This is a genomic window from Paraburkholderia sp. CI2 (assembly GCF_014201055.1).
Classification (GTDB): Bacteria; Pseudomonadota; Gammaproteobacteria; order Burkholderiales; family Burkholderiaceae; genus Paraburkholderia; species Paraburkholderia tuberum.
Genome location: NZ_JACHDL010000003.1, coordinates 113939 through 171609, shown reverse-complemented (window position 1 = coordinate 171609; position 57671 = coordinate 113939). Strand labels below are relative to the sequence as shown.

Here is a 57671-nt window from a genome sequence, read left to right as displayed (position 1 = left end):
AAGGCGTGTTTCGGCTTCGTCTTTTCTACCGGTATTGAATAAACAGGACGGTCAGTGCAGATTACAGGCAGCGTGGCTGCGAGTCGCGAGCGCATCTGGCTCGCAGCATTTCGTGGGAACAACGGGAGGGATGATAGGGAGGCTTGGCGAGGTGAGTCCGCCAAAAAACTATCCACTGCGCGTCACCGTGCCAAGGCACGCGTAGCGTGTCGCGCGGCCTGGCTGTAGCGAAACCGCGCAACACGCGATAGACGCGCCACCGTGTGACAGCGCCATGACGATTCGATCGAATGCCGCTGCTTGCCGCGCCCTGTTACAGATTCATGCGCGTAACCTTGGTGCCGGCCAGCGACAGGTCTGCCATTAGGCCCGTATTTGTCAAGACCATCGCGACGACCTCGGCGGTCGCCGACGAGGTATCGACCGCGCCGGTAGCGCCGACCTTCAGCAGTGAAACCGAAGCATCGGCGCCCACCGACCAGCCCTTCGCGTTGCGGAATTTCTCGAGCGAATCTTTCGTCATGAACAGGAAGAACACGGCGGTCGACTGCGCGCCGGCCTGCAATCCGAACGATGCCGCGGCGGTACTGTAATAGCCGACCGTCGCTCCGCCGACGCGCAATGCCCCTTCGCCGTACTCGCCACCGACGATGAACGCCGCCTTCTTCACCGAAGGAAACACCAGCACGCCCTGCGCCTTCGATACCAGTTCGTGCGAGCCTTGCACCGTCTCGAACAATTTCGACAGCGCACCGTTCACGGCCGCGTCGATCTCCTGCCGTTTGGCGGCGTCGGTAGTGGCGCTCTCGCCACTGCCTCCGGTCGTCGTGCAACCCGCCAAAGCCAGACTCGCGGCCATGGATGTAAGCGCGAGCGTGTGCACAAAGTTCCGTCTGTTCACTATCGACTCCGTTCTGGTTACGATCCGAGTCGCCAGTCCTGATGGCTGGAAGCCTCGATCTTTTTTCTCCGCCGTGAAGCGGCATAGCCGCCCAAGGAACCATCAATGCCATCGCCGCCCGTCGATTTTCTTCGGTATCCGGATGCGACGACTACAACGCTTGCAGATACATGATGTCACGCTGAAACCGCTGCGGAATCGGACCTTGGTCTTACAGGAAGCGCGGTGTCGATGATGAATGAAACGCGAAGCCAGCGAAGCTGATTGGCGGGGCCGACCTCGATCATCCGCCGAGCGCGATGATCGCCACGGTGAGCAGGACGCCGACCGCCGCCATCGCAAGGCCGGCCTGCCAGCCGCGAAATCCCGCGTAATGCCCCAGCGCCATGCCGCTGCCGAATAACATCGCGATAGTCAAGACACGGGAGACGATCAACGCCGTCGGAACGTTCGCGAACAGCACGAAGGGCAACGCGACCGGGAATGTTGCGGCTACTACGAGCACAAAGATAGCCGCGGCGGCGGTGAAATCGTCGCGCACGAATACTGCCCGCTGCGGCAGATCCGGCCGCGCCGCAACACGCCTGCGGATGGACTCGAGCTCCATATCGCCGATCAACGGTCTGAGCCACGCGGCCATTGCGTCGTGAAGCGTCCGAACGCCCGCGGCCGCATTCGGCTGGCTTCGCACGGAATGCGCAAGCGTCACACGCCTGCCGCGAGCCACCAGCGTACGCACGAGGAACATCACCGCGTCCGCGAGGCCCCATGCGAGATTGCAGCCGAGCGCGGTGTAGAACATCTTGTGCCCCGCGTCGGCACCCGCGCCGACGGCCGAGACGGTGCCGACGAACGTCAGCGCCATGAAGAGGCCGAAACATAACTCGCACACTCGATCGACGACATCGAGAACCGGCTCCCTATCGCCGAAGTTTTCCTGCTCCGTGTGACCCGTGGCATCCATGAGGCCTCCCGTGGCGATGACGTGAACCGAACCCGCCCGTTGCTGGCATACGGATGAGGCGTGACGAGGACAGTCGGATCGGGCAGGCGCGAGCGGACGCCCGCAGCATACAGCGCGCCCTGTACCGGCGATATTGGACCAAGGTCGTATGGCCCTGGTTCGCGTCGCGCTCTACCGTGGGAATGGATCATTGCGTAGTACGCTGGAACAGTCCGCGCTGGGGAGAAGAGAATGGCCAAAACGAAGTCGGACAACGAGCAGCCCGAGCAAGACAGGGCGCTGTCGTACAAGGAATATCGCAAGGCGCTTTTCGATCTGCATGTCGAGCTGGTCAAGCTGCAGGAATGGGTCGTGCAAACGGGAAGCAAGGTCTGCGTCGTCTTCGAGGGACGTGACGGCGCGGGCAAAGGCGGCACGATCAAGGCGATGACCGAGCGCGTCAGTCCGCGCGTCTTCCGCGTCGTTGCATTGCCCGCGCCTAGCGAACGTGAAAAAAGCCAGATGTATATGCAGCGATACGTGCCGCACTTGCCGGCCGCGGGCGAGATCGTCATTTTCGACCGCAGCTGGTACAACCGCGCGGGCGTCGAGCGCGTGATGGGTTTCTGCTCCGAAGAGGACGTGCAGACGTTCTTCAAGGCCGTGCCGCTCGTCGAGCGGGCGATCGTCGAATCCGGGGTCCTCCTCCTCAAGTACTGGCTCGAGGTCAGCCCCGAGGAACAGACCCGACGTCTCGAGGCACGCATCCACGACGGTCGCAAGATCTGGAAACTGACCGAGATGGACCTGAAATCCTATAGCCGATGGTATGACTACTCGCGTGCCCGCGATGAGATGCTCGCGGCGTCGGACACCGACTATGCTTCGTGGTTCATAGCGAATTCAAACGACAAGCGGCGCGCGCGACTGAACATCATCAGCGACATGCTTCAGAGGATTCCGTACAAGCAGCCTGCCCGCAAGAAGGTCTCGCTGCCGAAACGGCAAAAGCCCGACGGATACAAGGAACCAGACTATCCGTTTAAATACGTGGCCGAGCGGTATTGATCAGGCAGGTGTTGCTCAAGCTGACTTTCAAACGTACGGCAGCGTTGCCTCGCACCCGGCTTCAACGAGGCTGCGGCGATAAGCGAAGGCCGCGAGCGGGTAGTCGAAGAAGAAGCGGCCCGTCTCCCGCTTCTCCACATAGAACGTTTCCGCCTCGCATTGCGGCGTCGCAATTCGCAGCGTGCGCGCCCATGCGAACGCCAGCAGCATCCAGCCAAGCATCGCGAGATAGTCGTCCGCGACCCGGTATGCCGTCTCCGGGTCTTGCGCGTGGCGTGCCTTGATCGACCGTGTCGTGCTCTCCACTGTCTGTGCGAGCTCTGCGAGCTTCGCGCCGGCGGCACGAACCGGCGGATCGGACTCCTGGCACAGCCGCGCGCGAACGGATCAGGCCGACATCGCTGCCGGCCTGGGGCTCGGTCAGACACATCGTCGATAGCCGCTCACCACTCGCGACTTTCGGCAGCAATGCCTTTTTCACGCGTTCGCTGCCATACGTCTGCAAGCATGCCGTCGCGCCGTGCGTGAGCCCGGGCGACATCAACCATGCATGGTTGGCGCCCGCGAGCATTTCCTGAAGTGCGACGTCGAGAAGCTGCGGCAGGCCCTGTCCGCCGTGCCCGGTGTCGAGCGATAATGTCGGCCAACCCGCTTCGACGAATTCCGCGTAGGACTCGCGAAAGCCCGCGGGCGTCGTCACCTTGCCCGCGTCGAAACGACATCCTTCGAGATCGGCGCTCGCGTTGAGCGGCGCGATGCGCTCCTCGACGAAACGCGCCGCTTCCTCGAGCACCTGCTGCGCGGTCTGCGAGTCGAGGTCTTGCCAGTCGGGCACGTCGCGCCACCACGAAGTGGCGTCGAGCCACTCGTCCATCACGAAGCGCATATCGCGTAGCGGCGCCTGATAAGTCAACGTCATTTGTTCCTGTCCCTGGACTAGCTGCCTCTGCGCGCATGGATCACGGTCGCGTCGGCGGCGTCGGCTTCGTGCATTGCTTCCACGAGCGCGGCCCGGTGCTGGAGCACGGCGCGCTGATTGATCGAGCCTTTGTCGGTGATCTCGCCGAGGTCGAGCGACGGCGGCACGCTCAGCAGGTGCATGCGGGCAATGAACGAGGCACTGCCCGTCGCACTCCGATTCAGCCGCGCGACGAGTTCGCTGAAGAAGTCGCGCACGGCGGCCGTGTTGAGCACGTCCTCGGCGCTCGCATCGGCGGGCGAACCCGCCAACGAGCGACACGCGTCGAGGCGCGGAAAAATCATCGCGCCCACTTCGTCGCGATTCATCCCCGTAATGACGGCATCCTGAACGTAGGGCGCCCCTTCGCTGATGATGCGCGCGCGCATCGGCCCGACGCTGACGAACGTTCCAGACGCAAGCTTGAAGTCCTCCGCAATGCGGCCATCGAACATCAGGCCCAGTTCGGGACGTTGCGGGTCGACGAAACGCACGGCGTCTCCTGTGCGGTAGTAGCCTTCATCGTCGAACACGCTGCTCTGAAGCGCCGGCGATGCTCGCCAGTAACCGCCCATCACGTGAGGGCCGCGAAAGCGCGCTTCGAATTTGTCATCGACGGGCGCGACCTTGGCCTGGCACCCGGGCGGCGGCAAGCCGATATAGCCGGCGCACGATACCGGTCCCGTCGTGAACAGACACGACGGCGCGGTCTCGGTCATGCCGAGCCCGGCCATGATGCGGATGCGTTCTCCGCAATGTTCGAGCGTTACGCGCTCGAGACGCTCCCACGCCGCCTGCGACAGACCGGCGCCCGCGAAGAAATACATCTTCACGCGCGAGAAAAACCGCTCGCGCAGCGCCGCATCCTTTTCCAGCGCGATGGTCAGTTCTTCCCAACCCTTCGGCACGTTGAAGTAGATGGTCGGCGCGACCTCACGCAGATTGCGCAGCGTCTCGTCGAATTTGCCGGCCACGGGCTTGCCGTCGTCGATATAGAGCGTGCCGCCGTTGTACAGCACGATGCCGACGTTGTGGCTGCCGCCGAACGTGTGATTCCACGGCAGCCAGTCGACGAGGACCGGCGGCTCGATGCCGAACTGCGGAAAGGTTTCGAGCAGCATCTGCTGGTTTGCGCCCAGCATGCGATGCGTCGTCGGCACGGCTTTCGGCAGGTTCGTCGAGCCGGACGTGAACAGGAACTTCGCAATCGTGTCGCCGTTCACGCGCGCGTTGGCAGCGTCGACGTCGCGCGGGGCCGTGTCGAGCAATGCGTCGAAGCGCGTCACTCTCGACGCGTTTGGCGCGGGCACCGCGCTGACACGTTCGACGTCGCTTCCCAGCGCGGCATCGAGCGCCGCTGTGTATGCGCCGATATCGTCCGCGTAGACCAGACCCGGTTTGAGCAGTTCGAGGACATGGCGCAGCTTTCCGTAATCGCCCGACATCAACGAATAGGCCGGCGAAACGGGTGCGTAAGCGATACCCGCCCACATCGCGCCGAGTGCGAGTTGCATATGTTCGACGCTGTTGCCCGACAGGATCACCAACGGGCGTTCCGCGCTGAGATCTCGATCGAGCAGCGCCTGCCCGATCGCACGCGCGCGCTCGAGCATCTGCGCATACGTGATGCCCTGCCACGCGCCACCGGCATCGCGTCGTGCGACGAGCAGCCGGTCGGGATGCGCGCGTGCGCCGCTCAGCAGGCGGTCCGTAAAGCGCTCCGGAAACGGACCCAGAGGTTCAGGTGTCTCGAGGTACCAGCAGTCGCCGCGTTTCTCGATCCGCGCTGAAGGTGCTCCGACGGCGACGCTCCTGTATCCGGTCGCCAGAGAGCTTGCGTGGCTGTGCTCCGATTCCAAAACCTGTCTCCTGATTGTGCCATTTCATGCAAGGATGAGGTGGCCGCAATCGTTGCGGCCGGGAGCCGACGTCTAGATCGGATAATGACGCGGACTCGTCTGCACCGTGATCCAGCGCAACTCGGTGAACTCGGGAATCGACGCCTTGCTGCCGAAGCGCCCATAACCACTCGCCTTCACGCCGCCGAACGGCATCTGCGCCTCGTCGTGCACGGTCGGGCCGTTGATGTGGCAGATGCCCGACTCGATGCGTTTCGCGACGTTCATCGCGCGTGCGATATCGCGGCTGAACACGGCGGCCGATAAGCCGTACTCGCTATCGTTGGCGACCGTCAGCGCCTCTTCGTCGCCGTCCACGCGCTGCACCGTCACCACGGGGCCGAACGATTCATCGGCATAAAGCTTCATCTCGCGCGTCACGTTCTCGACGATCACCGGCTGCATGATCGCGCCTTTCACCTCGCAACCGAGCGGCAACTTCGCACCCTTTTCGCGGGCGTCTTCGACCAGCGCGCGAATGCGCCGCGCGGCGGCTTCGCTCTCGAGCGTGCCGAGGATCGAGCCCGGCTGTGTCGGATCGCCTGCCTTCAGCGTGCGCGCTTTCGCGACGAGCTTTTCGACGAACGCATCTGCAACCTTGCGATCGACGATCACGCGTTCCGTCGACATGCAGATCTGCCCTTGATTGAAGAACGCGCCGAACGCGATGCCCTCGACGGCAGCGTCGAGGTCCGCGTCGTCGAGCACGAGCACCGGCGCCTTGCCGCCCAGTTCGAGCAATGCGGGTTTCAGATGGCGCGCGGACAGCTCGGCGACGATGCGGCCGACACGCGTCGAACCGGTGAAATTCACACGCTTCACGGCAGGATTCGCGACCAGACGCTCGACGATCGCGGGCGCGTCTTCCGGCGCATGCGTGAGCACGTTGACGACGCCTTCGCCGAGACCCGCGTCGTTCAGCGCTTCGCCGATCAGCGCATGCACGCCGGGACAACCTTCCGATGCCTTCAGCACGACCGTGTTGCCGCACGCGAGCGGCATGGCGAGCGCGCGCGTCGCGAGAATCACAGGCGCGTTCCACGGCGCCATGCCGAGCACGACGCCGCACGGCTGGCGCACGGCCATTGCGAGGCTGCCCGGGACGTCGGACGGAATCACCGCGCCGTCGATCTGCGTCGTCATCGCCGCGGCTTCGCGCAGCATGTTGGCCGCGAGCATGACGTTAAAGCCGTACCAGTTCGCCATCGCACCCGTTTCGGCCGCGCCGATCTCGATGAACTCGGCCGTGCGCGCGTCCATGCGGTCGGCGGCGGCTAGCAGGCGTTTGCGGCGCTCCGTCGGCGTGAGCGCCGCCCATGCCGGGAACGCGCGCGCCGCCGCGGCGACGGCCGCATCGGCATCCTCGACGGTGGCCGCCGCGGCGCGGGTGGCAACCGCCCCCGTCGCGGGATTGATGCGCTCGAAGGTCTTGCCGTTCGACGCGGCACGTCTCGCGCCGCCAATCAAAAGGTTCGTCTGATGCATGTGTTCGTCTCCTCAGTCGTCCTGCTGAAGTGCGCCGCTTAGCGCTTGTAGGTCTGCAAGCCCGGCTTGATGCTCTTGTCGTCGAGGAACTGCTTGAGGCCCTGTTCGCGGCCGCCTTCCGGATCGCGATAGTTCGCCTGGTCGAGCTTCGCGTACAGGTAATCTTCGTTCTGCTCCCACGTGAGTTCGCGCGAACGCTTGAAGCCATGCTTCGCGTTGCGCAGCACGACCGGGTTCTTGTTCAGCAGCTTCGCCGCGAGAGCGATCGTTTCGTCGCGCAGTTGCGCGAGCGGCACGCTTTTGTTCACCAGACCCATCTTCGCGGCTTGCGGACCCGTGAAGGTGTCGCCCGTCATGATGTAGTACAGCGCTTCACGATGACCGACGGTATCGGCCATCGCCTTGCTCACGAGGTTGCCCGGCGGAATACCCCAGTTGATTTCGGACAGGCCGAACACGGCTTCGTCCGCGGCGATCGCGAGATCGCAGGCGACGAGCGGAGAGAAGCCACCGCCGAAGCACCAGCCGTTGACCATGGCGATCGTCGGCTTCGAGTACATGCGCAGCAATTGCCATTGCCAGCGGCTCGCGTCGCGGCGAATCCGCTCCTGCAGCACGTCCGGGCCCGCGTCCACTTCGCGGAAATATTCCTTCAGGTCCATGCCGGCCGTCCATGCACTGCCTTCGCCGGTCAACACGAGAACCTGGGCTTCGGCGTCGAGTTCGAGCGTCTCGAGAACGTCGATCATTTCCTTGTTCAGCGTCGGGCTCATCGCGTTGCGCTTATCCGGACGATTGAACGTGACCCAGGCGATTCCGCCTTCCACCGCGACCTTGACCGTTTTCCAGCGTCCTTCGTAACTCATCTGCTTCTCCGTATCAATGCCGCCCTCGCGGCCTGAGCTCAATTTAATATCAGGTGACCTGATAAGTAAAGTACAATATCGAAGTCTTGGTACAAACCCCTAACCGCCTATGCCGACGATCACGAGAAAGCCGTCAGGGTCTGAATCGACAGCGCGCGCCACGGCGCGGCGCAACCTGCGCAACCTGCGCGATCGAAGGCACGCTGCCGCTCCGGTGCGTCTCAGCTACCTGGCCGGGCAGCTCGACAAGATTCTCACGCGGCAGCTTTCCGAAGCGCTCGCCTCGCATGGTCTGACGTTGCCGCAATACACCGCGCTGTCGGTGCTGCGGGCGCGCGCACGTTCGTCGAACGCACAGCTCGCGCAGCGCTCGTTGATCACGCCGCAAGCGGCCAGCGCGGTCGTCAAATCGATGGAAGCGAATGGATGGGTGACGCGCGTGGCCGGTCCGCTCAACCGTCGCGTCGGGCTGCTGTCGCTGACGAAGGCCGGCGAAACATTGCTGGCTCAGTGCGACGGTGCCGCTGACAGGGTCGAGCAATCGATGCTCGGCGAAATCGATGAACACGATTCACAGATGCTGAAAAACCTGCTGTTGACGTGCGTGCGCAATCTTCGCGCAGCCTGACGCATCAGCGTTAATTACACATAGGAGACCCCATTGAACATCGATCAACTGAAGGCCATCGACACCCACGTGCACGCCGAGGTGTCGTGCTGCCAACCGCCGGACCTGTTTGCAAATGAATTCGACGAAGCCGCCGACAAATACTTCGGCACCGTGCTCAAACAAGGGTGCCGCCCGACCATTCCCGAAACGATCGAGCACTATCGGGAGCGCAATATCGGCTTCGTGATGTTTACCGTCGACTGCGAAGCGAACATCGGGCGCCGTCGCATTTCGAACGAAGAGGTCGCGGAGTTCGCGCAGAAAAACTCCGACATCATGATCGCGTTCGCCAGCATCGATCCGCACAAAGGCAAGTTCGGCGCGCGCGAAGCGCGGCGGCTCATCGAGGAGCACGGCGTGCGCGGTTTCAAGTTTCACCCCACGATGCAGGGTTTCTTCGCCAACGACCGCATGGCATACCCGCTCTACGAAGTGATTGCCGAGTACCGGCTGCCGGCGGTTTTTCACAGTGGACACTCGGGCATGGGCTCGGGCATGCGCGGCGGCGGCGGTTTGCGCCTCAAGTATTCGGAGCCGATCTACCTCGACGATGTCGCCGCCGACTTCCCTGACATGAAGATCGTGATCGCGCATCCCTCCTGGCCATGGCAGGAGCAGGCGCTGTCGATCGCGCTGCACAAGCCGAACGTGTATATCGATCTGTCGGGCTGGTCGCCGAAGTACTTTTCGCCCGAGCTGGTCAAATATGCGAACACGCTGTTGCGCAACAAGGTGCTGTTCGCGTCCGACTTCCCACTGATCCGCCCGGACCGCTGGCTCGAAGACTTCGATACGCTCGACATCAAGCCCGAAGTAAAGCCGCTCGTTCTGAAGGAGAACGCCGTCAGGTTGCTTGATCTGCGGGCCCGAGGCACGACGAATCACGAATGACGCATGAAAAATGGCCCGGCGCGAAAACGCCGGGCCAGCTGGGTCCATCAACGAAGAGTTAGCGTTTCGCGGCGTTGGAGCGAATGACGAGCAATGCTGTAATCGCCGCGATGATCGTCACCGGCACGCTCGCGCCGATGACGAGCGCTGAGCTCTTTCCCATCGCAAGCAGTTGCCCGGCGGCTACGGGGCCGACAATCGAGCCGACGCGTCCCACCGCCACTGCGGCGCCGACTCCCGTACCACGCACGCTGGTCGGATAGCTGGCGGCGGACAGCGAATACAGCATCGACTGCGCACCGACGACGCCCATTCCGGCAAACAGCACGGCAACGGACAGTGTCTCGATGCTGGCGACTTGCGAAAGCGCGACCAATGCACCGACGATGCACGCATAGATTGCCGTCACTGACAGGCCTTGTCTGAAGCGGTCCATCAGCAGACCGATGCCGAGTACGCCGATCACACTGCCGACGTTGAAAAAGATCTGGGCAATCCCCGCCTGCGAGCGGCTCATGCCGCGCCCCACGGTCAACGAAGGCAGCCAGTTCAGCAGGAAGTAAAGAACGATCAGCGTGCAGAAAAAGCTGATCCAGATACCGATCGTCGCGGCGGCGCGCCCCTCGCCGAACAGGACTTCGCGCGTCGAAAGGAGCGGCTTGTCCGCCGTCGTGAATTCCCGCGATTCGGTGGCGAATTCGCGCGACTCAGGCAGCAATGCCATCAGCAGCGGAATGATGATCAGCGGTCCGGCTCCGCCCACGTAGAAGATATGACGCCACGCGGTAGCACCCGCGCTCAGTACGGCGATCAATGCGGCAAGCGCGCCGCCGAGCGGCATACCGCAATACATGACGCTAACCGCGGTGTTGCGGTGACGCGGATCGACCGCCTCGGACGACAACGCGATCAGGTTCGGCATCGCGCCGCCGAGCCCGATGCCCGTCAGCACGCGAGCAATCAGCAGACTTTCGAAACTCCAGACTTGCGCGGTCGCAATCGAGAAGATGCCGAATATCGCCATCGAGATCATCAGAACGCGCTTGCGGCCGATCCGGTCGGCGAGTCTGCCACCGATCGTCGCGCCCGGCAAAAGCCCCAGCATGCCGGCGCTGAAAGCGAGCCCCAACTGGCTGACCGACAAGCCGAACTCGTGCGCCATTCGAGGCGCCGCGACGCCAGTGGACTGCAGGTCGATACCCTCCAGCACCGCGACGAGAAAGCACAATGCCAACGTTAGTGCAGTACTGGAGCCCACCGCACTCGACCGATTAGCAACACTTGACATGACGTCTCCTTCACCTTTGATTGAATTGCCAGAGGCGAGCCACGCTTCGTTCTTCGACGAAGCGGCCATGGGAAGGAGAAGATTTCTGACAATGATCTTGCGCCACTTATCAGACTCCTTCCCACAGCGCCCCCGGAATTGATGATGAGTCTAGTCTCAGGATGCCTGATATTGAAAGTAGAATATGATATGCCTGGTAGAAACACCTAAGGCAACCTGATAATGATCAAGACAATGGAGAAGCGGCGAACGCCCCTTGCCAAACAGGCCGGTTCAACGAAAACCGGTGCGCCACCTTCCCGCGTTTCCTATGTGGTCGGCCAACTCGACCGCCTGCTCAAACGCAGTTTGATCGATGTACTGGGTGAATTCGGGCTGACCTTGCCTCAGTTCACCGCGCTCTCCGTCATCAGCGCCAGCGGCGCGATGACCAATGCGAAACTCGCCGAACGCTCGTTCATCACGCCGCAGTCGGCCAACGAAGTTGTCAAGACGATGGAAGCCAACGGTTGGGTCGGACGCGTGGGGCATCCTACCCACGGTCGACTGATTCATCTGTTTCTGACCGACGAAGGGCGTCGGGTACTGCAGGAATGCGATTCGGCGATCGACGCGCTCGAAGCGTCCATGCTGGACGGAGTAACGGAAATCCCGGTCGATACGCTGCGCAAGGTGCTGCAGCGATGTGTGTCGAATCTGCGCGGTTGAATGGACGTTCCCAATGATAAAAGAGTCGCACTCGAATGGAGCGCGACTCTATTTCTTTCGCCTGATGGAAGCAGGAAAACCTCAGCGACCGCCCGTCGATCTCGCTGAGACGCAGGCCTTTGGTTTCCCTTACCGATCGCTCCACCTACCGCGATCGTCTGCCGCATTCGGGCTGATTTCCGTTCAGCTCAGTGAAATCCCTGGTCGGCATTTAGCCGCGTATTACCTGGCCCACTGCGTCGATCGCTATATTGCTTCTCAACGGCCGCCGCCTTCACACCGCGATAGCGCGTCCGCCTCGCCATTTCCCACCCCATTCGAGAGGAGACGAAGCATGTCAAAGCGAATTCTTATCATCGCCGGCGATTTCGTCGAAGATTATGAGCTGATGGTGCCGTTTCAGGCACTGGCGGCAGTCGGGCATTCGGTGGACGTCGTCGCGCCCGGCAAGCGCGCGGGCGACGCGATTCGCACCGCCATCCACGACTTCGAAGGCGATCAGACCTACACCGAAAAGCGTGGCCATAACTTCACGCTGAACGCCGATTTCGCGTCGGTGAACCCCGCCCAATATGACGCGCTGCTCGTGCCCGGCGGCCGCGCCCCCGAATATCTGCGGCTCAACGACGAGGTGATCGGCTGGGTGCGCCAATTCGCCGAAGCGAAGAAGCCGATTGCCGCGGTCTGCCACGGCGCGCAACTGCTGGCTGCGGCAGGTGTGATCGAAGGCCGGCGCATCTCGGCGTATCCGGCCTGCGCGCCCGAAGTGAAGCTCGCGGGCGCGCAGTACGTGGCGCTCGACTGGCCTGACGCGATCACCGACGAGAACTTCGTCACCGCGCCCGCATGGACCTCGCACGTGAACTGGCTTGCGCAGTTCCTTGCGCTGCTGGGCACGCGCATCGCGCATTGAAGGAGCGCGCCTCGACCGAGGCGCGGCGCGGGCGACCAACCGTGTTAGGCTCGATCACGACGGCATGAGCGCCCGCGCCGCGCGCTTCGCGTCCTGCGACGTCATCATTCGCGAGAAAGGCTGAACGTATGTGCAACGTCTATGTCAACGCTGATCCGATCCTCTACGAGTCGCGTACGCGCGCGCTGCGCATTCATGGCGTCGTGACCACGGTGAGGCTCGAAAATCTCTTCTGGGACGTGCTTCGGGAAATCGCCAACCGCGAGAACGTGACGACGACCCAGTTCGTAGTGAAGCTTCACGACGAACTGGTCGCCTTGCGTGGCGAAGAGCCGTTGAATTTCGCGTCTTTTTTGCGCGTGTGCTGTTTGCGCTATCTATCGACGAGCGCCGCCCGCAACGAGGCCGCTGGCGACGTGTCGCTCAACGCCCCGTTTCAACCCAGAGTCGTGAAGACGGCTGTTTGACGGCTTCCGTCGCAACGGCTGGCTAGCGCGGTGCGGTCCAGTCACGCGACGTACTGTCTCGACGCGTCAGTCAACCGACGCATCGCAGGCGCAATCAAGGGAAGCCGCCGTGGCCGGCCGTTCCCATACAGCAAGCCGTTGCAGTGCCACGAGGCCCAGTAGCGCGAGTCCAAGTCCCAGCGTGAAGTCAGCGTGAACGCCCGCACGGTCGACAATGGTGCCCCCCACTGCCGAGCCCACCGCAATCGCCACCTGGATGATGCTGACGAACATGGCCGACCCCGCTTCGGGCAGGTCTGTCGTGCCGCGCTGAATCCACACGCTGAAGCAAAGCGGAAGCGCTCCGAACGCGATTCCCCACAGCAGCATCCCCGCGGTCTCGCCGATCGGCGAATGTTCGAGCAGCAACATCGACGACATCGCGCCCAATAGCAGCAGAACCATCGCGGCGACGGATTTCTTTAGATGGTCCGAAATCACCATCGATGTCAACGCATTGGAGAAGAAGCCGATCAGACCGAATCCGAACAGCAACAGCGTGATGGCGCTCAACGAGAAGTCGTGTTCGAGCAGCGGCGCAATATACGTGTAGGTCGAGAAATGCGCGCCGAAGACGAGCGCGACCATCACCATGCTCAACCTCGTATGAGGCCGGACAAGCAGGGTTTTGAAATCGGCGATCCGCAACGCCGATGCCGACGGCAACGAAGGCACGAGGAACGCCTGCGCCAGTAAGGCGAGCGACACGAGGCCCGCGGTGGCGGCGAACGCCATGCGCCACGATGCAAACGATGCGATGAACGTCCCGAGCGGCACGCCGATCACGGTTGCGCAGGTCACGCCGGTCAGAATGGTCGCGGTCGCTTTGGCGGCGTCCTTTGCTTGCACGAGTCGAGGAGCCGCCGCCGTCGCCAGAGTCCAGAAGCCACCCAGCGCGCCGCCAAGCAGAGCCCGTCCTACGAGCATGATCGCGAGGTTCGGTGCGATGGCACACACGACGTTCGCGATCAACAGTACCGCAGTGAGGAGCAGGAAAACGTACCGGCGGTCCATGCGGCCCGCGCTGACTATCAGCGTCGGCGCCAATATCGCGGCCATCACGCCGGGCGTGGTGACCATGAGGCCTGCGACACCGGTCGACACGCCGAGGTCGTGTGCGATTTGCGGCAACAGCCCGACAGGCAAAAACTCGGCCGTGACGAAGGCGAATGCGCTTACCGCTACCGCTATGACCGAGAGCCATTGACCCGCGGAGGTTGAATGTCCTTCCAACGATGCCGGGATTGCAGGTGTATCGATTTGCATGACGACCTTGATGCCAGATTGAAGTCTCGTACTTTAGACTGGGTCTCATGTCCGAAAAAGAGTCGTCCGATGAAAAGACTAGAAGGTGTGGCTGAACAATGCCTCTGCGGCGATATCTCGCTATGAGTCAGCTAGTCCCGTGAAACGACCGCGTACGGCTCTTCCATATGCGTCGGCACGGAAGCGTTCGCCATCAGCAACGTGATGCGCATTGGCCAGACCATCGACGCTCCTACTGTTTTCTTGACAGTCTTCCACAATGTTACGAGGTCTCGTAAGTCGCGCCGCCGTGCGTTCTCAGGGCCGCCATAGAGGTATTGCAGCGTTCGCGGCGGTTTGAGGGCTTCGTTTTTTGCAGCGTGCAATGGAGCCCCCGTGATAGGTATACCAACTGATCTGATCGCACCAGGGAGGCGGATGGCGATTGACTTGAAAGTGGGGGCCCGTCGGAGCTGCACGCTCTACACGCGGCACGAATATCGCGGCAACACGTCCAGCGACGAGGTGCGCACCGGCCGCCAGTTCATTACTTCGGCGAGTTCATGGGAGCTCACGCGCGACGCGAGCCAGCTAGCCCGGCTCGCCAGGTTCATGCGCCATGCTCAGGGCGGCGCATATGCAAGCGGCCCCGCGCCTGAGCAACTCGTTCGAGCGCTACAGTGCGCCGTCGAGAGCGGCGATGTGATTGCTGTCGTGCCTAAGCCGCGAGCCTCTGGCGCACGCAGTTCGCCCATTGAGCAGACGGTCCGGCCGTACTATGCGACCGTCACGCCGTCGCAGCTCTTCCGGCGCGCGCTGGCCGCCGTGCCTGCCGCGCGGTCATTCGAGCGTCCCATACTGCCGCGGCTGGCCGCCGACGATGGTCTCGCGATCTGGTACGCTCGCCCCGGCGACGTGCTACCCGATGGGACCATCGCCACGCCGGTCTCAACGCCGCTGGGCGATGCGCAGCCGTTCGAGTACTCGCCCGACCAGGTAGACGAAGGTTCATTCGATGTAGCCAAGACTCCGAACCTCGGAGACCCGGGAACCTGGTACACAAACCCAGGTAGCGGGCAAATGCGGCTGTACGGGGATGATAGAAAGCCGGTCGTTGATCTCGACTTTGACCATGTACACAACGGATTGAAGCCCCACGCGCACAATTGGGACAACGGTGTGCGAGATGGCGGCGATTATGTTGTTCCATTCAGCCCCTGGAGTCCCTGAAGGAATTACGCGATGGACCTTATCAAGAAATTCAATGCGTTCCACGACTGGTATTTGATGGGCGTATCCGCGGACCGTGAGGCAAGCATCGTTGAGCTTGCCTTGATGTTCGACAACAGGAAAGACCGGGTTCGCGTTCAATTCAAGGGCGCGACGCGCTGTCTTGCGAACGATTTCCTCATCCAGAACGTTATTTATGAAGTAAAGGTACTCACGGATTTCCAGTCCCCTGATTATCAGCGCGCCCTCCATGCGCTAGAAAAATCATATTTCGGGAAAGAGAACCGCCCCAATATGCCGATTGCATCTGTAGGCGCCTCGTTGGGCGCGGAATTGCTCATCGAGTTCGATACGGTGGATGTCGTCACGGATCTACTCTGAACAGCAAGGGTGAGCGTCTTGTCGGGCCGCCGCCTTTCGCTAAACGGATAAAACACAGATTAATGAACGCGTCACACGCCAATTAATAAAGACCCTCCATCTCCCGCCAGGAAATTGCAAATTTCAGGCGTTCCCGTCCGAAATCGTCTTGTCTTGCAATCTGCGCTCAGTAACATATGCTCTTTTTCAGAGCGCTTTCCGGGTCCTTTTTTCCGGGACCAAGGTGCAAAAGGTTGCGCACGGGTGCGAGGCGGCCCGGCAAATGCAAACAGCGCCGTCGGAGCGCGCCTGACGTTTCTCCATTCATCCCGGTCGAGGCGGCGCGGGCGCACACGGGCGACGTGCGCGACCTTGTTTGGTTTCCCGAGTTTTTGTCACCGACGCTTTTGTAACGTCCGCCGCTCACAAGTGGGTGAGCGGCGTGAGCGGCAATGGTGCCGACCGCACGTGTGAATGTCGCGCCCATGCGGCTCGAGTCGAGCCACCTGAGGCGAGCGTCAATGTACAAGGAGTCCTGGCGATGAAAGCTCCTCAGCGTCCTCAGCGCATCGGGTTGATGGCGCCACTGTCGGGCGTACTGGTTCCTCTCGAGAGCGTGCCCGATCCGGTCTTCGCCCAGAAGATGGTCGGCGATGGCGTGTCGATCGATCCGACCTCGGATGAACTGCTGTCGCCGCTTGCCGGCAAGGTCACGCAACTCCATAGCGCTGGCCACGCCACGACGATCACCGGCGACAACGGTCTGCAAGTGCTGCTGCACATCGGGCTCGACACCGTGTTGCTGCGCGGCGAGGGCTTCATGCCGTTGGTCAAGGAAGGCGACGCCGTCGCGACGGGCACGCCGCTGATCCGCTTCGACCCAATCGCGGTCGGCGCAAAAGCAACCAGCCTGCTCACGCAAATGGTGATCGCCAATGGCGATCTCGTCACGCGCTACGTTCCCGCGAAAGGGCTCGTCGTCGCCGGCACCGACGTCGCGCTGTACGTCGAGCTGGTCGGCAGCATGGAGGACAAGGACACGGCCAGCGCCACCGGCGCGATCTTCTCCGACGAGATCACGCTGCCGAATCCAGCGGGCCTGCATGCACGGCCCGCCGCGGTCGTCGCGGTCGAGGCGAAGAAATTCAAGTCCGAGATCCGGCTGCTGCGCGGCGATGCCAGCGCAAATGCCAAGTCCGTCGTCGCGATCATGGGGCTCGCAACGAAGTTCGGCGACAAGCTGCGCGTCGAGGCCCGCGGTCCCGACGCGGCGGAGGCGGCCAGCACCGTCGCGCGTCTGCTTGGCGAGGGATCGGGCGAAAAGCCCGGCGATGCGCCCGCACCTGCGGCGGCTGCGCCGGTGCCAGCACCGACCGAAGCGGCTCCCGCCGACACCAACGAATTCATCGGCGTATCCGCTTCGCCAGGGCTTTCGGTCGGCAGGATCGTGCAGTTCCGCCAGCAGGTCATCGAGGTGAACGAAGCGGGCGAGTCGCCGCAACGCGAACGGGCGCAACTCGAAGCGGCCCAGCATCAGGCGCGTCAGCAGATCGAGGCGCTCAAGGCGACGCTCACCGATCCGTCGAAAGCGCAGATTCTCGACGCGCATCTCGAACTGCTGGACGATCCTGGCCTCAACGACGCCGCGATCAGCAGCATCAGCGCGGGAAAGGGCGCGGGGTTCGCGTGGCGCGATGCGTTCCAGAACCATGCAAGCACGCTCGAAAAGCTCGACAATCCGCTGCTGCGCGAACGCGCCGGCGATATCCGCGACGTCGGCCGCCGTGTGCTCGCGCTGCTCGCCGGCGTGAAGCAGGCGCAGATCGACGTGCCGGACGAATCGATCCTGATTGCCGAGGAACTGTCGCCGTCCGACACCACGTCGCTCGATCGCAGCAAGGTGCTCGGCTTTTGCACGACGAGCGGCGGCGCGACGAGCCACGTCGCGATCCTCGCGCGCTCGCTCGGCATTCCGGCGATCTGCGGTATCGACGCGCGCGCGCTGCAACTCGCCGACGGCACGCCCGTCGTGCTCGACGGTTCGCGCGGCAGCTTGCGGCGCAACCCGAGCGCCGAGGAACTCGAGAAGGCGCGCGAACGCATCAGCCGCCAGGCCGCCAAACGCGAAGACGAAAAGCTCGCGGCAACCAAACTCGCAATGACGGCCGACGGCCACCGCGTCGAGGTCGTCGCGAACATCCGCAATGCGCAGGAAGCACGCGACGCGGTCGCGGCCGGCGCCGAAGGTGTGGGCCTGTTGCGCTCCGAGTTCCTGTTCGACGCGCGAGACACCGCGCCCACCGAAGACGAACAGGCCGCCGAATATTGCGCCGTCGCCGAAGCGCTTGGCCGCGAGCGGCCGCTCGTGGTCCGCACGCTCGACGTCGGCGGCGACAAACCGCTGTCGTATCTGCCGCTGCCGAAGGAAGACAACCCGTTTCTCGGCCTGCGCGGTGTGCGCGTGAGCCTGGCGCGTCCCGACATCTTCCGCACGCAACTGCGCGCGATCCTGCGCGCGGCGCCGCTTGGGCATCTGCACGTGATGTTCCCGATGATCGCCGCGATCGAGGAGGTGCGGGCAGCGCGCAAGATCCTGCTCGAAGAAGCCGGCGATCGCGCGGCGAGCGTAAAAGTCGGCGTCATGATCGAAGTCCCCGCGGCCGCGCTGATCGCCGAGCCGCTCGCACGCGAAGTCGATTTCTTCTCGATCGGCACGAACGATCTCACGCAATACACGCTCGCGATGGACCGCGGCCATCCGCAACTCGCGAAGCAGGCCGACGCGCTGCACCCGGCGGTGTTGCGTCTGATCGGCATGACGGTCGACGGTGCGCGCAAGCATGGCAAATGGGTCGGCATTTGCGGCGGCATCGCGTCGGATGCGATGGCGGTGCCGGTGCTCGTCGGCCTTGGCATCGACGAGCTTTCGGTGAGCATTCCGGCGATCGGTTCGATCAAGGCTCAGCTTGCACGCGTGACGACCGAAGAAGCCAGGAAGCTCGCCGCCGAGGTGCTGTGTCTGGGCACCGCCGCGGAAGTCCGCGCGCATCTGTCGCGCTTTGCCGAGTGAGCGGATCAACAGGAGATCAGCCATGTTCTCGCATGCCTTCGGAGTCTTGCAGAAGATCGGCAAATCGCTGATGCTGCCCGTCGCCGTGCTCCCGGTGGCCGGCCTGCTGCTCGGTCTCGGCGCCACCGACTTTCACGGTTACGTGCCGGCCGTCGTGCTCGCGCTGATGAAGAACGCGGGCGACGTGATCTTCGGCAACCTGCCGCTGATCTTCGCGATCGGCGTCGCGCTCGGCTTCACCGAGAACGATGGCGTCTCGGGCATCGCCGCAACGATCGGATATCTGGTGATGACGGCCACCTTGGGTGTGATCGGCAAGCTCCAGGGCGTCGAAACCGACACGATCATGGGCATACCGTCGATCCAGACCGGCGTGTTCGGCGGCATCCTCGCCGGCGGTCTTGCGGCATGGATGTTCAACCGCTACTACCGGATCACGTTGCCGCCCTATCTCGGTTTCTTCGCCGGCAAGCGCTTCGTGCCGATCGTGACCGCGATCGGCTCGATCGTGCTCGGCGCGATCCTGTCTTTCGTGTGGCCGCCGATCGGCAGCGCAATCAAGGCCTTTTCGCATTGGGCGGCGGTTTCCGACCCGCGCACCGCCGCGACGGTCTACGGTTTCGTCGAACGTCTGCTGATTCCGTTCGGCCTGCATCACATCTGGAACGTGCCGTTCTTCTTCGAAATGGGCAGCTACCTCGACCCGACGACCGGCAAGACGGTTCACGGCGACATCACCCGTTTTTTCGCGGGCGACCGGACCGCGGGCATCCTGGCGGGCGCGTTCCTGTTCAAGATGTTCGGCCTGCCGGCCGCGGCGATCGCGATCTGGCATTGCGCGAAGCCGGAGAAGAAGGTGGCCGTCGGCGGCATGATGGTCTCGGCCGCGCTGACTTCTTTCCTCACCGGCATCACCGAGCCGATCGAATTCGCGTTCCTGTTCGTCGCGCCGGTGCTTTACCTGATTCACGCATGCCTCGCGGCGTCGGCGCAGTTCGTGGCGAACACACTGGGCATGCGCATGGGCTTCACGTTTTCGCAGGGCGGCATCGATTTTCTGATGTTCAACCTGATCGGCGGGAAGGCCACGCACGCGTGGTACGTTTTCATCCTTGGTCCAATTTACGCGGTGATCTATTACGGCGTGTTCCGCTTCGTCATCACGCGTTTCAACCTCAAGACACCCGGCCGCGAGGACGACGCGGCGGAAACAGCGGCGGTTGCCGCGAGCGGCGCGGGAGGACGTTCGCGCGAACTCGTACTCGCCTTTGGCGGTCGCTCCAATATCACGAGTCTCGACGCTTGCATCACGCGGCTGCGCATCTCCGTGAAGGACCCGGCGGGCGTCGACGAACGCAAGCTCAAGGCGCTCGGTGCCGCGGGTGTGGTGCGCGTGGGCAACGGCGTGCAGGCGATCTTCGGGCCGTTGTCGGAGAACATGAAAACCGACATGCAGGACTATCTGAAGACAGCGGGCGCCGAAGCGGATTTGCCGGCGGCGGGGGTGCCTGGTGTGGAAAGCGCAGCGGCGGCGGCTCCAGCAGCTGTGGCCGCCTCGGTGCAAAACTCGCCGCAGGAAACGGAGCGCGCGGAAAAGATTCGTGCGGCGCTGGGCGGCGCGGCCAACATCAGGAAGCTCGACGCGCTGGCGGCCACGCGGTTGCGTGTCGAGCTATCGGACGCGTCGCGCATCGACGCGGCCGCATTGAAAGCGGCGGGCGTGGTCGCGACGCAAGCGTTGAAGAACGGCGCACTCGATCTGATCGTGGGTCTCGGCTCGGGCAACCTCGCAGGCGCAATGCGATAGCAGCAACGAGTATCGTCAGCAACTGCCGTGCGTCGAACGCGAGGCCTACCCGGTGGAAGCGCTCAGTCGCGTTGCTTTGTCCACCTATAGGGGGCGGCATGGAAGCAGCCAGAACTTTCCTCGAAACTCAGCCGCTGTTCGCGCTTTTTCTGACCATCGCGCTTGGCTACCTGGTCGGCGAAATCACTATCAAGGGCGTGGCTCTAGGCTCGGGGGCCGTGCTGTTCGTTGGACTGGCGCTCGGCGCGTTCGCGCCGAAATCCGCGCCGCCGGCGTTGCTGGGCACGCTCGGTCTGCTCCTGTTTCTGTATGGCATCGGCATTCAGTACGGCGCGCAGTTCTTCCGCGGACTCACGAGCCGGGAAGGCGTGAAGGCCAACGCGGCCGCATGTCTGGGCGTGATCGTTTCGGGTCTGGTAGCGTGCGCCTTCATCCATTTCGGCATCACGCTCGCCGATGCGCTCGGCATGTTCGCCGGCAGCGGCACCAGCACGGCGAGCCTGCAGGTTGCCATCGCATCGATGAAAAGCAGCAATGCCGCCGTGGCTTATAGCGTCACCTATCCGTTCGGCGTGGCCGGGCCGATCCTATTCCTCTATGTGCTTAACTCGGTCCTGAAAGCCAAAATACCGAAACCGCCCGCGAAGGTGCTGGAGACCGCGGAAATCGCGCTGCGCAATGCCAGTCTCTTCGGTCTCAAGCTGTCGGAGCTCTCGACTCGCCTGCCTGCCGGCGTAGTGATCGCGGCCGTGCGGCGCGCGCATCACAATCAGTTGCCCAGCGACGACTTCACACTGCGCGCCGACGACGTCCTCCTTGCCACCGCCACCGAGCGCCGCCCGCTCGACGAAGCAACGGCGCTCTGCGGCGAGCTACAGCCCGGGCGTATCTCGAGTCATCGGGAAGACCTGGACTATATGCGCGTGTTCGCGTCGAGTCCGTCAGTCGTCGGCACGGCGCTCGGCAATCTGCGCTTTCCGGATGGCGTGAACTGCGCGGTCGCGCACGTGCGGCGCGGCGACGCCGATCTACTGTCGACGCCAGAGCTCATTCTCGAAGCTGGCGACCGCGTCGGCCTGCTCGTCAGTAGCGCGCATCGCGCGAGGGTCCGCGCGTTTTTCGGCGATTCGATCAAGGGCACGGCCGACCTCAGTTTCATCTGTCTGGGCATCGGCGCGGCAGCGGGGCTGCTGGTCGGCGCGATCCCGCTGCGCGCGCCCGGTCTCGGCGCGTTCAGCCTGGGTCTCGCGGCGTTGCTACTGGTCGCGCTGTGCCTCGGCAAGGCGCGCCGCAGCGGACCGTTCGTGTGGGTGATGCCGCTCTCTGCAAATCTCGTGCTGCGCAATCTCGGGCTGACGATTTTTCTCGCGCAGGTGGGCCTGTCTTGCGGACCGAAGTTCGTCGCGACCGTCGGCAGCGCCGGACCGCTGCTGCTGCTTTATGGCGTGATCACGCTGCTGGTGCTCGTCGGCGTCACGGCTGTGTGCTGCCTGTGGGTCTTCAGACTGTCTTTCGATACATCGGTCGGCGTGATCTGCGGGGCGACCGGCAATCCCGCGATTCTCGCCTTCGCCAACCGCATCGCGCCGACGGATCAGCCCGACGTCATGTACGCGATGATTTTTCCGTCGATGACCATCGTCAAGGTGCTTTTCGTGCAGATCGCCATCGCGATCGCAGCCGGCTAGGCGAGACCGTTATCGCGACCTGCCGCTGTTCGACCCTAAAGCTTCCGTCCTCGTAGACAGCGGCGAACCGCGGAGCGGCGGACAGCCGCAGACTTCCGTGAATATCAGGAATGCCGCTTGCGCCACCTGGAGCCGCGCGACGTAGTCTGGAACCATGATGCGGACGGCTCGGCGATGGAGGCTAGATGAAAGGACGGGTGGCGAGTGCAGGCGTGGCCGTTGTCGTGGTTGCCCTCATGGCCGCATACGGCGGACCCACCGCGCATGCACGGGAGCCCGCGTCGAGTCCCGTCACCGCGCCCATCGCGGCCGGCAGCGATACCGCGGCCGCGGCGCGCGGTGCGAAGCTCGCGGCCGTTGGCAATTGCGTCGCGTGCCACACCGCGACGGGCGGCCTTCCGCTCGCGGGCGGACTGCCACTGCATACACCGTTTGGCGTCATTTACTCGACCAACATCACTCCGGACAACGAGACGGGTATCGGGGGCTGGTCACTCGACGCGTTCGCACGCGCAATGCGGCGCGGCGTGTCCAGCGACGGCCATCTGCTCTATCCCGCGTTCCCCTATCCGCACTTCACGCACATCAGCGATGCCGATATGGGCTCGCTGTATGCGTGGCTGATGAGCCGCGCTCCCGTCAAGGCGCCTGCGCCGCACAACGAGCTGATCTTCCCGCTCGGCTTCAGGCCCCTCATCGCCGTGTGGAATCTTTTTTACCTGCATACCGGTACCGAACCAGCGCCGGCCCCGCCCGAAGCGCCGGACGTCGCACGCGGACGATACCTGGTCGAAAGCCTCGGTCATTGCGGTGCGTGCCACACGCCGCTCGACCGCCTCGGTGCCGAGCGCCGCGACCGCGCGCTGCAAGGCGGCACGATCGACGGATGGGACGCGCCCGCGCTGACGGACCTCGCGTCACGCCCCACGCCCTGGACGCAGGCACAGCTCGCCAGCTATCTGCGCACGGGCCTCGCGAGCGCCCATGGGGCGGCGGCGGGTCCGATGCGCCCCGTCACGCGCATGCTCGCCGACGCATCCGCCTCCGACGTAGAGGCAATTGCCGCGTATCTGCTGGCGTTGCCGTCCGGGGGCCCAGGCGTGCCGGAGCATCCGGTCGCCTCGCCCTCCGCTTCCGCCGCGCCCGTGTCCACCGCGCCCGGCGGCGGCGCGAATCTATTCTCCGCGGCCTGTGCATCGTGCCATGCCGAAGGCGCGCCGATGTCGAGCGGGGGCGCTCGACCGTCGCTGTCCCTTTCCACGGCCGTCAACGCCGACAGCCCGCGCAACATGGTCCGCATCATCCTCGATGGAATCGACTGGCACGAAAGCGATAGCGCGCCCTTCATGCCATCATTCGCCAACACATTCACGGATGCGCAGATAGCGGAGCTCGCCAACTACACGCGCGAACGCTTCACCGCGCGCGACGCGTGGCCCTCGCTCGACGCCGGCGCGGTTGCGCATTTTCGCAAGGACGGCCTGCCACGATGATCACGCTCAACGTCAACGGAGTCAGTCATACGGTCGATGTCGACCCGTCAACGCCGCTGCTCTACGTGCTGCGCAACCAGTTGCAGCTCGATGGCGCGAAGTTCGGCTGCGGTCTCGGTCAATGCGGCGCATGCACGGTCAGCGTCGGCGGCGAACCGGTGTTCTCGTGCCTCATGCCGGTCGTGGCCGTTGGCGACCGGCCAGTGCGAACCGTCGAAGGACTTGGCAGCGCGCAACATCCGGGACCACTTCAGCAAGCCTTCATTGACGAGCAAGCCGCGCAATGCGGCTATTGCATCGCCGGTATGATCATGCGCGCGCACACGCTGCTGGAGCGAACCCCGCACCCAGGCGATGAACAGATCCGCCGCTACATGCAGCCGAACCTGTGCCGCTGCGGCACGCACATGCGCATACTCGCGGCGATCCGGCAAGCCGCGACGGGTTCGCCGCGAACGGACGAAGGAGCGCAGTCGTGAGCGACGGCCCCCCGTGCTCCGTCGCTCACGGCAGCGGCCCCGATGACCCCGCGCGGCGCCGCTTCCTCGTTGGCGGCTCGCTGATGGTGAGCTTCGCGATCGTGCCCGGCATGGCCGCGCTTGCGCAAACCACCACCGAAGCGGGCACCTTCAACGCGAGCACCCCGAAGCTGCCGGGCAGTCTCAAGAGCACGCCGTTGCTCGATGCGTGGATCAAGGTCGCCCCTGACGGCCACGTGAGCGTATTCACGGGCAAGGCGGAGCTTGGCACGGGCATTCGCACCGCGCTGCTGCAGGTCGCCGCGGAAGAGCTGGATCTCGCGCCGCATGCGATCGAGCTGATCACCGCCGACACCGCCGCAACGCCGAACGAAGGCTACACCGCAGGCAGTCACACGATGGCGGACAGCGGCACCGCGATCCTCAACGCCGCCGCTCAGGTACGCGCGCTGCTGGTCGCGAGCGCGGCGTCGCAGTTGGGCGTCGACGCAGCGGCCCTGACGACGCGCGACGGCGCCGTCATTGCCGCCGACGGAAGACGCGTGAGCTATGGCGAAGCCGTGCAATACGCGGACCTCCATCAGAACGCGCAGCCCGACGCGCCGAAAAAGCCGCCATCGGCCTACGCGCTGATTGGCCATATGCTGCCGCGCGTGGATATACCGGGCAAGGTGACGGGCGGCGCGAGCTACGTCCAGGACCTGCGGCCGCACGGCATGCTGCATGCCCGCGTCGTACGGCCGCCGTCTTATGGCGCGAGCCTCGTCGCAGTCGATAGCGGGCGCGTCGAAGCGCTGCCCGGCGTCATCAAGGTCGTGCGCAACGGCAACTACCTAGCGGTGGTCGCCGACGACGAATGGCGCGCGATCCTCGCGATGCGTGAGCTTGCGCTTGCCGCGCAATGGCAGGGCGGGCCGCCGCTGCCCGATCCGGCGAACGTTCACGCCTTGCTGATGAGTCTGCCTTCACAGGAAATCGAGGTGGTCGATCAGGGCGCGGCGACGGGCGCGGCCGCGCCTGTGGCGACGCTGCGGGCGCGCTATTCGAGGCCGTATCTGACGCATGGCTCGATTGGGCCATCGTGCGCTGTCGCGCAGCTCGACAACGATGTGATGACCGTGTGGACGCACACGCAAGGCGTCTATCCGCTGCGTGCGGGAATCGCCGAAATGCTCGCGATGCCACCCGACAAGGTGCGTTGCGTGCATGTGGAAGGTTCGGGCTGCTACGGACACAACGGCGCGGACGATGTCGCGGCCGACGCCGCCCTCGTTGCACGCGAGCTGCCTGGCCGCCCGGTGCGCGTGCAATTGATGCGCGAACAGGAACACATGTGGGAGCCGTTCGGCCCGGCCATGACAGTCGAGGCGAATGCAACGCTCGATTCGGCAGGCACGCTTGCCGACTGGCGCTACGAGCTATGGAGCAACACGCATAACAACCGCATCGAGAATGCGGGCCGCCTGTTGCCCGCGCAGCTCCTTGCGCAACCGTTCACCCCCGCGCCGCCGAAGCCGATTCCGATGCCGGAAGGCGGAGGCGACCGCAACAGCATTCCGCTTTACCGCGTGCCCGGCTTGCACGTGCAGCATCATTTCGTGCCGACGATGCCGATACGCGTCTCTGCCATGCGCTCGCTCGGCGCGCACATGAACGTGTTCGCGATCGAGAGCTTCATCGACGAGCTCGCCAGAGCCGCGCACGCCGACCCCGTGGCGTTTCGCCTCAAACATCTCGATGACCCGCGCGCGCATGGCGTCATTAGCGCCGTAGTCGATCAATTCGGCTGGCGAGCCCGCAGCGCGCGAACGGGCGACTCCAGCCCGCGCTCGCACGGTACCGGCTTTGCGTTTGCCCAATACAAGAACCTGATGGCCTACCTTGCCGTCGCGATGGACGTGACGGTCATGCGCGATACCGGCGAGCTCAGCATCGAGCGTGTCGTAGCAGCCGTCGATTGCGGACAGATCGTCAATCCGGACGGCGTGCGCAATCAGATCGAAGGCGGCATTTTGCAAACCACGAGCTGGACGCTTTATGAAGAAACGCATTTCGACCCGCAACGCATCACGAGCTATGACTGGAGCACTTATCCGATCATGCGCTTCTCGTCCGTACCCAAACGCGTGGACGTGCTGTTGATCGACCGGCCGGGCCTGCCATTCCTCGGGGTCGGGGAAGCGGCGCAAGGCCCGGCCGCCGCGGCGCTCGCGAATGCGATCGACGACGCGACCGGTGTGCGGATCCGCGACTTGCCGTTGCTCGGGACGAAGGGGAAGAACGTGCTCAAGGCATGAGGCTTTCGTTCCGCAAAAGTACAGATACTGGCGTGTAAAAGCCAAATAAGCCTATGGCTGGGTCAAACGAACGCGCCGCGCGCGACCTTCGGCGCGGCGTCGGGACCGCGCTCAGTGGGTGGACGGAAACGCGAACGTCGCACGCGCGCTGCCATTGCCGCGGACGTTCACGGTCTCCCTTCTGGTCACGCTGCCGTAAGTGGCGTTGACCGTATAGCGCCCTTGAGGCAGCCGCACGAGCATGTACGGCCCCTTCGACGTGGCCTCGAACACGGTCGCGCCGCCAGCTTTGGCAATCTTCACCTGGACGTCGGCCACATAGCTCGCCCCGGGACCGGTGAACTGCAGAGACAACGGCCACTGCCTTCGTGCCTGCCGCAGCGCAGTCGACTCGTCGCGACCGACTCCGCCGGTCACGAACGATATGTCGCCCTGCTGCTGCGTCTCGGGCATGCCGGTCCTATGGATCTCGCTGGCGCTCTGCGGAGCAGCCGTCTGCGACACTGCGACGCCTGCCTGAGCCAGTGTGAACGCCGCGGCGAGCATCATGGACGCGATCCGGGGAGCGTTTCGTTGCATTTTCATCTTGACTGCTCCTTACAGTATTGCCGACGGTTCGTCGGACGGAAGAACGCTTGCAATAGGTTGGAAACGCATCGCGCGCCGGGTATCGGCCACGAGCGAGGGTGCCTCACGACTCGAGTAAGAATACCCGTCAATTCTGTTTGGCGTCTTCATGGACCGGAGCTGGGGGGCCACCTGCCGTTGAGGTCCCGGCTTGGGCAGGAGGGACGCGTGGCATGCGGATACCCGCGTAGGCGATCGCCACCGTCAGCAGCGGACTTACCACGCAAAATACGGCATAGGGCGCATAACTGAGTGTCGGCACGCCAAGGGTCACCGCCATAAACGCGCCGCAACTGTTCCAGGGGATCAGCGCGCCTGTGGTCGTGGCCGAATCACCAACGGAACGCGATAACACGATGGGCGCGTAGCCGCGTGCCGCGAATGCATTTCTGAACATCCGGGCCGGCAGCACGACTGCGATGAACTGGTCTGCCGTAACGATGTTCGTCGCGATGGTCGCCAGGACCAGGGAGCCGACCAGCGCCCCACCGCTCCTGGCCCAATTGACTACCGGAGCAATGAGGCGTTCTATCGCACCGCACTTCTCGACCACCCCTCCGAATGCCAGTGCCGTGATGATCAGCCAGATAGTATTCAACATGCTGTCCATACCGCCGCGAGTGAGGAGCGTATCAAGCACTGGATTTCCAGTCGTGGACCTGTAGCCGCTCCCAAGCGCAAGCCATACGCCTTTGAGCATCGCAATCGGGATCGGCACGCCCTCTCGCGCGGCGGCAAATGCGAGGACTCGCGCTGGCTCGACGAAAACGGCAACCACGCCACCCGCCAATGCGCCAAGAAAGATGGTGGTAAATGGCGGAAGCCGGAACAGCGTCAGCACGACGACAAGAATGAGCGGCAGGAACAGCACGGGCGATATGTAGAATGCGCTCTGCATTGCCGCAACCTCCGCGCTCGCATCGAAGGCGCCCGGGCGGCGAAGCAGATAAAACACGGCCAGCGTGATGACAATCGCGACGAGTGATGTCAGCAGCGTCTCTCGCACGTGTTGATACAGGTCGACACCGGCGGCAGCGGCCGCAAGATTCGCGGTGTCCGAGAGCGGCGAAGACTTGTCGCCGAAATAAGCGCCGGAAATCACTGCACCGGCCGTTATGGCGGGGCTCAGGCCCATGCTGTGCGCAATGCCCATCAGGCCGATTCCGATCGTACCCACGACAGTCCACGAGGTCCCAATGGCGAACGAGATCACCGCGCAGATTCCAGCCGCCGTGACGTAAAAGTAGTCCGGGTTCAGCAATTTCAGCCCGTAATAGACCATGGCGACGATCGTGCCGCTGAGCGCCCACGTGCCGATCAGCGCGCCGACTGCGAACAGGATGAGAATCGCGCCGATACCGGAACTGACACTGGCATTCGCGGCCTCCCCCAGCGAAGCGAGCGAATGACCGCGACGCCAACCGACAAATACGGCCAGCATGGTCGCCACGACGAGTGCCACCTGGTTCGGCCCGTTCGCACCACCATCGCCGAACAGGTAGAAGGACAGACTGACGAGAAAGACGAGGCCAGCGATCGGTATCAGTGCTTCGAGCATCGTGACCGGCTGGGGTGACTCGCTCCGCTTCATCGCCACGCTCCGTTCGTTTGCTGGGTAGTCCAAACGTTGCCATCCAGACCGCCGGGTAGCCGGTGAATCATCGAAACATGCGCGAACGGCTGCTTTGATTCGATGTCACGGCGCAGGCGTGCGGCCCTCGGTCCTGCGACTCGGCAATGGCAGCTCCGGCGGGCTCGCCGTTGCTTAAAGCATAGGAAAGAATCGTTGCTGCGTGAAGAATTGCAGGATTCGTGCCGAGCATCCCGCCTGCGGTTACAGGCTGCCGTACCTACTCTCTCTCAGCGCGAGACCTGCAGTCAACGGCAGCTCACGAGGCGTAGCGAAAACCGACGTCGCCCCAGACGCTCCAGGACCGCTGATCTCGAGCGAGCTCGTCCGCGCGATGGCGCCGACAATCGTCTTCCCGCTAATCGTCACAGTGCCGTTGGACTTGATCTGCAAATCCGCAGTCCTGCTCGAACCGATCACGAGGAGCGGTGACGTGAGCAACCCACCGTTCGACACCACGATCGTTCCTGCGGATGGCGGCAGGCCGCCCGAGGCACCATTGAAGGCGAGGTAAGTCCCGCTGCCACTCGTCGGCCTGCCACCGTCAGTGATCGTCAGCATGCCTACACTGCCCGGACTGACACCGACACCGAGAAAGGTTCCGGCGGAAAGCGTGCTGCCGGCGCCACTGACGACGGCCGTCGCCGTCGATCCGCCCCCGTTCTGCAGAGTCCCGCTCGAACTGGAAACGGCGCCCCCATTTGTCACGCTCAGTTGCGCAGGTCCGCTGTTCCCAACAATAAAAAAGCCCGCGTTCGTATACGTCGAACCTTCACCGGCAACTGTGAGTACACCGCTGCTGCCCGGGTTGTAACCGACGTAGCTCCCTTCCGACTGCAAGTCCAAGGCTTGCTGCCGCTACACAACCCAGCCGAGGTTTCAACTTTTCATAACCGATCGTGGTTATTCATGCCTTGCAAGGATTATGATTTTTCGTTAATTAACTGTGCGCTGATTGTGTGGGTCTACCCCGCATAGACGGAACAACGACGGAAGAATCCGACACTAATTCGAGAAAAAACGACCGTTTTTTCCCCAGGCAGAAGTGAATATCCGACGGGTAACCGCAAAATTCCAGGTCAGTGAAATCCCAGTTTCAATGATCTGCGGCGGCAGAAAAACTCGAACTGGTCAATCGTTCCGGCCAGTAACAACTCGCCGGTTTCAATGGCGCGATTCATTTGGCATAAAGCGGCCGGATTGGGTTAATCGGCCGTCCCGCGAATTGGTCGGCGGCGCATCCGCGTTCGCAGCGAGGAACTCACGTGATCGCCGACATGACCCAAGCCGTCACCAAAACACCAAGTCGATTAACTTCCAGACGGAAGTTTTATGATTATCCGGTTCAAGTCGATGACTCTCACCGGTCGACGTATCCAATATAGTCAACGGGGTGCGGCGGACTTGCGCTGCTGCTTTGGTAAGAGCAAAGCGGGCGAGCGCAATGCCGCAACGATGTCGCCCGACCGCCCACGTGTTGGACGCAGACGGTAGTCGAACAGGCAGCGAGCGCTACCTGGGTATGCCGCTTGCGAGACCCAGTAGGATCCTTCCCACCATGTCGTGTCATGTCCACCGTACTGCTCATCGACGATGACCTTGAAAACCGATGCGCGCTGCAACTGGCGTTGGAGAGTCGCGGACACCGTGTTGTGCTCGCGGAGAACGGATGGGACGCACTGCAGAAGGCCCACACGGATTTTCCGGAACTCGTTATCACCGATTTGGAGATGCCGGAAATGGACGGCAAGGAGCTTTGCCGGCGTCTGAAGTGTCAGGCGGTGTTTTCCGGCTTACCGGTGGTGCTGCTGTCGGCTATGCCGGAACCTACGGAAGGGATTCGCTGCTGGACAGCGTTCCTGCGAAAGCCGGCCTCGATAGCGGCGTTGCTTGACGCCGTCGACAGGTACATTGCAGCGCGCCTGACCTATACGCGGGCACCACGCGACTCCGAGTACCCCGCCGCGGCGCGCTGGCGAGCCATCGATTCGCGATGCTGGCCGTAAAGCCCAAGCTGTTGGAATGCGAAGCCCCGGGTTAATACACGCAGCAAGGCGGTGTTTGCTGTACGGCCGAAAGCGGTGAGATTGCTGAAACCCGGGTTGAGCCATCCACCTGGGTTTTCAGATTTGACTGGAATGATGCAACGGTCGTGACCCATCACATCGTCAGCAATGAGCCCGTACAGGAACCGTCGCTACAGAGCAGCGCCTGCGCGCTGACACAAGGTAAAAGATGGCAAGAAATTTCGTCCCCCTTCTCGCGGGCGGCAACAGCGCACACCTATTGTTTGCCACTTCCTCCGGGCATGCCTCATGCTGCACGCAGGTCAGAGAAAGCAGTTCCCGAACGGGAGACGATCATTAAGTTGATAATGGCAGGAATCAGCGCAATTTCCATCATCGCTAGCGCTTGCGCATTTGCGCAGACCAACACCGGCAACGCTGCGCCAGCACACCGTGATACTCAAAACGCGCAGCCGGGTGCCGCTGGCCAGAGCATGGGCCGTGCTGCGGACGCCGGCAACAGCAAGCCCGCCAGTGGCACATTGATGCAGAAGCGTGAGCACGCGATGTCGCCTCAAGGCGCGTCAAACTCGAACGCAACTGGCGCGATGAAACAATAATGGCGACGCGAGACCCCGATGGCGTGCACGAGCGCGTTTTCTCGATGAGATCTGACCGGGTTCCAATGGTCGAGGCTGATCGCGCGCATGGAGCAGCCCGAGCCGAATAGGTAATCGGGGCGCGCACCCTTCCTGTTGCGACGATGCCGCGGATTTGCTTCATGCAGTCGTGGTCGGTCTGTGAGGACCGGCGATGGAATGGGCGCGTCTCGGCAGGTGTAAAACCACCAGCAAATCCCCACATAATTCGTGGCATGCCCGTTACCAAGCCGGGCTCGCCTGCTACGCCCGGCGCGGCAGACGTACGGCGAATGCGGTCTCTTCTTTATCGGACCGCGCCTCGATCGCGCCGTGATGCGCCTTGGCGATTTCGCTCGCGATATACAGCCCGAGCCCAAGGCTGCCTTGCGCGTCCTCGTTGATTTTTCGCTCTGGACCTCGCTGAAGAGGGTCAAAGATGCGCTCCAGCAACAGTCCCTCGATGGCTGGTCCGCTATTGCAGACTTCGAAGCGCACCTCGGCCTCGTCGCCAGTCACCACGACGCGAACGGGCGCGTCTCGCGCGCCATATCTGAGCGCATTCAGAACGAGATTGCCGAGCAGTTGCTGCAGACGCGGACCGTCCCAGACACCCTGAACGTCACCGTGCACCTCGAGCTCGATCTGCCGGTCTGGATGGACTGCGCGCAACTGGTCCAGCTCATCGGTGAACACTTTCGTCAGATCAACGGGAGCAGGTATGACGTTAATACCTAGCCCGAGCCTTGTTCGGTTGAAATCGCACAGATCATCCAGAAGTGCCTGCATCCGGGCGCCGCTGCGCACCAGACGGGCTGCAGCTTCTGAAACGCGCTGCCCCGCGTTGAGCGCGGACAGATATGAAGCTGTCACCTGGATCGTCTGCAGCGGGCTCCGCATGTCGTGTCCGAGCATCCCAAGCAACAGATTGCGAGCCTGATCGACTTGTGTGCTGAAAAAACCGACTGATTCGGCCAGCGCCTGATCGATGGCCTCATTGAAACGGATGATGTCATCCAGATGAGGCGCATCGGGCTGACACTCATCCATCCACAAACGCAGCACGCTTGCACGCAAAGCGCGGTATTCCGCGGCCAGCTGGTTGATGTTGAAACCGCCTCGAGCGCGCAGGACCGCATGGGATTGCGCAGCTGTCTCCGGCGCATCCGTCAGCCGGGGTGCCCGCCCCAAGGATTTTTCGTGCTGCGCTTCCCTAGTCTGCGAAGTCTGCAAATCTCTGGCTACTGCTTCCAGAATCTGCTGCGCGTGGTCGCGCAACGCGAGGGAGCCCATGTTGCCAGCGGCTGGCAGCAGCGTGGCGGCAAACGCCTCCCACTGCGCCAGAATGGGCTCCATTTCCTGCACGATAAAATCGGACAGTCGCATGCCTGCTCCGGCGAAGAAATTGAGGAGATTTTTAGCCGAACCGATATTACGCGCCAGTTCGTCGCGGGATCCATCGGGTTTACACCGTCTTGGACTACCTGGAGGTAGTCCATGTACTCGTAATGAACCGCCTGGATTTTCTCGACAGTGGTGAGCGTTCGTGTCCGGCCTTTCATGAAACGCCACAACGATTCGCCGCACGCCCCTGAGCGGGGAGAACTGGAGCGGCAGGTCGAATCGCTTCGACGCGATATCCGCCAATTGCAGCTTGAACACGACATCCGGGAGAAGACGTTGCTGGCCGGGGTGGCTCTCACGTACGCGCGACGCGAAACTGATTCGGTCGATGTCGCGCAAAGGGTGTTCGCCCGACAATGCGGCCCACGCAGTCTCCGACGGCTCTTTCTCTTTAGACCTGACGCTTAGGTGATCCGATGTCCGTACGGCCCCCTGCTTTTCGAGTTCTACTCTCTCGGGTACTGCGGCCGTCAAGCAAAGGCACCGGTTTACCAGAACCGATGGGCAAGCGATTGGATCGAAACGCGTGACCAACACCCCGCTGCATCTTCCTCTGATGGCGAATGGCCGGCCTGCACGCCAATCCCTCTCCCGTTGCGTCCGTAGGTGAGACGTCTGTCACCCGAAGCGCGCGTGCAGCCAGTCCTGCGCCCAGTTCTTCGCATAGGCTACCGCGTCCTCGCGTGCGTCGAAGCCTGCCAGATCGCCACTCGAATGAATCTCGTACCCGGTGCCGTCGGCACGGCTGCCGCTGATGCGTGCGTGGGCCATGTACTCGCCGTCGGCCCGCCGGGGGGTCGGGTCGATAACGATCAGGGTGGAATTGAAGCGCATGGTATTCCTTTGGGGTTATCGCTCGATTGCGACTGTCGCAGAGGGGCGTCGAAAAGCGCGACCTAAGTGCTCAGCATGGCCATGATTTGTCCGGCCTCGCGATCCGAATCGCAGCTTGCCATGCCGCGTTCGCATAGAAGCGCACGAATCGACATGAACATCAGAAACGCGCCCGCATCGATCTCGTGACGGTGGTCATGGATGAGGCTATCCAGTTCGCCCTGCGCGCCGGGCGGCAGAAACCGATCGACGATGTCAGCACCATTGCACCGAATCCATTTCAGCAGGTCGTTTCTTTCCATACCAGACTCCAATGGTTGCAACGGCTCTGAGTCAACCACCAGCGGATGAAGTTCGAGCCTGCGGTAGAGACGGGAACCGGTTGTGATCGGTACCTTTGAGGCCGTCTCATTGTGTAGCGGAAAAGACGAAGCGTAGCGACGTGGGCCACTGCGTCCGCAGCCCTTCAGGAGGTCGGCCACGTCTCGGTTTTGGGTGAAAGCGGATCTCCGGTTCCGTCGGGTAAGCAGCTTGGGGACGCGAGGAACGGTCGCAGGTCGAGTGACGATTTCATGCTACGCCCATTGATGGATTTGTACAGATAAACTCGTGCTCCAGGCGCCGTCAGAGCATCACGGGGACCATGCAAGTCAACCCGGCACTTACGTACCGCAGCGCCGGTAGGCGGCGGCGATCCGAAGATCCACATCGGACTGCCTCTCTCCTCAGGCTCATCATGTGGCGACGCAGAGTGCGCCTCCGACATGCGCGGCAAGCAGTCTCGACGTCAACAATTCAACGACGGCGAAACGAAGCGCGCGAAACTGCAGTGCAGCCCCGTTCGCCCTTTTTGGCGGAAATCGATTCACCCTTTCGTCAGGTCATAAGGCGTTCCAGCGTTACCCGGCCGCCTGCGAGGAGACCGATGCGATGTTTGCGCCTCTGGCACGACGCGGACGCGCCCGCGACCACGCCATTGCCGAGCGTGACACGCAACGGCTATCCGGACCGACTTCATTTCGGGGGTACGTGTTCGTCGCGGAACCGCCGGGAACGCGTGGCCCGATTGGGCGACGAGACGGCGTGAGCCAGCGACGCCAATTGCTGCTCGACTTGCAGGTCTGCGGTACGTTTTTGCAGCCGGCCACATCGAATCTTCGGGGATGGCCAAATCGCGAATCGTTCGGGAGGATGATCGCCGGCGAGCGTCCCGAACAGCATGTCGATCGCAGCCCTGTCCCGCTATTGCGGCAATGAGGTATGCTCACCGCCGGGTAAAGGGTCCGTTGCGCAGCGGAATGCGGCCATACCGGTCGCCAAAGAGCGGGAGGTGCCGGCCGCCTTTTATGTGCGAGCGGCGATCAGATCGGCCATCAGGCAGACAGTAATTCGTCGCACGATCGAGCACATCGATGGATGCTGTCCGTCAGCGGCGTTTTCATATGTCGATGACCGAAGCGCCGCTCACCTTTCCGTCGACGATGTCCTTTCCCTGCTGCCGGGCGGCTCGCCTTGCCGTACCGAAGTCAGAGAACGTATGCGTTTGGTTCAGCCTGAAGACCCGGCTTGCGGAGGGAATTGCTGTCGCCGCCGGACGACATATCCGTACTGCAATTTCGTAACCTTCCGCGTAACGGGAATGTCCGTCAAAGCGACTGAATGTGCGGGGAAAGACAAGGGGATGAAGTTCGTACCCCTTGTAGAGAAGAATCGGGTGTGTCGACATGTTGGTCACTCCACAGGGTATGGCTCACTATACGCTGGAACGGGTTACATCGGGCCGCGCAGACGCGGAGACTGTTACCAGAATTGTATTGACCGATAGTACTGTCGCGCGTACCTTGAAACGTGGGGTCGGCAAAGCGGGGCACTGCCCGGATTGTCATAGCGTTGGCTTAGATGGCCGGCGACGACTGCCTGCCTGGTTCCACCTCTGCGCTTACGTTGCAAACCCTTCAAGAACACCACGATCAACAGCGTCTGCTTGCCACGCGCGATGAGGCTGGCCAAGGATACGGGAGCGACCCACTTCGTGAGTTCGGGACAGTGTGGTGCCCGATCGGACAAACGTGAGCGGAATGCCGGGTGAGGGAACGCTTGCGGATGTTAAGCACGAAGCTCGGGTATCCGCGTACCGGACAGCTAGCCAGGAAACTTCGTTCCGGTCGCCTCGTCGGTGTGGCTCGGGGGCGTATCTCCTTCGGCCAAACCTGCACAACGATCAAAAACGTGCTGCTTGCTGCGGCCAAAAGGAGTGACCTGATGACAACCATTCGCCATTATCGCGGTCTCGATATTTCCCTACTCGTGTATCCGCATCGCACGACTCAACCGGGACATGGTCACAATTACGAGGAAGGATTCGATGCGTCGATTCGCATCAGCGACCCGGATTCCATGACGGACAACCCGCGAAGTCGCTTATTCCGTGTGCCCGGCAAGAGGCCCTTCTTGAATGCCGGCGACGCAAGGCGCGCGTCGGTGGCCTACGCCGAAATGCTGATTGATACTGACGGCTTTGCTCGCACCATCCTGGAATCCCCCTGAGTGCTAAAGCCAGAACCCGAGTCTATGCAGAAGGTACCCGTGTTCGCGCGCGCCAGGGGCACGCCATCAACAATGTGTGTGATAAAGAAGTTGACCTTCTGATCGTCAGTCGCCACATGCTCGGCAGGCTATGCCGGTGCGACCGCATTGCTGCCAGTTCCGGTCATCGCCTCCTCAGGCGTCGACCACGAAGTAGATACCGTCATGCCCGAAGGGAAGCCATGTCCATTCCATCTCGGCCGCATAGTGACCGATGGGTGATTGCCGTCCGCCCGCGCCTGCGTCCACACTTCGACCCATTCTGAAAGCTCAAAGAAGTTCGCACTGAGCGCCCGGCTCAAATCGGAAAGTAACCGATCGATCGCGCGTGATGTTTGCGCGCGCCTTATTGCACGCGTCCTGACGCCTAAGATGCGTTGAGCGTGCAGAACTGGCGCGTCTCCGTTAACCGCGCGTGTCGACCCAGTTGCGTGCCCAGCGTGTCGAGTGCTGCAACGCCTGCTCCTCACTCGTGAAGTAATCGAGCGAATAGAACTGGTAGCGGCCGTCCGCGCGCTCGCTATCGGCGCGTTCTAGCAGCAGGTTGGAGGAAAAACTGCCGTCGGGCAAACGATGCGCCGAGGGCTGGACGGCATAGCCGTTGTATTGTTGAATTTGTTTGTTCTGCATTTTAGTTTTAATAATGTCGAGTGCGCGCGTGCCTTGCGAAATGTGCACAGGTACGCCGATTCAAAGGCATCTCAGGCCGAATCTGAAGCAGTCGGAAAGCGAAGACGTGGCGCTAATGCCAGAGGGGAAAATGAGCGCAATGAGACGTATGGCGCTTGGCAAGATGCCGGCGAAACCGATGCAGCCAGGAGCGAACACGCCACTTCGGGAAACAACGCTCCGTAAGGATGTCCCTGCAACCCGGCGTCCGTCGCGGAACGCCGGGCTCTTCAAACTTTACAGCGGCTTGATGTTAGCTGCCTGCAGACCCTTCGGGCCTTGCTTCGTTTCGAAGCTCACCTTCTGATTTTCAGCCAGCGTCTTGAAGCCGTCGCCGCTGATTTCGGAGAAGTGAGCGAAAAGGTCGTCACCGCCCTTGTCCGGGGTGATGAAGCCAAAACCTTTGCTATCGTTGAACCACTTAACGGTACCGGTATCCATGAAGAATCCTTGAGAAAAAACGGGAAAATGTGCTCCGTTGAAGAGCGTATGAAGCGTCAAGGAGGGAGAGGACAACGAATACCGCTGAGGAGCGAGCAATTGATGAACAGCAATCGAACTTCTTGAACTTCATGCGACACCCTAACCGCCAAGTGGTACCAGCGTCAATACTTATCTTGTAACTGTTTCACGAGGCGGGGCCGTTTTGCAGACGAAGCGATCCAAAGACCGGGTGCGCTGCTCGAAGCTGCGAACCGGCACGCCTCGATCGATTTACGGATTGGCATACGATTTCGCTGTGCCTGTATGGCCAACATGCTCCACATGCAGAACGGACGCCATGTTGTCGCAATCGCAGTTAGCACAAGACACGCTCCCGAGCAAATTGAACAGGCGCTATCGTTGAAGGGCTGTCCCCCCACCCGTTAAGGCTTGGCAGCAGAAATCTGCGAACGTCCCAAGCTGGACACAACGCATACACCTTCTGAATTTTTGAATTCGCGCAGTCACAGCTACTGCGCCATCTGCAGATCCACGATCGCTGCGGCGAGAAACCGTGCTGCTTCGCCGCCCGTGACGACCCGATGGTCGAACGTCAGACTAAGCGGCAAGATCCGATGCACGGCCGGAACGCCACTTACCGCCACGACCTGCTCGTGAATGCGCCCCGCTCCGAGGATCGCGACAGTGGGCGGCACGACCACGGGAGCTGCGTATTTGCCGGCGATCATGCCGAAGTTCGACAACGTGATCGTATTGCCGCGCAGTTCCTCCGGTGGAATCTTGCGTGCCCGGATGTCGACACGCATCCGGTCGAGGCCGCCGCGCAGATCCGCTGCGTTGCGGTGCGCAATGTCGCGCAATACCGGTACAAAGAGGCCATCCGGTAGATCGACGGCAATGCCAAGGTCGATCTTTTCCAGTACGTGGCGCCGTCCCGCATGTCCGTCGAACCATGCGTTGAGCCCGGGTTCGGCGCTGCATCCTGCTACCAGCGCACGGATCAGGCGGATCGTCACATCGGTATGTGGCGGCCACTCATGAATGTCGGCGTCGTCGATGACGGTCGCGGCCGCCACTTCGCTCTGCGCGCGCGCCATGTTCTGCGCCATCGCGCGCCGCACGCCGCGCAGCACTTCGGGCGGACCGAGCTGAGCAAGTATCTTCGCGACGCGCTGCACGTCAGCCGCCGTGATGACACCCTCCGCCCCCGACGGTGTCACCATCGCAAGATCGACATCAAGCTTGCGCGCGAGCGCCCGCACCGCCGGGATCGCCTTGATTGTGCCGACACCCGTGCCCGGGCTGCCGCCGAGCGCCGCCGGCGCTTCGCGCACCACATGCTGGCCGACCTCCATATGACCGACCACGGTACCGGCATCGGCTTCGTCGGCCGCTCCTTCGAATGCGACGAGCGGCGCCCCCAGATGCACGATATCGCCGGGCTGGCCGAACAGCTTCGCGACTCGGCCGGATTGAGGCGACGGAATATCGACGATCGCCTTCGCCGTTTCCACCGACAGCAGCCGTTGATCCGCGCGAATGTCTTCGCCGCTCCTGACGTGCCACTCGACGATCTCCGCTTCCTGCAAACCTTCGCCGAGATCAGGCAGTTTGAAGATTTTCATGGCATCCCTACGCTTGCAGCGCCTGCCTGACCGCGCCAACGATGCGCTCAGTGCCTGGCATGTATTGATTCTCGAGTCTGTACAGCGGCACCACCACGTCATAACCGGTGACGCGCTGCACTGGTGCGAGCAGCGAGTACAGTCCGCGCTCGGCGATGTTGGCGGCGATCTCCGCGCCGACCCCTCCGGCATGCGAGCCCTCATGCACGATCACGCAGCGTCCGGTTTTCGCCACCGACGCGAGAATGGTGTTCATGTCGAGCGGCTTGAGCGTCGCCACGTCGATCACCTCGGCCATTACGCCTTCCTGCGCGAGCAGATCGGCCGCGGCCTGCACGTCTTGCAACGCGCCTCCCCAACTCACCAGTGTGACGTCTGCCCCATCGCGCAACGTAAAGCAACTGTCGAGCGGCAGCGCTTCGCCGTCATCCTCCACCGGCTGCCTGAAGAGCCGGTACAGCCGCGTCGGCTCGAAGAAGATCACCGGGTCCGGGTCCCGGATCGCCGCCAGCAGCAAGCCGTACGCGCGTGCTGGCGACGACGGCGTCACGACGCGCAGCCCGGGTATGTGGGTGAACAGCGCTTCAGGGCTTTCGGAATGGTGCTCCGGTGCGTGAATGCCTGCGCCGCATGGCGCACGGATCACAAGCGGACACGTCAGTCGTCCGCGCGTTCGATGCCGCAGACGCGACGCATGATTCAGGATGTGATCGATGGTCGGATAGACAAACCCGGCGAACTGGATCTCCACAACGGGCTTAACGCCCATCGCCGCCATGCCGATCGCGCAGCCGGCGAGGGCGGTTTCGGCCAGCGGCGTGTCGATCACCCGCTGAGCGCCAAAGCGCGTCTGCAACCCGACGGTCGCGCGAAATACGCCGCCGTTCACGCCAATGTCCTCTCCGAGCAGCACAACGGCAGGGTCGTGCGCCAGTTCATATGCGAGCGCCTGATTGAGGGCCTCGACCATGTTGAGGTCAGCCATCGCCGTGCCCCTTAGCCGGCGCGAAACGTTGCGCCATCGCCAGTTGCTCACGCATCGCCGGGGGCAACGCCTCATACAGGTGATCGAACATCGCGGACGGGCCCGGAGGCGGTATCGCCAGGTACGCGTCGACGGCCTGCTCGACCTGCGCCCGGCACGCCTTACCGAGTTCCTCGTCCTGCGCCTTGGTCCAGACGTTCACGTGCATCAGGTAGGTGCGCAAACGAAGCAGCGGTTCGTATTCCCATTGCTTGCCGATGACCTCGGCGTCGCGATAGCGCGTCGCGTCATCGGCCGTCGTGTGATCACCAAGGCGATAGCTGAGCGCCTCGATCAGCGTCGGGCCATCGCCGCGGCGAGCCTTGGCGAGCGCCGCGTGGACAACCTGATGCACGGCGATCACGTCGTTGCCGTCGACCTGCAGCCCCTCTATTCCTGCAGCGATCGCTTTTTGCGCGAGCGTTTGCGCAGCGCTCTGGCGGCTGCGTGGTACCGAAATCGCCCACTGGTTGTTATTGACGACGAGCACAAGCGGCGCCTGCCAGACACCGGCCATGTTCATCGCCTCGTAGAAATCGCCCTTGGATGTGCCGCCGTCGCCGAAGATCGCCACCGCAACGCGCGGCTCGTGACGCAGCAGGAACGCGTAGGCTGCGCCGGCCGCATGGCACACCTGTGTGCCGATCGGCACACAGTTCGGAAAATCGTTACGGGGCATGCTGAAATCGCTGCCGCGCTCGTCGCCGCCCCAATACAGGAGACTTTCCGTCATCGTGACGCCGCGCAGCAATTGCGCGGCGTGATCGCGGTACGAAGGGAACAGCACGTCGTCGGGCTGCATCGCGCTGGCGACACCGACACCGATCGCCTCCTGGCCGACCGACGACGCAAAGGTGCCGAGCTTGCCGGTACGCTGCAGCGCGACCGCCTTCGTGTCGAACGCCCGTGTCAGCACCATCGCGCGATAGAGCGCAATCAGCGCCGCCGGGTCACGTGCGAAGGCTGGCAATGACTGGACAGGCTCGCCATCGGGGCCAAGATATTGCGTATAGCCGATATGAAAGCTGACAGCCGTCGTCATGTCCGCCCCCCATGTTCTTTCAGATTTCAAATACGTGCCGGAGTTCGCGCGCGAGCGCTACCGCGTTTGTGCCGTCAGAGTTCGGCGCGTACCAACTTGAGTTTAGGCAAGGGAAACACGTACAGGGGGCCAATTCCTCGCCGCCTCAACCACACGCGGCACGGCAGCCAGGAATACGAACGCCCGATTGTCGCAATGCAGCAGCGGGTGGCCGGTTGCGCGGCCCCGGAAGCAGACGGGAATTGGGCCGGCATCCCGCCGGCCGCGGCCGCTCCAGGCGAATATCGGCCGGGCAGAATCGGACGAAGACCGGAACGCGCTCGCTCAAAGCACCTTGCATCCAGCGAGGAAGATGCGGACCGCCTCATGCGCGATTCTGTTGCGCTCCGATGCGCCGGGGCGCCTCCTGGTGGCGCCAAGCAGCAGCCGCGCGCGGACCCCGCCGAGTACCAGGTGTAGAAACTGCTCGGTAGCCAGCGCAACGTCATCGAGTTGCAATGCGCCATCGGCGACTGCCGAACGAAGATAGTCCGAAAGCGGCTCCATGCCGCGTAGTCCACCCGCCTTGTTGTAATACCCGCTGATGAGTTCGGGAAAACGATAGGCCTCGGTCAGAAGCAGGCGATGCAATGCGATCATGTCAGGCCGCGTGCCCACATCCAGCAGATGGAGCGCGACCTTCTCGAGGACGTGCTCCGGACGGCGCGCATCGAGCACGATATCGCCGAGCTGCGTGATCCATGAACGACGCAGCGTCTCGACGATTGCGCTGAACAGGCCCGCCTTGCTGCCGAATCGATCGTACAGCGTTTTTTTTGCAATACCCGCCTCTCGCGCGATGCCTTCAAGGCTGGTCTCGCGATATCCAGCGGCAAGAAAATGGCGCTGCGCAACATCGAGCAGGCGCTGCAGACGAATTTCGGACTCTCGCAGCGTAGGACGCCCGCCTGATCGGATAGGTTGAGTCTGTGTTTCGCGCGTCACGATCCAGGCCTATTGACAATGTCTACCGACGGCGGAAACTATACCGGCGCGTTTCCGTCAAGCTACCTGGGACTCGGGGCGAGGTCAATGGTCGATTTCTTTATCGAGCGTCCGATCTTCGCATCGTCGATCGCCATCATCATGGTGCTCGCGGGGCTCATTGCCTGGTTCAACCTGCCGGTGGAGCGGTTTCCGCAGATCACGCCGCCACAGGTTCTGGTCAAGTCGACCTATACGGGTGCGAGCGCGCAGGTCGTGGCGGACACCGTCACCGCGCCGCTCGAAGAGCAGATCAACGGCGTGCCGGGTATGAGCTACCTGTCGTCGGTGAGTGCCAACGATGGCACGTCCACGATCACCGTCACGTTCAACGTCGGCTACAACATCGACATCGGCGCGGTCGACGTGCAGAACCGCATCTCGCAGGCGACGGCGCAGCTTCCCAGCATCGTCAATCAGGCCGGCATCACCATCCAGAAGCAGAACCCGAACTTTGTTCTGGCGGTGAATCTCTATTCGCCAGACGGCTCGATCGATCCTGTCACCCTCAGCAACTACGCTTATCTCCAACTCGTCGACTCGCTCAAGCGCCTTCCCGGCGTGAGCGATGTCACGATCTTCGGCGAACGCCGCTACTCGATGCGCATCTGGCTCGACCCCGACAAGCTCGCCGCGCTCGGCATGACAGCCACCGATGTCCAGCATGCGATCGCCGAGCAGAATGTGCAGGTCGCCGCAGGCAAGTTCGGCGAGGCGCCGGCGCCGGCGGGCACGACATTTCAATACCAGATCAACACCCACGGCCAGTTGGCGGACGCGCAGCAATTCGGCAATATCGTGCTGCGCGCCGGCACGGCGAGCGACGCAACTGTGTATCTGCGCGACGTGGCGCGCATCGATCTGGGCGCACTTCAGTACACCTCTAGCGCCTCCGTGAACGAACACCCGGCGGCGCTGCTCGCCGTCTTCCAGTTGCCGAGCGCTAATGCGCTCGACCTCGACCAGCGTGTCAAGGCCACGATGCAGACGCTTGCAAAGCGCTTCCCGAAAGGGATGGCGTGGGGCATCACCTACGACACCACCATGTTCGTGTCCGCCTCGATGGTCGAGGTGATGAAGACGCTTAGCTTTGCGCTGCTGCTGGTGCTGGGCGTCGTGTTCCTGTTCCTGCAGAGCTGGCGGACCACGTTCATTCCGATGATCGCCATTCCAGTGGCGCTCATCGGCACCCTCGCGATCATGCTGGTGCTCGACTTTTCGCTGAACACGGTCAGCCTGCTCGGCATGGTCCTCGCTATCGGCCTCGTCGTCGACGATGCGATCGTCGTGGTCGAGAATGTCGAACGCCAACTCGAGAGCGGGCTTACGCCCATGGCTGCGGCCAAGGCGGCGATGCGGGAAGTGACGGGGCCGATCGTTGCCACCTCGGCAGTGCTCGGCGCCGTGTTCGTGCCGATCGCCTTCCTGCCGGGCGTGACGGGCCGTCTCTACAATCAGTTTGCGTTGACCATCGCCATTTCGGTGGCGCTCTCGGCGTTCAATTCCCTGACGCTCAGTCCGGCGCTCTGCGCGTTGCTGTTGCGACGGGACAGGCCGCCACGGTTCATCCTGTTTCGCAAGTTCAATCAAGGCTTTAACTGGGCGCGCAGCCACTACGCGAATTCGCTGCGCGGCTTGATCCGGCTGCGCTGGCTCGCGCTGGCGGTCTTCGCGTGCGGCCTGGGTGTGACCTGGCTGCTCCATTCGACGATCCCTTCCGCCTTTTTGCCGGTTGAAGATCCCGGCTATTTCTATGTGATTACGCAACTCCCGTATGGCGCTTCGCTGCAACGCACCGAAGCCGTGGTGGAGAAGACCCGCGCGATCCTGAGGGCGACACCCGGCGTGGCGAACGTGCTGTCCATCAGCGGTCTGAATTTCATCACTCGCAGCACGACGTCGAACAGTGCGGCCCAGTTTGTGATCCTGAAGCCGTGGGACGAGCGAGGTGCGAAGCAGAGCGTCGCCAACCTCATCGCCACGGTACAGCCGAAGCTCAATCAGATTCCGGAGGCGGTGGCGCTTGCACTGATTCCACCGACTATTGCCGGCCTCGGCACCTTCGGCGGCTTCGATTTCGAAATCGAGGACCTGAGCGGCCGGGGCAGTGCCGCACTCGGCGAGGCGACCCAGGCCTTTCTCGCCCAGGCGCGGCAACAGCCCGAACTCGAGCGGCGCACCCTGCTCACCAGCTACAACACCTCGACGCCGCAATACGATTTCAATCTCGACCGCGTGAAGGCGAAGCTGCTCGGGCTCAACCTGAGCGATGTGTTCAAAACGATGCAGATCTATCTAGGCTCGCTGTACGTGAACAATGTGACGCTGTTCGGCCGCACCTTCGAGGTGTTGCTCGAGGCCGACGACAACGCCCGCGGGAACCGCAGCGACCTGTCACGGCTCTACGTGCGCAACGCCGCGGGAAGCATGGTGCCGCTGGGCACGCTCGGCCGGCTCGAACCGACGGTGGGGCCGGACACGGTGCCTCATTACAACCTCTACGGTGCCGCGGAGATCACCGGCAGTGCGGCGCCGGGCTACAGTTCGGGCCAGGCGATCGCGGCGATGGAGCGCGCAGCGCGCGTTTTGCCGGCGGATTTCGGCTATGACTGGACGGGCATTACCTATCAGGAGCTGCAGGCCGGCTCGGTCGCGGGCATGGTCTTCGCGCTCGCGCTGTCCTTCGTGTTCCTGTTCCTCGCCGCGCAATACGAGAGCTGGACGTTGCCGTTCACCATCATCCTCACGGTGCCGCTAGCCCTGTTCGGCGCGCTGGGGCTGCTGTGGCTGCGCCACATGCAGGTCGACATCTATGCGCAGATTGGTTTCGTCCTGCTGATCGGGCTGGCGGCGAAGAACGCGATCCTGATCGTCGAATTTGCCAAGCGGCGCCGCGAAGCCGGCCTCGATATCGTCGCGGCGGTGACCGAGGCGGCCCGCCTGCGTCTGCGCCCGATCCTCATGACCGCGTTCGCGTTCATCTTTGGCGCCGTCCCATTGATGATCGCCTCCGGCGCGGGCGCCGCGAGCCGCCGGTCGATCGGGACGACGGTGGTAGGCGGCATGCTCGCCGCCACCCTGCTCAGCCTGGGATTCGTGCCGATCTTCTACACGGTGATCGAGCACTTGCGTGAGGCCGTGCTCAAACGTATCGGTCGCGCGCCTCGCGATGGCGGCGAGGCGGCGTCCGGGGATTGATCGGGGAGCAACGGCGCAATGAGAGTCGGCAAACTTCGCGTTGTAGCCACAGTCCTGGCGATCGCCGTAGTCGTCTGCGTCCTGTCGTTCACAGGTGGGGGAGCGCGACAGGCTACCGGCAGCCCGCCCGCGCCGGACCCAGCCGCCCCCACCGAGGTGCCCGTAACCCAGGTGGTCGAGCATACCGTGCCGGTTTACCTCGAATATGTCGGCACCACGGACGCGATCCGCACCGTCACGCTTCAGGCGCAGGTGACCGGCTACCTGGCGAAGCAGGGGGTGTCCGATGGCTCGGACGTGAGCAAGGGCACACTCCTGTATGAGATCGATCCGCGCAGCTATCAGGCGGCGCTCGATCAGGCGAGGGCGCAGGCCGCAAAGGATGCGGCTGCGCTCGAATATGCCATCGCCAGCCATCGCCGCAATACGCTGATGAGCGAGACGGGCGACGTGTCGATCGATACGCTGCAGCAGTCCGCGAGCACCGAGCATCAAGACCTGGCCGCGCTCGCGGCGGATCATGCGCTCATCGAGACGGCGCTGCTCAATCTCGACTTTACGAAGATCCGCGCGCCGTTCTCCGGGCGTCTCAGCCTGAGTCAGGTGCATGAAGGTGCGCTCATCAGCAGCACGGGGACCCAGCTCAACACCCTCGTGCAGCTCGACCCGATCTATGCCACCTTCAATCCGCCGGACACCGATCTCGCCACCATCCAGCAGGATCAGGCGAAGGGGACCATCGCGGCCGAGGTCATCGTCGGTCAGGGCGCGAGCCCGCAGTACCGTGGCAGGCTCACGTTTCTCGACAACAACGTGGGGCGCAGCAGCGGCACCATCACCGCGCGCGCGACCGTCGAGAACCCGGATCACACGTTGCTGCCGGGGCAATTCATCCGCGTGCGCCTGCACGTCGCGGACGCACCCAACACGCTGCTGGTGCCACAAGTGGCCGTCGGCTCCAACCAGCTTGGCAAATACGTCTACGTCGTCGGCGCAGACAAGCGGGTCGAGCAGCGCTACGTGACCCTCGGCTCGGACTACGGGCCACTTGTCGCGGTCAGGAAGGGCGTCGTTCGGGACGATTCGGTCGTTGTCGGCAATCTCCTCAAGCTCAGCCCCGGCATGGCCGTGAAACCGGTTGCGGCGAAGCCTTCGTAAACGGCCCGTAACATGAGGAGCGCGCAGCAATGACATCGAACCCCGGCTTTGCGCGTCACCCCCGGGCAGCATGTTGCCGTAGCGCCGCCTGCGCGGCGCTTTCGGCGGCGACGCTGCTTGGCGGCTGCGAAGTCGGACCTGACTTCGCGCCACCGGGGCCGCCGCAGGTCAGCGGCTATACGCGGGAGCCGCTGCCGGAGCGAACCGTCGCGTCGGACGTCCACGGCGGCGAGGCGCAGCGCTTCGTGCAAGCTCTCGACATTCCGGGGCAATGGTGGACGCTATTCCACTCGGCTGCGCTGAACGCACTCGTAGAACGTGCGCTTGAGGCCAACCCGAGCCTGCAGGCGGCGCAGGCCACCCTTCGCGAGGCCAACGAAGCGCTTTACGCAGCACAAGGGGCGCTGTTCCCGACGGTGAGTGCGGACATCTCGACTGCTCGCGAGAAGATTTCGGGCTCGCCGTTCGGGATCTCGACCACGGTGCCGGTCTTCAGGCTCAACAACGCCTCGGTGAGCGTCACCTACCTGCTCGACATCTGGGGCGGTACGCGCCGGCAGATCGAATCGCTCGCCGCGCAAGCCGAGTACCAACGCTTCGAACTCGAGGCGAGCTATCTGAGCTTGACGTCGAACGTCGCCACGGCCGCCGTACAGGAGGCTTCGTTGCGGGCGCAGATTGCAGCCACAGAGGAGATCGTCGACATCGAGACGCAGCAACTCGCGGGATTGAAACGGCAATTCGCGATCGGCGCCGTCGCCAATGCGGCGGTACTCGCGCAGGCGGCCACGCTGGCGCAAACACGCGCGCAGTTGCCGCCGCTGCAAAAGCAACTGGCGCTGACCCGCAATCAGCTCACGGCCTATCTTGGCCGCTTCCCGAGTGACGAGCTGGTCGAGACGTTTGACCTCGCGTCGCTGCAGTTGCCCGACACGTTGCCGGTCAGCCTGCCGTCGACACTCGTCGAGCAGCGTCCGGACATTCGCGCGTCGAAAGCGCAACTGCACGCCGCAAGCGCAGAGATCGGCGTCGCGACCGCCAATATGTTGCCGCAACTCACGCTCAGCGCCGCCTATGGCAGCGAGACCAACGATGCGCTGTTTTCGCCGGGAAGCGCGATCTGGAACCTGGGAGCGGGACTCACGCAGCCCCTCTTCGAAGGTGGAACGTTGCTGCACCGGCGCCGCGCCGCAATTGACGCTTTCGATGCAGCAGCGGCGCAGTATCGCAACACCGTCATCTCGGCGTTTCAGAACGTGGCTGATGCGTTGCGAGCGCTGCAATCAGATGTGGACGCAGTGGTGGCCGAGGCAGCAGCCGAGCGGGCGGCGGCGGACAGCCTCGCTGTGTCCCAGCGCGAGTTCCACATTGGCGCGATCAGCTATCTTGCGCTGCTCGACGCGCAGCGGACGTACCAGCAGGCCCGCATCAGCCTCGTCCAGACTCAGGCCACCCGGTATTCCGATACCGTCGCACTCTTTCAGGCTGTCGGCGGCGGTTGGTGGAACCGCAGCGATGTGGTGCGTGACCGCGGCTAATGATCCTCATCGCGGGCATGCCCTCCCGTCGCCCGGAACCATGCGGCACAGTCATGGTCCTGACAAGCCATTCCGGACCGCTCGGATTGTCATCCTGTCGGCCCGCAAGCAGACCGTGGCCAATCTGGTTCGAGTGGTTCAGAGTGGCCGTAAGTGGAGGGTCGACCTTCTGCAACGGGGCGCCGGGTGCTTTCCAAGGCAGCCCCGTTCAAGCCTGGCGGTTCAGACGCCGGATGAGGCATACTTCGCGACGTTGCCGATCAAATCGGCAGCATCATTGCCTCGGACGTTCCACTTAAAATCTCAAAAGATTGTCCGAACGAGCGAGGTCACCTCCCGGAAGACTGGACGCATCACCGCCGACAAAACGCAAATCGTGGCGCCCAGTGAAAGCCGAATCAGGAACGCCATGCTCACCGCACGGCGATCCGGGAATCAAACCTCAATCGGCGTTTGTGCCATCAAACTCCGCGAGTTCAACCCAGTTCGCGCCCTTGCCGATATGACGCGGAAAAGAGGTAACGGCCGTTTGCGTCCGTCGAGATATACGCCATGCTATCCGCAAGCGGCGCCCTGCCGAGTTCGATCAGCCGGCCATCGAGCGGATTGACCGCAAAGCTCACCACGCGATAAGGCTTCGAGCGCAGTCCTGCGTAGAGCCGGAGGTGATCCGGCGAAAACGCCATCGGCATCACCGTTGCACCGACAGACACAGTCTCCACGGGCGCAAGCGAGCCGTTCGACTTGTCGAGACTGAAAACCGAGATATCCCGGCTATCTGCATTCGATACATATGCATACGTCGCGGCCTGTGACACGCAGGAGAGGGAAGCACCGGCAATCAGAATTGCGGTGGCGCCCAGCACGCCTTTAACGTTCATGTTCATACTCCAGTTAGAAATGCCTTAGATTGTCTGAATCGACCAGCGCTTTGCGTCGGTCAATCGGAGCCTCTATTGCGCGGCGAGGCGGAATGCCGAGACTGCATTCGTCATTGACTGCGCCTGCTGTTCGAGCGCACTCGCGGCAGCGGCGGCTTCTTCGACGAGTGCCGCATTCTGTTGAGTCACCTGGTCCATCTGCGTCGCCGCCTGGCCGACCTGTTCGATGCCCGTGCTCTGCTCGATCGTTGCCGCCTTGATTTCATTCATGATGGTGGCCACGCCGCGCACGGCGCTAACAATCTCCTTCATCGACTGACCCGCCTGCGCGACCAGGCTATTGCCGTTAGCCACGTCCTCGACCGAGGCGCCGATCAAGACCTTGATCTCTCGGGCGGCGTCCGCGCTGCGCAGAGCCAGACTGCGAACTTCGCTTGCGACCACGGCGAAGCCGCGTCCCTGCTCACCGGCCCGTGCCGATTCGACCGCCGCATTCAGCGCAAGGATATTGGTCTGAAATGCGATGCTGTCGATCATCCCGGTGATCTCGGCGATCCTCCGCGAACTCTGGCTGATTGAATTCATGGTCTGGATGGCGCGCTCGACCACTTCGCCGCCCTGCTCGGCGACATCGGCTGCGCTCGAAGCCTGTGCACTTGCCTGCTGCGCGTTATCCGCGTTCTGTTTGACGGTGGACGTCAACTGCTCCATGCTGGCCGCGGTTTCTTCCAGTGCCGCTGATTGCTGCTCTGTGCGGCTCGACAGATCCACATTGCCCGCGGCAATCTCGCGCGCGCCGCCGTAAATGGCCTCGCAACTGTTGCGCACGTTCGCCACTGTCTGAGCCAAACCACGCTGCATCCGCTGCATCGCCGCGAATAGCTGACCGATCTCGTTGCCGCTCGCCCCGGGGATGCGCGCTGTCAGATCATTCGCCGCGATTCGATCGAGCAGATTGGCGGCGTCGTTCAGCGGAGTCGTCACGATGCGCCGCAGCGCGAAATGCGCAGCGACGATCAGGACCAGCGCCGCGCTCACTCCGAAAATGACCAGGCTGACGACCCACGTATATTCGCGATCGACCTGCGCGATGGCATCGTTCGACAACGTGTTAGCCATGCTCTGGAATTTCTCGACATTCACCGAATACGCCACACCGATTGACGTAATGTCGTGATCGTTGATAGCGGCGTAGGCGTTCGTATCGCCGGCACGCAGAGCATCGGAGGCTTTCTTCAGAATCGCGGCGAGGTTGACTGACGATTCGATCAACTGCTGCTTCAACCCGTCGTCCTGGCCACGAAAAACGGCGGCGCTTCGAAACGACTCGGTTTCCGCAGCCGCCCGGTTCATCGTCGTTTCGGCGCTCTTCAATGCCGAGTCTCGCGTCGTCTCGTCGTTGCGCTCCTTTAGAGCTGAGTAGGCTCGTGTCAGCGCGGCTCGAGTGCGTGTGGAGTCCTTGTATGCGTCGTTGACGAGAATTTCCTGCGTCGCAATCTGATGGATGCGGTTGAGATTGGCATTCGCGCGGCTGAGCGTGCCGACACCGATCACGCCGCCCAGCAAAATCATCGCCGCAAAGATCAGGAAGACAGTCAGGAGACTATTTCGAACCGATACGTTTCTCATGCCGCTTTTCAACCCGGCGTTGTACGATGACCTGTTTATCGGCAGATTCCGCGATCTCTTCAGAAAATGGGCATGCAGATAGGCTTTATGCCGGGACATCAGACTTCTGGCGGGGCGCTTCAAGGGTCTTCGTTGCCCCCGTGCGGCGCTTTGACCAGCGGACCGATGACAGTGCGACCCTCCGCGTGACACCTTGAAACCCGCTCGCCCGGGTATTGGGAGGATTGACAGGCTCAGACATGGGAAAACTTCTTCAGATACCGTCTTCGGCTAACGTATGCAGTTCGTGGGAAACTGCAATGCCGATAGTCAGATACTCGTTCTCTCGTACCTGCGCAATTGCTACGCCTGATTCGCCTCGCCAAATCGACGCGAAGGGTTGCCCTGCCAATACAGGTAGCTTGTAAGCCGAGATGCGCCGTATCCCTTCGCCACTCGGCCCGCTTTTCAGCCCACCATTTAGCGCTTATCGAATCAGGATTTCATAGCCGACATGCGAAACGCGCCATACATCAAAAGCCGATTGCTGATCGTCGCGGCGTTCGCATTGCCAGCGTTCGTGTTCACCAGCGGCTGTAAGTCCACGGTGACGCCGCCCTTGACAGCGCCGGGGAAGATCGCCGCTGACGACGCTGCGCTCGCCGCCCGGGTGAAGCAGGCGCTCGTCGCGAACCCGGAACTGAGACCCTTGCCGATGAGCGTCGCGACGTATCGAGGCGTCGTGCAGTTGTCAGGATACGTGGATTCGGAGGCACAGATTCAGAAAGCGCTTGCCGTGACGCGCGGCGTGCCGGGGGTGCAATCCGTGAGCAACGATCTGCACCTCAGGCCGCAATGACGCGCGTTTGCCGGAAAACAGATGAACCAGGCGCGGACGACCTGGACGAACATCGACAGATCGTTCGGATCGAGCGCGATATTTATCCAGGGCCGAGCAAAGGGGCGATTGGCATGAACCGCAATTCGACGGCCATGCCAGTGCCAGACAGGTGCCGTTTCCTGTAACGCGGGTCAAATTCGGCCCCGCTAAGTTACCAGAAAATTTGGCCAGGAAAGCACAGCGGAAAGTGCCGCTTTGCTGCCCGAGGTACCACCCGATACGGTGGCTATTGCTGGACCAGATCGTACGCCGCAAGCGCCGCAATCTGCGTCACGCCACCGTCCACGGGTAAGCACGTGCCAGTAATGAATCGCGATTCGTCGCTGGCGAGAAACAGCGCGGCGGCCGCGACGTCCCATGCATCTCCCTCCAATGGGAGGGGCGCGATCTTGCGGCGACGCTCGCGAGCCTTATCGTCAAGCATGCTTTCCACCATTGGCGTAAAAATATGCCCCGGAGCAATCGCGTTGGCGCGAACCTGATCGCGGCCGTACATCACCGCGAGTTCACGCGTAAAGCCGACCATTCCCGCCTTTGACGAACCATACGCCGCCGCCCCGTGGCTGCGGATGCCTGCGACCGAACCGATGTTGACGATGGCCCCGCCCCCGCGTGCTACGATCTTCGGCACCGCACTTCGGCTCATCAAGAACGCACTTTTCAGATTGACGTCGATCACACGGTCCCAGGACGCTTCGTCGACGTCCTGCAATCTCCCCGGTGCGCCTGAGATACCGACGTTGTTGATGAGAATGTCCAGACCTCCATACCGCTGAACGGTCTCTTCGACAATGCGCGCACAGACAGCGCCGTCCGTGACATCGCCGGTCGATACGAACGCTCGGCCGCCCGCTTCCGTGATCAGCGCGAGCGTTTCCGCCGCCCGCTCGTACTGCTGATCGACGAGACAAACGGACGCGCCCTCCGCCGCAAAAAGACAGGCAATGGCCTTGCCCGTGCCAAATCCCTGACCGAGCGATCCTGCGCCGGTCACGATCGCGATCTTGCCGCTTAAACGTTGATGAAAGATTTTCGGAACAGGCATGCTGTAATCGGTTGATGAAAGTCGACTGTCATCTTGAACGTTCGAGCGAGCACCGGCACGTTCACGTTCAAGCCATAACTCGCCAGGAGGCTGCCGATGGTCGAGCTTAGTCTCGCGAAGCCAATAATGCAACATACGGTTGCATTATTGGCCTGGATCATGTCGATTCGCGCACCGTGCCGTGATCCAACAATGCCGCGCCAAAGCGTGCCGCATACGCGGTGTTCACTGCTTCGGTCTGAAAGCGGGTTTCGTTAATCGCAAAGATGAAGTATCCATACGCGAGATCGCGTCGATAGTCGTTCCACGCTTCGTCGAAATCAGGCGCCTCGACCCCGCCAATCGCCAGCTGCGAAAGATAGTGTTCGAGCAGCGACCGCTCCCATGAGCGACGGTCCTCGATATCGAGTGCACACCCTATGTGGTAGGCGACCTCGAGGCTCCAAGGCGCCCGACTGACCTGGGCATCGAAAAAACCTGGCGTCCCGTCAGCTTCGACGTACAGATTTCCCAGATGCGTATCGCCGTGAATAAGGCATACCGGTTTGCTCTTATGTTCGCGCGCAATGCGCGCGAGAGATGCCATCATCCAGTCCCGATCGTGCAGATACCGGCTTACTGCCGCTCCTCTCGGCAGCGAGATGTAGCGGGCCCAGACGTCCGGTTCGAGGTATCGGTTCTGGTATTCCAGCGACCAGTCCGAAAAGCGCTCTCCCACCCATTCGAGCCGACCGCCCTTGTCGAACTCCCGGCTGTTCCATGTTTGCGCGTGATAGCGCGCCATCGCACTCAACCGTAGGGCGACTTGTTCGTAGCCCTGCGATTGCTGGGCACGGCAAAACTGAACGTTACGCTCGCTCAGGTCTTCCATCACTACGACCGATTGCCAGGCGTCAGGATCCGTGCCTGCAAAGAAGCATCTGGGCGCGTTCATGTTGATGAACGGTAGAACGTCGCGATAAAAACGCATTTCATTGCGATACATGTCTCTCATCGAAGGACTGTGATCCTCGAAACCGCCCTTGACGATCATGCGCGCCGGCAGCGCCATTGCCTGTCCCGCGTCGTTGTACTCGAGTACGACGCGTACCTTGGTCGACGTACCCGGCAATACCTCCACGTGCCTGCACGAAGTTACTTCGGCGCCGGGAAAGCGGAACGCGATCGCGGAGGTTAGCCACTTTGCGGTCACTTCCTCAACAGCGACAGGCAACGCCATGTCACTTACCACACCAGATTCCGACAAGGTTCCTCCCGAAGATTGCAAACAAAAAGACGCGTGCGCATCGTCGCGCATACCTGCTCCCCGTCGCAACATGGGGAAAACCACACCTCGCCTATCGTTGCATATTTTGAATGCCGTGCATATAGTTGCTTGCAAATGCAGCTACTTTTTTGGCAGGAAATCGATGAATCTATCCGACTCCGTCACGCTCGAGCGAGAACCGGCTGGCGCCGAACTCGCACAGAGACTTGCGCCAGAGGAATACCGTACTGAAGATAGTGTCGCGTTCAAGATGAACCTGGTTCATCTTCTGCTTGGCGCGGAAATCGACGGAAAGCTCGCTGCGAGCGAGCTTTCAGCAATACAGTGGGGAATCCTGAAAGCACTGTCCGACGGACGTGCTCGCACACCTACTGCCTTGTGCCGGGTGCTGCTCGCTGACAGCAGCATCATGACCCGCAAGCTCGATTCGCTTGAAAAAAGAGGCTTGATTAAACGAATTCGCAGCACTTCCGACCGACGCTGTGTCGAGCTCACACTGACTTCGAACGGCCGCCAGTTGTTGCGCGGAACCCTGCCGCACATCGTCGATGCAAGCAATCGGCAGCTTCGCGGCTTCACGGTCGAAGAAGTCCGAACCGTCAAACATTTACTCGATCGGATGATCGTCAATCTGAGCTGACTAGCGATAGCAAGCCCGGAATGGACCAGCGTCTGCGCCCCAGGTCAACGCGTCTCGATATTTGAAAGGAGCTTTTATGGAGCACCCCGAAACAACAGAAAGGCAACGCGGGAACCCGGCGCAGGAGCCCAGCCTCGCGCCGCTGCCGGTTCCTCACGTATACCGCGGTCGCACTGTCACCGGAAGCGCCATCAGGCACGTGTCGCGTGATCTTGGCCAAGGTTTCTGCACGCCCAGGATCGACCTTGACGATCTCGTGTGGCCGCGAGCTGAGTCAGGCCCCGCCTTCGATATGCCGATTGCGAAGGTTATCGACTTTCTTGTCGAGCTGGGGCCGCGTTTGCATCTGGACGTCAATCCGCTGATGCAGGCCGCGCTCGAGTCAATGATCAAAGTGAGTCCGCTCGGGCGACGGATTCTCGAAAACTGCTATCGCGACATTCCCAACCTTTTCGCACGCGAGGTGATCGAGGACGAGTTGCGCGTAAGTCTTGGCGACGCGCGCCTCGTCGACGGTTGGGTGGCACGCACGCTGCGCGGGCGCCCGAGTCGTCTGCGCGCGTTTGCACCGCGCCTCGTACATGTGCTCGCAGGCAACTCGCCGATGGTGGCAGCCATGACGGTCATGCGCGCAGCGCTGACGAAAGGCGTCCACCTGCTCAAGCTGCCTTCGAACGATCTTTTCACGGCCACTGCAATTCTGCGCACGATGGCCGACATCGACCCGGATCATCCCGTCACCCAGTCGTTTTCGGCTGCGTATTGGCGCGGTGGAGACGAACATGTCGAGTCGATTCTTTATCGTCCGCAGTACTTCGACAAGATTGTCGTATGGGGCGGCGACAGCGCGGTTCGGCACGTGATGCGCTACGCTGGCCCCGGGCTCGAACTGGTCGCGTTCGATCCGAAGGTATCTATCTCGCTGGTCGGCCGTGAAGCCTTTGCCTCCGACGAGGTGCTGCGCGACGTCGCGCGTGCCGGCGCAGCCGATGTGCTGTCGTTCAACCAGGACGCGTGCAATGCGAGCCGGTATCAATTCGTCGAAGGCGACGAAGACGACGCCGACCGCTATGCCGAGCAACTGGCGCTGGCACTCGGCCAGGATTTTCGCTATGGCGACGGCCAAGGCCCGCTGGTGCCCAGCGACATTCGCGAAGCGGTTGATGTGCTGCGTGAGATGGAGCCGCTCTACCGGGTGTTCGGCGGATACGACGGCAAGGGGCTCGTCATTCGCTCGGAAGAAATGGTCGATTTTCATCCCATTTGCAAGACCGTCAACGTCGTTCCCGTGGCAAGCCTGCGCGACGGTGCGCGCTATGCGACCGTCGCCACGCAAACGGTTGGCATCTATCCGCCGCACCGGGTCACAGAGGTGCGCGACGCGCTCGCGTGCGCTGGCGTGCAACGCATCGTGGCGCTGGGCGAGTCTATTTCAGATGGGGTTGGCGGCTATCCGCATGACGGCATGTTCCCGATCCATCGATTCATGAAATGGGTCTCGGAGGAATCGGGCCCGAATCCGGAGGAGACCCGATAATGCAAGCCCTTTCCACGCTGCTTCAACTCACGGATCTTCAAGACCCCTTCCGCAACGCGCCGGAAAGCCTCCATGCCGCGCAACTGCAAGCCGTGCGCGAGCGCTTCGCGCAGCGCCGGCAGCAGATTCGCATTCTCGACAAGCGAGCCAGCGAGGCCGGAGTGACGGAAGTGAAGAGCATGAGCGACGCCGTGCCATTGCTTTTTGCCGACTCCGTCTACAAGAGCTATCCCGATTCGTTCATCGAGCAGGGAAAATGGCGCCACCTCACAGCGTGGCTTCAAACGCTCACAACCCGCAAGATCGACGGACTCGATTACGGCACGATCGCCGATCTCGACGACTGGATCCATGCGCTGCGTCGAAACGGCCACTATGTGATGAGTTCGAGCGGGACCTCGGGCAAGCAGTCCTTCATTTACCAGAGCGAAGCCGACCGCGAACTCGGCTGGCGCCTCCTCTCCCAAGGCATTCGCTGGGCGGCGAGCGGCATGCGCGATCCGTCGCGTCGCTATCCCGTGTTCCTTCTGACGCCCTCCTCCGGCTCCTACACCGGAACGGAGCGCATGGCGAAATTCGCCGAATCGATTGCGATGCCGGGCGACCTTCATTACATGTCGGATGTGCCGCAAAGCGCCGCGCACACCACGCGCATGGCGCGCATGCGGCGGGCCATCGCGGACGGCACCGCGCTCCCCAGTGAAATCGAAGCCTTCCAGAACGAAAGTCGAGAACGCAGCGAACGCGTACAAGCCGATTTCCGGCAGTTCATCGACCAACTGCTCGAACGGCGTCACGAGCCCATGTTCATCATGGGCATGATGGGCATGCTTTATCAGATCGTCGCTACGGCGCGCCAGCGTGGCATTCCCGACGCCGACTTTCACCCCGACACGATCATTAGTATCGGCGGCGGCAAGAAGGGTGCGAACCTGCCAGAAGATTTCCAGCAACAGTGCGAGCGCTTCTTCAACTTCAACGCGACCAACTTCAACGACGGCTACGGCATGGGCGAAGTATCGGGCTTTTGCCCGTGGTTTCACGAAGCGAAGGCGTGGACGGTCCCGCCCTGGCTCGTCCCGCTGGTGCTCGACTCGAGCGGCGAACAACTGCTTAATCCTGCGGACGGGAAAGGCATCGTCGAGGGTCGGCTCGCCATCATCGACCTGCTCGCGGATGGGCGCTGGGGCGGCGTGATCAGCGGCGACAAGGTCACCGTGGAGTTCGGTCACGGCATCGACGGCGTGCGCACGCCCATCATTCGCGACGTGGTGCGCTACAAGGATTTGCCCGGCGGCGACGACAAGCTGTCATGCGCGGGAACGATCGACGCCTACGTCCGCGGAGAGATCGCCGACATGACCGAGGCCCGGACCGCCAACTAAATCGATGTTTCCTACTCATCTGAAGGCCAATCGACAATGACTGAAACACAGACAAGCCCAGCCGTGTGGTTCATTACCGGCGTTTCGTCCGGCTTCGGCCGTTCGCTTGCGCAGGCGGTCCTCGCCCGTGGCGACAAAGTGGTCGGGACCGTTCGGAATGACGCACAGATCACGCCGTTCGAAAATCTCGCACCCGG

The 57671-nt window shown here is 62.5% G+C and carries 49 protein-coding genes and 3 pseudogenes (1 of these 52 cut by a window edge); 25 read left to right on the top strand and 27 right to left on the bottom strand.

Annotation, left to right across the window (positions count from 1 at the left end):
* Positions 1 to 313: 313 nt before the first annotated feature.
* Together HDG32_RS06380 and HDG32_RS06375 are read right to left on the bottom strand one after the other, a co-directional pair.
* Complete coding sequence (locus HDG32_RS06380) at positions 314 to 901, bottom strand: YSC84-related protein (RefSeq protein WP_409340005.1); 588 nt, start codon at positions 899 to 901, stop codon at positions 314 to 316.
* 283 nt (positions 902 to 1184) lie between these two features.
* A complete protein-coding gene (locus tag HDG32_RS06375) occupies positions 1185 to 1865 on the bottom strand; it encodes a hypothetical protein (RefSeq protein ID WP_184064511.1) in 681 nt (226 codons plus the stop codon).
* Between the two features lie 231 nt (positions 1866 to 2096).
* Here HDG32_RS06375 and ppk2 point away from each other — a divergent pair, with 231 nt between their 5' ends.
* A complete protein-coding gene (ppk2, locus tag HDG32_RS06370; protein ID WP_184064507.1) occupies positions 2097 to 2912 on the top strand; it encodes a polyphosphate kinase 2 in 816 nt (271 codons plus the stop codon).
* Between the two features lie 27 nt (positions 2913 to 2939).
* Here the strand turns inward: ppk2 and HDG32_RS36255 are convergent, their stop codons facing one another.
* From HDG32_RS36255 to HDG32_RS06350, 5 genes and pseudogenes are all read right to left on the bottom strand, one after another.
* Entirely contained in the window at positions 2940 to 3218 is a 279-nt protein-coding gene (locus tag HDG32_RS36255) for an acyl-CoA dehydrogenase C-terminal domain-containing protein (RefSeq protein WP_311539612.1), read from the bottom strand.
* Positions 3219 to 3414: 196 nt separating this feature from the next.
* A pseudogene (locus HDG32_RS36250) lies at positions 3415 to 3786 on the bottom strand (acyl-CoA dehydrogenase family protein); the annotation flags it as partial.
* 62 nt (positions 3787 to 3848) lie between these two features.
* Positions 3849 to 5729 carry a feruloyl-CoA synthase gene (locus HDG32_RS06360; RefSeq protein WP_184064504.1) on the bottom strand — a complete coding sequence of 627 codons (1881 nt, stop codon included), beginning with the start codon at positions 5727 to 5729 and terminating at the stop codon, positions 3849 to 3851.
* 72 nt (positions 5730 to 5801) lie between these two features.
* Positions 5802 to 7253, bottom strand: coding sequence for an aldehyde dehydrogenase (locus HDG32_RS06355; protein ID WP_184064501.1), 1452 nt, complete (start codon positions 7251 to 7253; stop codon positions 5802 to 5804).
* 38 nt (positions 7254 to 7291) lie between these two features.
* On the bottom strand, positions 7292 to 8119 hold the full coding sequence (locus HDG32_RS06350; RefSeq protein WP_090810398.1) for a p-hydroxycinnamoyl CoA hydratase/lyase: 828 nt from the start codon (positions 8117 to 8119) through the stop codon (positions 7292 to 7294).
* A gap of 214 nt (positions 8120 to 8333) precedes the next feature.
* Between HDG32_RS06350 and HDG32_RS06345 the strand changes: the two genes are divergently transcribed.
* Positions 8334 to 8747, top strand: a complete 414-nt coding sequence (locus HDG32_RS06345; RefSeq protein ID WP_311539611.1) for a MarR family transcriptional regulator — start codon at positions 8334 to 8336, stop codon at positions 8745 to 8747.
* A 33-nt stretch (positions 8748 to 8780) separates the two neighbouring features.
* The gene (locus HDG32_RS06340; RefSeq protein ID WP_184064495.1) at positions 8781 to 9680 is read left to right on the top strand and encodes an amidohydrolase family protein; all 900 of its coding nucleotides are present in this window, start codon (positions 8781 to 8783) and stop codon (positions 9678 to 9680) included.
* 58 nt (positions 9681 to 9738) lie between these two features.
* On the opposite strand, the gene mhpT is transcribed toward HDG32_RS06340, so the two are convergent.
* Positions 9739 to 10968, bottom strand: coding sequence for a 3-(3-hydroxy-phenyl)propionate transporter MhpT (mhpT, locus tag HDG32_RS06335; RefSeq protein WP_184064492.1), 1230 nt, complete (start codon positions 10966 to 10968; stop codon positions 9739 to 9741).
* Between the two features lie 222 nt (positions 10969 to 11190).
* On the opposite strand from mhpT, the gene HDG32_RS06330 reads away from it, so the two are divergent.
* The 3 genes from HDG32_RS06330 (at position 11191) to HDG32_RS06320 (ending at position 13056) form a co-directional block, all read left to right on the top strand.
* Positions 11191 to 11676, top strand: coding sequence for a MarR family winged helix-turn-helix transcriptional regulator (locus HDG32_RS06330; RefSeq protein ID WP_090808939.1), 486 nt, complete (start codon positions 11191 to 11193; stop codon positions 11674 to 11676).
* A gap of 334 nt (positions 11677 to 12010) precedes the next feature.
* Positions 12011 to 12589, top strand: coding sequence for a DJ-1/PfpI family protein (locus HDG32_RS06325; protein WP_184064488.1), 579 nt, complete (start codon positions 12011 to 12013; stop codon positions 12587 to 12589).
* Positions 12590 to 12717: 128 nt separating this feature from the next.
* Positions 12718 to 13056, top strand: a complete 339-nt coding sequence (locus tag HDG32_RS06320; RefSeq protein ID WP_184052147.1) for a ribbon-helix-helix domain-containing protein — start codon at positions 12718 to 12720, stop codon at positions 13054 to 13056.
* A gap of 66 nt (positions 13057 to 13122) precedes the next feature.
* On the opposite strand, the gene HDG32_RS06315 is transcribed toward HDG32_RS06320, so the two are convergent.
* Positions 13123 to 14361, bottom strand: a complete 1239-nt coding sequence (locus HDG32_RS06315) for an MFS transporter (protein ID WP_184064485.1) — start codon at positions 14359 to 14361, stop codon at positions 13123 to 13125.
* A gap of 417 nt (positions 14362 to 14778) precedes the next feature.
* Between HDG32_RS06315 and HDG32_RS06310 the strand changes: the two genes are divergently transcribed.
* From HDG32_RS06310 to HDG32_RS06275, 8 genes are all read left to right on the top strand, one after another.
* Entirely contained in the window at positions 14779 to 15570 is a 792-nt protein-coding gene (locus HDG32_RS06310; protein WP_184064482.1) for a hypothetical protein, read from the top strand.
* 12 nt (positions 15571 to 15582) lie between these two features.
* Complete coding sequence (locus tag HDG32_RS06305) at positions 15583 to 15951, top strand: hypothetical protein (protein WP_184064479.1); 369 nt, start codon at positions 15583 to 15585, stop codon at positions 15949 to 15951.
* A 520-nt stretch (positions 15952 to 16471) separates the two neighbouring features.
* Positions 16472 to 19000 carry a phosphoenolpyruvate--protein phosphotransferase gene (gene ptsP, locus HDG32_RS06300; RefSeq protein WP_184064476.1) on the top strand — a complete coding sequence of 843 codons (2529 nt, stop codon included), beginning with the start codon at positions 16472 to 16474 and terminating at the stop codon, positions 18998 to 19000.
* Between the two features lie 22 nt (positions 19001 to 19022).
* A complete protein-coding gene (ptsG, locus tag HDG32_RS06295) occupies positions 19023 to 20807 on the top strand; it encodes a PTS glucose transporter subunit IIBC (protein ID WP_184064473.1) in 1785 nt (594 codons plus the stop codon).
* Between the two features lie 98 nt (positions 20808 to 20905).
* Positions 20906 to 22495 carry an aspartate:alanine exchanger family transporter gene (locus tag HDG32_RS06290; RefSeq protein ID WP_184064470.1) on the top strand — a complete coding sequence of 530 codons (1590 nt, stop codon included), beginning with the start codon at positions 20906 to 20908 and terminating at the stop codon, positions 22493 to 22495.
* 185 nt (positions 22496 to 22680) lie between these two features.
* On the top strand, positions 22681 to 23988 hold the full coding sequence (locus HDG32_RS06285; RefSeq protein ID WP_184064467.1) for a cytochrome c: 1308 nt from the start codon (positions 22681 to 22683) through the stop codon (positions 23986 to 23988).
* On the top strand, positions 23985 to 24467 hold the full coding sequence (locus HDG32_RS06280; protein WP_184064464.1) for a (2Fe-2S)-binding protein: 483 nt from the start codon (positions 23985 to 23987) through the stop codon (positions 24465 to 24467). Before HDG32_RS06285 ends, HDG32_RS06280 begins: the two co-directional genes overlap by 4 nt.
* On the top strand, positions 24464 to 26764 hold the full coding sequence (locus tag HDG32_RS06275) for a molybdopterin cofactor-binding domain-containing protein (RefSeq protein ID WP_184064461.1): 2301 nt from the start codon (positions 24464 to 24466) through the stop codon (positions 26762 to 26764). The genes HDG32_RS06280 and HDG32_RS06275 overlap by 4 nt, the downstream gene beginning before the upstream one ends.
* Positions 26765 to 26875: 111 nt before the next feature.
* On the opposite strand, the gene HDG32_RS06270 is transcribed toward HDG32_RS06275, so the two are convergent.
* The 3 genes from HDG32_RS06270 to HDG32_RS06260 all read right to left on the bottom strand — a co-directional run bounded on the left by HDG32_RS06270 (position 26876) and on the right by HDG32_RS06260 (position 29867).
* A complete protein-coding gene (locus HDG32_RS06270) occupies positions 26876 to 27349 on the bottom strand; it encodes a carboxypeptidase regulatory-like domain-containing protein (protein WP_184064458.1) in 474 nt (157 codons plus the stop codon).
* A gap of 130 nt (positions 27350 to 27479) precedes the next feature.
* Positions 27480 to 28982, bottom strand: coding sequence for a Na+/H+ antiporter NhaC family protein (locus HDG32_RS06265; RefSeq protein WP_184064455.1), 1503 nt, complete (start codon positions 28980 to 28982; stop codon positions 27480 to 27482).
* 243 nt (positions 28983 to 29225) lie between these two features.
* Positions 29226 to 29867 (bottom strand): hypothetical protein, encoded by a 642-nt coding sequence (locus HDG32_RS06260; protein ID WP_184064452.1) that lies wholly within the window; start codon positions 29865 to 29867, stop codon positions 29226 to 29228.
* Between the two features lie 722 nt (positions 29868 to 30589).
* On the opposite strand from HDG32_RS06260, the gene HDG32_RS06255 reads away from it, so the two are divergent.
* Both HDG32_RS06255 and HDG32_RS06250 read left to right on the top strand, forming a co-directional pair.
* Positions 30590 to 31027: a response regulator gene (locus tag HDG32_RS06255; protein WP_184064449.1), complete on the top strand. Its 438-nt coding sequence runs from the start codon at positions 30590 to 30592 to the stop codon at positions 31025 to 31027.
* 146 nt (positions 31028 to 31173) lie between these two features.
* Entirely contained in the window at positions 31174 to 31647 is a 474-nt protein-coding gene (locus tag HDG32_RS06250) for a hypothetical protein (RefSeq protein WP_260336016.1), read from the top strand.
* 282 nt (positions 31648 to 31929) lie between these two features.
* Here HDG32_RS06250 and HDG32_RS06245 read toward each other — a convergent pair whose 3' ends face one another.
* The 5 genes and pseudogenes from HDG32_RS06245 to HDG32_RS06225 form a co-directional block, all read right to left on the bottom strand.
* Positions 31930 to 33051 carry a sensor histidine kinase KdpD gene (locus HDG32_RS06245; RefSeq protein ID WP_184064446.1) on the bottom strand — a complete coding sequence of 374 codons (1122 nt, stop codon included), beginning with the start codon at positions 33049 to 33051 and terminating at the stop codon, positions 31930 to 31932.
* Positions 33052 to 33687: 636 nt separating this feature from the next.
* On the bottom strand, positions 33688 to 33903 hold the full coding sequence (locus tag HDG32_RS06240) for a hypothetical protein (RefSeq protein WP_184064443.1): 216 nt from the start codon (positions 33901 to 33903) through the stop codon (positions 33688 to 33690).
* 62 nt (positions 33904 to 33965) lie between these two features.
* On the bottom strand, positions 33966 to 34385 hold the full coding sequence (locus HDG32_RS36245) for a hypothetical protein (RefSeq protein WP_260336015.1): 420 nt from the start codon (positions 34383 to 34385) through the stop codon (positions 33966 to 33968).
* 313 nt (positions 34386 to 34698) lie between these two features.
* Positions 34699 to 34970, bottom strand: a pseudogene (locus HDG32_RS36980) (translation initiation factor IF-1).
* Positions 34971 to 35341: 371 nt separating this feature from the next.
* Entirely contained in the window at positions 35342 to 35629 is a 288-nt protein-coding gene (locus HDG32_RS06225; protein ID WP_090810393.1) for a hypothetical protein, read from the bottom strand.
* A gap of 536 nt (positions 35630 to 36165) precedes the next feature.
* Between HDG32_RS06225 and HDG32_RS06220 the strand changes: the two genes are divergently transcribed.
* Entirely contained in the window at positions 36166 to 36450 is a 285-nt protein-coding gene (locus HDG32_RS06220) for a hypothetical protein (RefSeq protein ID WP_184064440.1), read from the top strand.
* Positions 36451 to 36894: 444 nt separating this feature from the next.
* On the opposite strand, the gene HDG32_RS06215 is transcribed toward HDG32_RS06220, so the two are convergent.
* From HDG32_RS06215 to HDG32_RS06190, 6 genes are all read right to left on the bottom strand, one after another.
* Positions 36895 to 37119, bottom strand: a complete 225-nt coding sequence (locus tag HDG32_RS06215; protein WP_184032310.1) for a hypothetical protein — start codon at positions 37117 to 37119, stop codon at positions 36895 to 36897.
* Positions 37120 to 37395: 276 nt separating this feature from the next.
* On the bottom strand, positions 37396 to 37599 hold the full coding sequence (locus HDG32_RS06210) for a cold-shock protein (RefSeq protein WP_012428559.1): 204 nt from the start codon (positions 37597 to 37599) through the stop codon (positions 37396 to 37398).
* A gap of 512 nt (positions 37600 to 38111) precedes the next feature.
* Entirely contained in the window at positions 38112 to 39227 is a 1116-nt protein-coding gene (locus HDG32_RS06205; protein ID WP_184064437.1) for a dihydrolipoamide acetyltransferase family protein, read from the bottom strand.
* Positions 39228 to 39234: 7 nt separating this feature from the next.
* Positions 39235 to 40212: an alpha-ketoacid dehydrogenase subunit beta gene (locus HDG32_RS06200; protein ID WP_184064434.1), complete on the bottom strand. Its 978-nt coding sequence runs from the start codon at positions 40210 to 40212 to the stop codon at positions 39235 to 39237.
* Positions 40205 to 41293, bottom strand: coding sequence for a pyruvate dehydrogenase (acetyl-transferring) E1 component subunit alpha (gene pdhA / locus HDG32_RS06195; protein WP_184064431.1), 1089 nt, complete (start codon positions 41291 to 41293; stop codon positions 40205 to 40207). The genes HDG32_RS06200 and pdhA overlap by 8 nt, the downstream gene beginning before the upstream one ends.
* Positions 41294 to 41617: 324 nt before the next feature.
* On the bottom strand, positions 41618 to 42277 hold the full coding sequence (locus tag HDG32_RS06190; RefSeq protein WP_311539610.1) for a TetR/AcrR family transcriptional regulator: 660 nt from the start codon (positions 42275 to 42277) through the stop codon (positions 41618 to 41620).
* An 87-nt stretch (positions 42278 to 42364) separates the two neighbouring features.
* Here HDG32_RS06190 and HDG32_RS06185 point away from each other — a divergent pair, with 87 nt between their 5' ends.
* Genes HDG32_RS06185 through HDG32_RS06175 form a run of 3 tightly spaced genes read left to right on the top strand, consistent with a single transcriptional unit; the run spans position 42365 to position 48210 of the window.
* On the top strand, positions 42365 to 45514 hold the full coding sequence (locus HDG32_RS06185; RefSeq protein WP_184064428.1) for a multidrug efflux RND transporter permease subunit: 3150 nt from the start codon (positions 42365 to 42367) through the stop codon (positions 45512 to 45514).
* A gap of 18 nt (positions 45515 to 45532) precedes the next feature.
* Complete coding sequence (locus tag HDG32_RS06180; protein ID WP_184064425.1) at positions 45533 to 46672, top strand: efflux RND transporter periplasmic adaptor subunit; 1140 nt, start codon at positions 45533 to 45535, stop codon at positions 46670 to 46672.
* 29 nt (positions 46673 to 46701) lie between these two features.
* Positions 46702 to 48210, top strand: a complete 1509-nt coding sequence (locus tag HDG32_RS06175; protein WP_184064422.1) for an efflux transporter outer membrane subunit — start codon at positions 46702 to 46704, stop codon at positions 48208 to 48210.
* Between the two features lie 500 nt (positions 48211 to 48710).
* On the opposite strand, the pseudogene HDG32_RS06170 reads toward HDG32_RS06175, so the two are convergent.
* Both HDG32_RS06170 and HDG32_RS06165 read right to left on the bottom strand, forming a co-directional pair.
* Positions 48711 to 49097 (bottom strand): annotated as a pseudogene (locus tag HDG32_RS06170) (lactonase family protein); the annotation flags it as partial.
* A gap of 66 nt (positions 49098 to 49163) precedes the next feature.
* On the bottom strand, positions 49164 to 50720 hold the full coding sequence (locus tag HDG32_RS06165; protein ID WP_184065012.1) for a methyl-accepting chemotaxis protein: 1557 nt from the start codon (positions 50718 to 50720) through the stop codon (positions 49164 to 49166).
* A 493-nt stretch (positions 50721 to 51213) separates the two neighbouring features.
* On the opposite strand from HDG32_RS06165, the gene HDG32_RS06160 reads away from it, so the two are divergent.
* Complete coding sequence (locus HDG32_RS06160) at positions 51214 to 51558, top strand: BON domain-containing protein (RefSeq protein ID WP_184032291.1); 345 nt, start codon at positions 51214 to 51216, stop codon at positions 51556 to 51558.
* A gap of 268 nt (positions 51559 to 51826) precedes the next feature.
* On the opposite strand, the gene HDG32_RS06155 is transcribed toward HDG32_RS06160, so the two are convergent.
* Entirely contained in the window at positions 51827 to 52780 is a 954-nt protein-coding gene (locus HDG32_RS06155; RefSeq protein WP_260336003.1) for an SDR family NAD(P)-dependent oxidoreductase, read from the bottom strand.
* A 22-nt stretch (positions 52781 to 52802) separates the two neighbouring features.
* The gene (locus HDG32_RS06150; RefSeq protein WP_260336001.1) at positions 52803 to 53942 is read right to left on the bottom strand and encodes a phosphotransferase; all 1140 of its coding nucleotides are present in this window, start codon (positions 53940 to 53942) and stop codon (positions 52803 to 52805) included.
* A 112-nt stretch (positions 53943 to 54054) separates the two neighbouring features.
* Here HDG32_RS06150 and HDG32_RS06145 point away from each other — a divergent pair, with 112 nt between their 5' ends.
* From HDG32_RS06145 to HDG32_RS06130, 4 genes are all read left to right on the top strand, one after another.
* The gene (locus tag HDG32_RS06145; protein WP_184064419.1) at positions 54055 to 54552 is read left to right on the top strand and encodes a MarR family winged helix-turn-helix transcriptional regulator; all 498 of its coding nucleotides are present in this window, start codon (positions 54055 to 54057) and stop codon (positions 54550 to 54552) included.
* Positions 54553 to 54844: 292 nt separating this feature from the next.
* Positions 54845 to 56089, top strand: coding sequence for an acyl-CoA reductase (locus HDG32_RS06140; RefSeq protein ID WP_260335993.1), 1245 nt, complete (start codon positions 54845 to 54847; stop codon positions 56087 to 56089).
* A complete protein-coding gene (locus HDG32_RS06135; protein ID WP_184064413.1) occupies positions 56089 to 57474 on the top strand; it encodes a hypothetical protein in 1386 nt (461 codons plus the stop codon). Before HDG32_RS06140 ends, HDG32_RS06135 begins: the two co-directional genes overlap by 1 nt.
* Before the next feature lie 36 nt (positions 57475 to 57510).
* On the top strand, positions 57511 to 57671 hold the start of the coding sequence (locus HDG32_RS06130) for an oxidoreductase (protein WP_184064410.1). The gene runs 691 nt beyond the window's last position; the window shows 161 of its 852 coding nt (coding positions 1-161); its start codon is at positions 57511 to 57513; its stop codon lies off the right edge, out of view.

What these genes read in the sequence shown, in the direction of transcription:
- HDG32_RS06350 (WP_090810398.1), bottom strand. Translation starts at nt 8,119, where the DNA reads ATGAGTTACGAAGGACGCTGGAAAACGGTCAAGGTCGCGGTGGAAGGC.
- HDG32_RS06215 (WP_184032310.1), bottom strand. Translation starts at nt 37,119, where the DNA reads ATGCAGAACAAACAAATTCAACAATACAACGGCTATGCCGTCCAGCCC.
- HDG32_RS06375 (WP_184064511.1), bottom strand. Translation starts at nt 1,865, where the DNA reads ATGGATGCCACGGGTCACACGGAGCAGGAAAACTTCGGCGATAGGGAG.
- HDG32_RS06270 (WP_184064458.1), bottom strand. Translation starts at nt 27,349, where the DNA reads ATGAAAATGCAACGAAACGCTCCCCGGATCGCGTCCATGATGCTCGCC.
- HDG32_RS06255 (WP_184064449.1), top strand. Translation starts at nt 30,590, where the DNA reads ATGTCCACCGTACTGCTCATCGACGATGACCTTGAAAACCGATGCGCG.
- HDG32_RS06150 (WP_260336001.1), bottom strand. Translation starts at nt 53,942, where the DNA reads ATGCGCGACGATGCGCACGCGTCTTTTTGTTTGCAATCTTCGGGAGGA.
- mhpT (WP_184064492.1), bottom strand. Translation starts at nt 10,968, where the DNA reads ATGTCAAGTGTTGCTAATCGGTCGAGTGCGGTGGGCTCCAGTACTGCA.
- HDG32_RS06330 (WP_090808939.1), top strand. Translation starts at nt 11,191, where the DNA reads ATGATCAAGACAATGGAGAAGCGGCGAACGCCCCTTGCCAAACAGGCC.
- HDG32_RS06140 (WP_260335993.1), top strand. Translation starts at nt 54,845, where the DNA reads ATGCCGATTGCGAAGGTTATCGACTTTCTTGTCGAGCTGGGGCCGCGT.
- HDG32_RS06165 (WP_184065012.1), bottom strand. Translation starts at nt 50,720, where the DNA reads ATGAGAAACGTATCGGTTCGAAATAGTCTCCTGACTGTCTTCCTGATC.
- HDG32_RS06135 (WP_184064413.1), top strand. Translation starts at nt 56,089, where the DNA reads ATGCAAGCCCTTTCCACGCTGCTTCAACTCACGGATCTTCAAGACCCC.
- HDG32_RS06280 (WP_184064464.1), top strand. Translation starts at nt 23,985, where the DNA reads ATGATCACGCTCAACGTCAACGGAGTCAGTCATACGGTCGATGTCGAC.
- ptsP (WP_184064476.1), top strand. Translation starts at nt 16,472, where the DNA reads ATGAAAGCTCCTCAGCGTCCTCAGCGCATCGGGTTGATGGCGCCACTG.
- pdhA (WP_184064431.1), bottom strand. Translation starts at nt 41,293, where the DNA reads ATGACGACGGCTGTCAGCTTTCATATCGGCTATACGCAATATCTTGGC.
- HDG32_RS06355 (WP_184064501.1), bottom strand. Translation starts at nt 7,253, where the DNA reads ATGCATCAGACGAACCTTTTGATTGGCGGCGCGAGACGTGCCGCGTCG.
- HDG32_RS06185 (WP_184064428.1), top strand. Translation starts at nt 42,365, where the DNA reads ATGGTCGATTTCTTTATCGAGCGTCCGATCTTCGCATCGTCGATCGCC.
- HDG32_RS06205 (WP_184064437.1), bottom strand. Translation starts at nt 39,227, where the DNA reads ATGAAAATCTTCAAACTGCCTGATCTCGGCGAAGGTTTGCAGGAAGCG.
- HDG32_RS06315 (WP_184064485.1), bottom strand. Translation starts at nt 14,361, where the DNA reads ATGCAAATCGATACACCTGCAATCCCGGCATCGTTGGAAGGACATTCA.
- HDG32_RS06245 (WP_184064446.1), bottom strand. Translation starts at nt 33,051, where the DNA reads ATGCGACTGTCCGATTTTATCGTGCAGGAAATGGAGCCCATTCTGGCG.
- ppk2 (WP_184064507.1), top strand. Translation starts at nt 2,097, where the DNA reads ATGGCCAAAACGAAGTCGGACAACGAGCAGCCCGAGCAAGACAGGGCG.
- HDG32_RS06265 (WP_184064455.1), bottom strand. Translation starts at nt 28,982, where the DNA reads ATGAAGCGGAGCGAGTCACCCCAGCCGGTCACGATGCTCGAAGCACTG.
- HDG32_RS06240 (WP_184064443.1), bottom strand. Translation starts at nt 33,903, where the DNA reads ATGCGCTTCAATTCCACCCTGATCGTTATCGACCCGACCCCCCGGCGG.
- HDG32_RS06160 (WP_184032291.1), top strand. Translation starts at nt 51,214, where the DNA reads ATGCGAAACGCGCCATACATCAAAAGCCGATTGCTGATCGTCGCGGCG.
- HDG32_RS06225 (WP_090810393.1), bottom strand. Translation starts at nt 35,629, where the DNA reads ATGTCGACACACCCGATTCTTCTCTACAAGGGGTACGAACTTCATCCC.
- HDG32_RS06155 (WP_260336003.1), bottom strand. Translation starts at nt 52,780, where the DNA reads ATGTTGCATTATTGGCTTCGCGAGACTAAGCTCGACCATCGGCAGCCT.
- HDG32_RS06145 (WP_184064419.1), top strand. Translation starts at nt 54,055, where the DNA reads ATGAATCTATCCGACTCCGTCACGCTCGAGCGAGAACCGGCTGGCGCC.
- HDG32_RS06325 (WP_184064488.1), top strand. Translation starts at nt 12,011, where the DNA reads ATGTCAAAGCGAATTCTTATCATCGCCGGCGATTTCGTCGAAGATTAT.
- HDG32_RS06320 (WP_184052147.1), top strand. Translation starts at nt 12,718, where the DNA reads ATGTGCAACGTCTATGTCAACGCTGATCCGATCCTCTACGAGTCGCGT.
- HDG32_RS06310 (WP_184064482.1), top strand. Translation starts at nt 14,779, where the DNA reads ATGGCGATTGACTTGAAAGTGGGGGCCCGTCGGAGCTGCACGCTCTAC.
- HDG32_RS06175 (WP_184064422.1), top strand. Translation starts at nt 46,702, where the DNA reads ATGACATCGAACCCCGGCTTTGCGCGTCACCCCCGGGCAGCATGTTGC.
- HDG32_RS06180 (WP_184064425.1), top strand. Translation starts at nt 45,533, where the DNA reads ATGAGAGTCGGCAAACTTCGCGTTGTAGCCACAGTCCTGGCGATCGCC.
- HDG32_RS06285 (WP_184064467.1), top strand. Translation starts at nt 22,681, where the DNA reads ATGAAAGGACGGGTGGCGAGTGCAGGCGTGGCCGTTGTCGTGGTTGCC.
- HDG32_RS06200 (WP_184064434.1), bottom strand. Translation starts at nt 40,212, where the DNA reads ATGGCTGACCTCAACATGGTCGAGGCCCTCAATCAGGCGCTCGCATAT.
- HDG32_RS06305 (WP_184064479.1), top strand. Translation starts at nt 15,583, where the DNA reads ATGGACCTTATCAAGAAATTCAATGCGTTCCACGACTGGTATTTGATG.
- HDG32_RS06290 (WP_184064470.1), top strand. Translation starts at nt 20,906, where the DNA reads ATGGAAGCAGCCAGAACTTTCCTCGAAACTCAGCCGCTGTTCGCGCTT.
- ptsG (WP_184064473.1), top strand. Translation starts at nt 19,023, where the DNA reads ATGTTCTCGCATGCCTTCGGAGTCTTGCAGAAGATCGGCAAATCGCTG.
- HDG32_RS06220 (WP_184064440.1), top strand. Translation starts at nt 36,166, where the DNA reads ATGACAACCATTCGCCATTATCGCGGTCTCGATATTTCCCTACTCGTG.
- HDG32_RS06210 (WP_012428559.1), bottom strand. Translation starts at nt 37,599, where the DNA reads ATGGATACCGGTACCGTTAAGTGGTTCAACGATAGCAAAGGTTTTGGC.